General features: G+C 59.9%; 51 protein-coding genes (2 of these 51 cut by a window edge). 16 read left to right on the forward strand and 35 right to left on the reverse strand.

Going from position 1 to position 57671, the window contains the following annotated elements:
• Window positions 1-250: the beginning of a LexA family transcriptional regulator gene (locus tag ACYYKW_RS09225; protein WP_336355205.1), read on the reverse strand. The gene continues 485 nt to the left of window position 1, outside the view; the window shows 250 of its 735 coding nt (coding positions 1-250); it begins with the start codon at window positions 248-250; the stop codon falls past the left edge of the window.
• Window positions 251-537: 287 nt separating this feature from the next.
• Between ACYYKW_RS09225 and ACYYKW_RS09230 the strand changes: the two genes are divergently transcribed.
• From ACYYKW_RS09230 to fdxA, 3 genes are all read left to right on the forward strand, one after another.
• On the forward strand, window positions 538-1698 hold the full coding sequence (locus ACYYKW_RS09230; protein ID WP_093104219.1) for an acyltransferase family protein: 1161 nt from the start codon (window positions 538-540) through the stop codon (window positions 1696-1698).
• Between the two features lie 100 nt (window positions 1699-1798).
• Complete coding sequence (gene mutS / locus ACYYKW_RS09235) at window positions 1799-4366, forward strand: DNA mismatch repair protein MutS (RefSeq protein ID WP_172833347.1); 2568 nt, start codon at window positions 1799-1801, stop codon at window positions 4364-4366.
• A 163-nt stretch (window positions 4367-4529) separates the two neighbouring features.
• Complete coding sequence (fdxA, locus tag ACYYKW_RS09240) at window positions 4530-4853, forward strand: ferredoxin FdxA (RefSeq protein WP_090282025.1); 324 nt, start codon at window positions 4530-4532, stop codon at window positions 4851-4853.
• Window positions 4854-5348: 495 nt separating this feature from the next.
• Here fdxA and rpoS read toward each other — a convergent pair whose 3' ends face one another.
• The 8 genes from rpoS to ACYYKW_RS09280 form a co-directional block, all read right to left on the reverse strand.
• Window positions 5349-6356, reverse strand: coding sequence for an RNA polymerase sigma factor RpoS (rpoS, locus tag ACYYKW_RS09245; RefSeq protein ID WP_090282024.1), 1008 nt, complete (start codon window positions 6354-6356; stop codon window positions 5349-5351).
• 106 nt (window positions 6357-6462) lie between these two features.
• Window positions 6463-7332 (reverse strand): peptidoglycan DD-metalloendopeptidase family protein, encoded by an 870-nt coding sequence (locus ACYYKW_RS09250; RefSeq protein WP_090282023.1) that lies wholly within the window; start codon window positions 7330-7332, stop codon window positions 6463-6465.
• 212 nt (window positions 7333-7544) lie between these two features.
• On the reverse strand, window positions 7545-8180 hold the full coding sequence (locus tag ACYYKW_RS09255) for a protein-L-isoaspartate(D-aspartate) O-methyltransferase (RefSeq protein WP_172833348.1): 636 nt from the start codon (window positions 8178-8180) through the stop codon (window positions 7545-7547).
• Window positions 8181-8221: 41 nt separating this feature from the next.
• Window positions 8222-8971: a 5'/3'-nucleotidase SurE gene (gene surE / locus ACYYKW_RS09260; RefSeq protein ID WP_090282021.1), complete on the reverse strand. Its 750-nt coding sequence runs from the start codon at window positions 8969-8971 to the stop codon at window positions 8222-8224.
• Entirely contained in the window at window positions 8959-10017 is a 1059-nt protein-coding gene (truD, locus tag ACYYKW_RS09265) for a tRNA pseudouridine(13) synthase TruD (RefSeq protein ID WP_090282020.1), read from the reverse strand. Before truD ends, surE begins: the two co-directional genes overlap by 13 nt.
• The gene (gene ispF, locus ACYYKW_RS09270; RefSeq protein WP_020795989.1) at window positions 10014-10487 is read right to left on the reverse strand and encodes a 2-C-methyl-D-erythritol 2,4-cyclodiphosphate synthase; all 474 of its coding nucleotides are present in this window, start codon (window positions 10485-10487) and stop codon (window positions 10014-10016) included. The genes truD and ispF overlap by 4 nt, the downstream gene beginning before the upstream one ends.
• A 54-nt stretch (window positions 10488-10541) precedes the next feature.
• Window positions 10542-11387, reverse strand: coding sequence for an S-formylglutathione hydrolase (fghA, locus tag ACYYKW_RS09275; RefSeq protein ID WP_464989963.1), 846 nt, complete (start codon window positions 11385-11387; stop codon window positions 10542-10544).
• A gap of 96 nt (window positions 11388-11483) precedes the next feature.
• Window positions 11484-12596 (reverse strand): S-(hydroxymethyl)glutathione dehydrogenase/class III alcohol dehydrogenase, encoded by a 1113-nt coding sequence (locus ACYYKW_RS09280; protein ID WP_090282018.1) that lies wholly within the window; start codon window positions 12594-12596, stop codon window positions 11484-11486.
• 116 nt (window positions 12597-12712) lie between these two features.
• On the opposite strand from ACYYKW_RS09280, the gene ACYYKW_RS09285 reads away from it, so the two are divergent.
• Window positions 12713-13609, forward strand: coding sequence for a LysR substrate-binding domain-containing protein (locus ACYYKW_RS09285; RefSeq protein ID WP_093104234.1), 897 nt, complete (start codon window positions 12713-12715; stop codon window positions 13607-13609).
• 111 nt (window positions 13610-13720) lie between these two features.
• On the opposite strand, the gene ispD is transcribed toward ACYYKW_RS09285, so the two are convergent.
• From ispD to rpsB, 23 genes are all read right to left on the reverse strand, one after another.
• On the reverse strand, window positions 13721-14428 hold the full coding sequence (gene ispD / locus ACYYKW_RS09290; RefSeq protein WP_464989964.1) for a 2-C-methyl-D-erythritol 4-phosphate cytidylyltransferase: 708 nt from the start codon (window positions 14426-14428) through the stop codon (window positions 13721-13723).
• The gene (ftsB, locus tag ACYYKW_RS09295) at window positions 14425-14703 is read right to left on the reverse strand and encodes a cell division protein FtsB (RefSeq protein WP_007964293.1); all 279 of its coding nucleotides are present in this window, start codon (window positions 14701-14703) and stop codon (window positions 14425-14427) included. The genes ispD and ftsB overlap by 4 nt, the downstream gene beginning before the upstream one ends.
• 171 nt (window positions 14704-14874) lie before the next feature.
• Complete coding sequence (eno, locus tag ACYYKW_RS09300; protein ID WP_090282015.1) at window positions 14875-16164, reverse strand: phosphopyruvate hydratase; 1290 nt, start codon at window positions 16162-16164, stop codon at window positions 14875-14877.
• 156 nt (window positions 16165-16320) lie between these two features.
• Entirely contained in the window at window positions 16321-17166 is an 846-nt protein-coding gene (gene kdsA / locus ACYYKW_RS09305) for a 3-deoxy-8-phosphooctulonate synthase (protein ID WP_007954807.1), read from the reverse strand.
• Between the two features lie 5 nt (window positions 17167-17171).
• The gene (locus ACYYKW_RS09310) at window positions 17172-18803 is read right to left on the reverse strand and encodes a CTP synthase (protein ID WP_090282014.1); all 1632 of its coding nucleotides are present in this window, start codon (window positions 18801-18803) and stop codon (window positions 17172-17174) included.
• Window positions 18804-19077: 274 nt separating this feature from the next.
• Complete coding sequence (gene tilS, locus ACYYKW_RS09315; RefSeq protein WP_464989965.1) at window positions 19078-20406, reverse strand: tRNA lysidine(34) synthetase TilS; 1329 nt, start codon at window positions 20404-20406, stop codon at window positions 19078-19080.
• A gap of 131 nt (window positions 20407-20537) precedes the next feature.
• Complete coding sequence (locus tag ACYYKW_RS09320) at window positions 20538-21485, reverse strand: acetyl-CoA carboxylase carboxyltransferase subunit alpha (protein ID WP_038357918.1); 948 nt, start codon at window positions 21483-21485, stop codon at window positions 20538-20540.
• Between the two features lie 139 nt (window positions 21486-21624).
• Complete coding sequence (gene dnaE, locus ACYYKW_RS09325) at window positions 21625-25146, reverse strand: DNA polymerase III subunit alpha (RefSeq protein WP_464989966.1); 3522 nt, start codon at window positions 25144-25146, stop codon at window positions 21625-21627.
• Between the two features lie 76 nt (window positions 25147-25222).
• Window positions 25223-25849, reverse strand: a complete 627-nt coding sequence (gene rnhB, locus ACYYKW_RS09330; protein ID WP_090282010.1) for a ribonuclease HII — start codon at window positions 25847-25849, stop codon at window positions 25223-25225.
• A gap of 11 nt (window positions 25850-25860) precedes the next feature.
• On the reverse strand, window positions 25861-26991 hold the full coding sequence (gene lpxB / locus ACYYKW_RS09335; protein WP_093104247.1) for a lipid-A-disaccharide synthase: 1131 nt from the start codon (window positions 26989-26991) through the stop codon (window positions 25861-25863).
• A gap of 2 nt (window positions 26992-26993) precedes the next feature.
• Window positions 26994-27770, reverse strand: coding sequence for an acyl-ACP--UDP-N-acetylglucosamine O-acyltransferase (gene lpxA, locus ACYYKW_RS09340; RefSeq protein ID WP_093104250.1), 777 nt, complete (start codon window positions 27768-27770; stop codon window positions 26994-26996).
• A complete protein-coding gene (gene fabZ / locus ACYYKW_RS09345) occupies window positions 27767-28207 on the reverse strand; it encodes a 3-hydroxyacyl-ACP dehydratase FabZ (RefSeq protein ID WP_090282007.1) in 441 nt (146 codons plus the stop codon). Before fabZ ends, lpxA begins: the two co-directional genes overlap by 4 nt.
• A gap of 106 nt (window positions 28208-28313) precedes the next feature.
• Complete coding sequence (gene lpxD / locus ACYYKW_RS09350) at window positions 28314-29369, reverse strand: UDP-3-O-(3-hydroxymyristoyl)glucosamine N-acyltransferase (protein ID WP_093104253.1); 1056 nt, start codon at window positions 29367-29369, stop codon at window positions 28314-28316.
• A gap of 3 nt (window positions 29370-29372) precedes the next feature.
• A complete protein-coding gene (locus ACYYKW_RS09355; protein ID WP_003222140.1) occupies window positions 29373-29876 on the reverse strand; it encodes an OmpH/Skp family outer membrane protein in 504 nt (167 codons plus the stop codon).
• A gap of 45 nt (window positions 29877-29921) precedes the next feature.
• On the reverse strand, window positions 29922-32297 hold the full coding sequence (gene bamA / locus ACYYKW_RS09360; RefSeq protein WP_090282005.1) for an outer membrane protein assembly factor BamA: 2376 nt from the start codon (window positions 32295-32297) through the stop codon (window positions 29922-29924).
• A 74-nt stretch (window positions 32298-32371) separates the two neighbouring features.
• Window positions 32372-33724, reverse strand: coding sequence for a sigma E protease regulator RseP (gene rseP, locus ACYYKW_RS09365; RefSeq protein WP_464989967.1), 1353 nt, complete (start codon window positions 33722-33724; stop codon window positions 32372-32374).
• Window positions 33725-33778: 54 nt separating this feature from the next.
• Window positions 33779-34969 (reverse strand): 1-deoxy-D-xylulose-5-phosphate reductoisomerase, encoded by a 1191-nt coding sequence (gene ispC, locus ACYYKW_RS09370; protein ID WP_464989968.1) that lies wholly within the window; start codon window positions 34967-34969, stop codon window positions 33779-33781.
• Window positions 34966-35772 (reverse strand): phosphatidate cytidylyltransferase, encoded by an 807-nt coding sequence (locus ACYYKW_RS09375; protein WP_093104258.1) that lies wholly within the window; start codon window positions 35770-35772, stop codon window positions 34966-34968. Before ACYYKW_RS09375 ends, ispC begins: the two co-directional genes overlap by 4 nt.
• Window positions 35772-36527 carry a polyprenyl diphosphate synthase gene (gene uppS / locus ACYYKW_RS09380; protein ID WP_090282001.1) on the reverse strand — a complete coding sequence of 252 codons (756 nt, stop codon included), beginning with the start codon at window positions 36525-36527 and terminating at the stop codon, window positions 35772-35774. Before uppS ends, ACYYKW_RS09375 begins: the two co-directional genes overlap by 1 nt.
• A 14-nt stretch (window positions 36528-36541) precedes the next feature.
• Window positions 36542-37099: a ribosome recycling factor gene (frr, locus tag ACYYKW_RS09385; protein ID WP_090282000.1), complete on the reverse strand. Its 558-nt coding sequence runs from the start codon at window positions 37097-37099 to the stop codon at window positions 36542-36544.
• Window positions 37096-37839, reverse strand: a complete 744-nt coding sequence (gene pyrH / locus ACYYKW_RS09390) for a UMP kinase (RefSeq protein ID WP_003222124.1) — start codon at window positions 37837-37839, stop codon at window positions 37096-37098. The genes frr and pyrH overlap by 4 nt, the downstream gene beginning before the upstream one ends.
• 207 nt (window positions 37840-38046) lie before the next feature.
• Window positions 38047-38910, reverse strand: coding sequence for a translation elongation factor Ts (gene tsf, locus ACYYKW_RS09395; protein WP_016771476.1), 864 nt, complete (start codon window positions 38908-38910; stop codon window positions 38047-38049).
• 190 nt (window positions 38911-39100) lie between these two features.
• Window positions 39101-39838 (reverse strand): 30S ribosomal protein S2, encoded by a 738-nt coding sequence (gene rpsB, locus ACYYKW_RS09400; RefSeq protein ID WP_003222119.1) that lies wholly within the window; start codon window positions 39836-39838, stop codon window positions 39101-39103.
• Window positions 39839-40210: 372 nt separating this feature from the next.
• Between rpsB and map the strand changes: the two genes are divergently transcribed.
• From map to dapC, 3 genes are all read left to right on the forward strand, one after another.
• The gene (gene map / locus ACYYKW_RS09405) at window positions 40211-40993 is read left to right on the forward strand and encodes a type I methionyl aminopeptidase (protein ID WP_090281999.1); all 783 of its coding nucleotides are present in this window, start codon (window positions 40211-40213) and stop codon (window positions 40991-40993) included.
• A 42-nt stretch (window positions 40994-41035) separates the two neighbouring features.
• Window positions 41036-43738 carry a [protein-PII] uridylyltransferase gene (locus ACYYKW_RS09410; RefSeq protein WP_464989969.1) on the forward strand — a complete coding sequence of 901 codons (2703 nt, stop codon included), beginning with the start codon at window positions 41036-41038 and terminating at the stop codon, window positions 43736-43738.
• Window positions 43739-43942: 204 nt separating this feature from the next.
• Complete coding sequence (dapC, locus tag ACYYKW_RS09415) at window positions 43943-45142, forward strand: succinyldiaminopimelate transaminase (protein WP_464989970.1); 1200 nt, start codon at window positions 43943-43945, stop codon at window positions 45140-45142.
• A gap of 44 nt (window positions 45143-45186) precedes the next feature.
• Here dapC and ACYYKW_RS09420 read toward each other — a convergent pair whose 3' ends face one another.
• Complete coding sequence (locus tag ACYYKW_RS09420) at window positions 45187-46818, reverse strand: Na+/H+ antiporter (RefSeq protein WP_093104267.1); 1632 nt, start codon at window positions 46816-46818, stop codon at window positions 45187-45189.
• A 291-nt stretch (window positions 46819-47109) separates the two neighbouring features.
• Between ACYYKW_RS09420 and ACYYKW_RS09425 the strand changes: the two genes are divergently transcribed.
• The 4 genes from ACYYKW_RS09425 (at window position 47110) to ACYYKW_RS09440 (ending at window position 50292) form a co-directional block, all read left to right on the forward strand.
• Complete coding sequence (locus ACYYKW_RS09425) at window positions 47110-47472, forward strand: ArsC family reductase (RefSeq protein ID WP_093104271.1); 363 nt, start codon at window positions 47110-47112, stop codon at window positions 47470-47472.
• 31 nt (window positions 47473-47503) lie between these two features.
• Window positions 47504-48538, forward strand: coding sequence for a 2,3,4,5-tetrahydropyridine-2,6-dicarboxylate N-succinyltransferase (dapD, locus tag ACYYKW_RS09430; protein WP_464989971.1), 1035 nt, complete (start codon window positions 47504-47506; stop codon window positions 48536-48538).
• A gap of 147 nt (window positions 48539-48685) precedes the next feature.
• The gene (locus tag ACYYKW_RS09435; protein ID WP_464989972.1) at window positions 48686-49891 is read left to right on the forward strand and encodes an aminotransferase class V-fold PLP-dependent enzyme; all 1206 of its coding nucleotides are present in this window, start codon (window positions 48686-48688) and stop codon (window positions 49889-49891) included.
• Window positions 49888-50292 carry a SufE family protein gene (locus tag ACYYKW_RS09440; protein WP_464989973.1) on the forward strand — a complete coding sequence of 135 codons (405 nt, stop codon included), beginning with the start codon at window positions 49888-49890 and terminating at the stop codon, window positions 50290-50292. The genes ACYYKW_RS09435 and ACYYKW_RS09440 overlap by 4 nt, the downstream gene beginning before the upstream one ends.
• Window positions 50293-50396: 104 nt before the next feature.
• Here ACYYKW_RS09440 and tcdA read toward each other — a convergent pair whose 3' ends face one another.
• On the reverse strand, window positions 50397-51215 hold the full coding sequence (gene tcdA, locus ACYYKW_RS09445) for a tRNA cyclic N6-threonylcarbamoyladenosine(37) synthase TcdA (protein WP_090281991.1): 819 nt from the start codon (window positions 51213-51215) through the stop codon (window positions 50397-50399).
• A 214-nt stretch (window positions 51216-51429) separates the two neighbouring features.
• Between tcdA and ACYYKW_RS09450 the strand changes: the two genes are divergently transcribed.
• From ACYYKW_RS09450 to ACYYKW_RS09465, 4 genes are all read left to right on the forward strand, one after another.
• Window positions 51430-54021, forward strand: a complete 2592-nt coding sequence (locus ACYYKW_RS09450) for a glycosyltransferase (protein WP_464989974.1) — start codon at window positions 51430-51432, stop codon at window positions 54019-54021.
• 211 nt (window positions 54022-54232) lie between these two features.
• Entirely contained in the window at window positions 54233-55384 is a 1152-nt protein-coding gene (dapE, locus tag ACYYKW_RS09455; protein WP_464989975.1) for a succinyl-diaminopimelate desuccinylase, read from the forward strand.
• Entirely contained in the window at window positions 55384-56193 is an 810-nt protein-coding gene (locus ACYYKW_RS09460; protein ID WP_093104285.1) for a putative RNA methyltransferase, read from the forward strand. The genes dapE and ACYYKW_RS09460 overlap by 1 nt, the downstream gene beginning before the upstream one ends.
• Window positions 56194-56269: 76 nt before the next feature.
• On the forward strand, window positions 56270-56647 hold the full coding sequence (locus ACYYKW_RS09465) for a hypothetical protein (protein WP_093104288.1): 378 nt from the start codon (window positions 56270-56272) through the stop codon (window positions 56645-56647).
• Window positions 56648-56735: 88 nt separating this feature from the next.
• On the opposite strand, the gene ACYYKW_RS09470 is transcribed toward ACYYKW_RS09465, so the two are convergent.
• Window positions 56736-56945 carry a cold shock domain-containing protein gene (locus ACYYKW_RS09470; RefSeq protein WP_090281986.1) on the reverse strand — a complete coding sequence of 70 codons (210 nt, stop codon included), beginning with the start codon at window positions 56943-56945 and terminating at the stop codon, window positions 56736-56738.
• A gap of 238 nt (window positions 56946-57183) precedes the next feature.
• Here ACYYKW_RS09470 and plsB point away from each other — a divergent pair, with 238 nt between their 5' ends.
• Window positions 57184-57671: the start of a glycerol-3-phosphate 1-O-acyltransferase PlsB gene (gene plsB, locus ACYYKW_RS09475; RefSeq protein WP_464989976.1), read on the forward strand. It continues 2014 nt past the right edge of the window; only the first 488 of its 2502 coding nucleotides appear in the window; the start codon lies at window positions 57184-57186; its stop codon lies off the right edge, out of view.

Here is a 57671-nt window from a genome sequence, read left to right on the forward strand (position 1 = left end):
CATGCACGTCATCACGCCCGCCGCCGGACATCGCCGCGACGTCCGCGCGCCCGCGCAGCTGATCAGTGCTCACGCCGAAGTATTCGGCGATTTTCGAAATGTGTTTATCCGAAGGATCGACGATCTTCCCGCTGAGAATCCGCGAGAGAGTGGATTGAGGCACGCCGGTGCGACGGTGGAGCTCCGTGGGGGAGATCCCGTGCTGATCGAGCAGTGCTCTTAAGACGGAGGCTACGTTGCGTTTTTGCATAACGCGCATAGTGCTCGAAGTCTTTTGCGAATACAAATGCTGTTTCGCATAAAAAATGCATAAACGCTGAAATTCCAATAGGACGCGCGCCTGCGTAGGGCCTTCCGGCCGTGTTAATCTTACGCAGCTAGAGAAACATCCTACAGACGTTTCAGAAGCCCCCTATTCCAATCAGCATCATCACTGACTTTGACGCTGGTACGACTTCAGCCAAAACCCACGACTGTCGCCTATGGCCCACCCAGCAGCACTCGACTGTCGAGCGATCGATCCATACTGAGCCGACCATGACCACACCCCATGTAAAGCAGCGCAAGAACAGCGATATCGAAGCGCTGCGCGCGCTGGCAATTGTCCTTGTCATCTTCGCCCATATTGCCCTGATCCTTTCGCCGCAATCGGTCTATTGGCAGGTGCTGGCGGATTACCGCTTCGGTTATGGCGTGGATATTTTCTTCTGCGTTTCCGGGTTCATCATTACCAAGTCCATTGCCAATGAAATTCCGTCCAACCGCAGTCTTCGTGACGTGCTGGAGCTGAGTGTCCCGTTCTGGGTACGGCGATTCTGGCGTCTGATGCCGTCTGCCCTGTTCTGGATCGGCGTGTCGCTGCTGCTTTCCTGGCTGTACGGCGGCAGAGGGGTTTTTCTGCAGCTGGAGATATTCGTCCATTCGGCATTGGCTGCTGCCCTGCAGTATATGAACGTGGTGTATGCGGTCAGCCGTGACACCGGCACCCTTGGCGACGCCGGCATCTACTGGAGCCTGTCACTGGAGAATCAGTTTTATCTGGTGCTGCCGATCATTGCAGTGCTCGCGGGGCGGCGCTGGATGCCCGCAGTGTTCATTGTGATATTCCTGGCGCAGTTCTTTTTGACCCGCCAACTGATTCGCCCGACTCCTGAACTCTGGGCCTTTCGCACCGATGCCATTTCTCTCGGCGTTCTGTTGGCGTTGTGGCACGGCAGCGAAAGTTACAAACGTCTTGAGCCCGGCTTTCTGAAGAACGGCTGGCTCGTTCTGTTATTGCTTGCCGGCATGATTGCCTTTCTTGCTCGGCTCACCGCGCCCAACCCGCCCCTGCCTTTCGCAATGGGGCTGACGGCGGTCGGCTCGGCCTTGCTGGTCTGGATTGCCAGCTATAACAACAACTATCTGACGGCCAATAGCGCCATCGCGGCTTTTTGCAACTACATCGGCTCGCGCTCTTATGCCATCTATCTGACTCATGTGATTGCGCTGTCACTGGTTCGACACTGGTTTTTCTCCCAACCAGGCAACCCAGCGCCAACACCGTTCGATGGCGGTTACACCGTTTTTTATATAACAATGTTCGTGGCAATCACGCTGTTGTTCTCCGAGTTCAATTACCGCTTCATCGAAAACCCGATGAGAAAGCACGGGGAAAAATTGTCGCGCAATCTCAAGGGCCGATTCGCTCTGGCCTGAAAGAGTCTGTCGGCCGTCGCTTCGGCAGGGTCAAAAAAAACGCGGTAGAATTGCGGATTTTTGACCCTTGCCAGATACCGAAAGAGCCAAGCCTTTGAATATGGATCTCTCCAGCCACACCCCGATGATGCAGCAATACTGGCGACTGAAGAATCAGCACCCGGATCAGCTGATGTTCTACCGCATGGGCGATTTCTACGAGATCTTCTATGAGGACGCGAAGAAGGCCGCCAAGCTGCTCGACATCACTCTGACTGCGCGCGGCCAGTCCGCGGGGCAGGCGATTCCGATGTGCGGCATTCCCTACCACGCCGCGGAAGGCTATCTGGCGAAACTGGTGAAGCTTGGCGAGTCGGTGGTGATCTGCGAGCAGGTCGGCGATCCGGCTACGAGCAAAGGCCCGGTCGAGCGTCAGGTGGTGCGGATCATCACACCGGGAACGGTCAGCGACGAAGCGTTGCTCGATGAGCGCCGCGACAACCTCATCGCGGCGGTGCTGGGTGACGAGCGTCTGTTCGGTCTGGCGGTGCTGGATATCACCAGCGGCAATTTCACCGTGCTGGAGATCAAGGGCTGGGAAAACCTGCTGGCGGAACTGGAGCGGGTCAATCCGGTTGAGCTGCTGATTCCGGATGACTGGCCGAAAGACCTGCCGGCGGAAAAACGCCGTGGCGTGCGCCGTCGTGCACCGTGGGATTTCGAGCGCGACTCGGCGTTGAAAAGCCTTTGCCAGCAGTTTTCCACGCAGGACCTGAAAGGCTTCGGTTGCGAGAACCTGACGCTGGCCATCGGCGCCGCCGGCTGCCTTCTGGCGTATGCCAAGGAAACCCAGCGCACCGCCCTGCCCCACTTGCGCAGCCTGCGTCACGAACGGCTGGATGACACGGTGGTACTCGACGGTGCGAGCCGACGTAACCTGGAGCTCGACACCAACCTGGCGGGCGGTCGCGATAATACCCTGCAATCGGTGGTTGATCGTTGCCAGACGGCCATGGGCAGCCGTTTGCTGACCCGCTGGCTGAACCGCCCGTTGCGCGATCTGACCGTGTTGCTGGCGCGTCAGACCTCGATCACGTGCCTGCTTGATCGCTATCGCTTTGAAAAGCTACAACCGCAGCTCAAGGAAATCGGTGACATCGAGCGCATTCTAGCGCGGATCGGCCTGCGCAATGCGCGACCGCGTGACCTTGCGCGTCTGCGCGATGCACTGGGTGCACTGCCGGAACTGCAAGCGGCGATGACCGATCTGGAGGCGCCGCACCTGCAAAATCTGGCGACCATCACCAGCACCTACCCGGAACTGGCGGCATTGCTGGCGAAAGCCATCATCGACAACCCGCCCGCGGTGATCCGCGACGGCGGCGTGCTGAAAACCGGTTACGACAGTGAACTGGACGAGTTGCAATCGCTGAGCGAAAACGCCGGTCAGTTCCTGATCGATCTTGAGGCCCGGGAAAAAGCCCGCACTGGCCTTGCCAATCTGAAAGTCGGTTATAACCGCATTCACGGCTATTTCATCGAACTGCCGAGCAAGCAGGCCGAGTCGGCGCCAGCGGACTATATTCGCCGCCAGACCTTGAAGGGTGCCGAGCGCTTCATCACCCCGGAGCTGAAAGAGTTCGAAGACAAGGCACTGTCCGCCAAGAGCCGTGCCCTGGCCCGTGAAAAGATGCTCTACGAAGCCCTGCTCGAAGACCTGATCAGCCAGTTGCCGCCGCTGCAGGACACCGCTGGCGCGCTGGCCGAACTGGATGTGCTGAGCAACCTCGCCGAACGTGCACTGAACCTCGACCTGAACTGCCCGCGCTTCGTCAGCGAACCGTGCATGCGCATTACTCAGGGCCGCCATCCGGTGGTCGAGCAAGTGCTGACGACACCGTTCGTGGCCAACGACCTGAGCCTGGATGACAACACGCGCATGCTGGTGATCACCGGCCCGAACATGGGCGGTAAATCCACTTACATGCGGCAGACCGCACTGATCGTACTGCTGGCGCATATTGGCAGCTTCGTGCCGGCGGCCAGTTGCGAATTGTCACTGGTGGACCGCATCTTCACCCGGATTGGCTCCAGCGATGACCTCGCCGGCGGCCGTTCGACCTTCATGGTCGAGATGAGTGAAACCGCCAACATTCTGCACAACGCCACCGAACGCAGCTTGGTGCTGATGGACGAAGTCGGTCGCGGCACCAGCACCTTCGATGGGCTGTCGCTGGCCTGGGCTGCGGCTGAACGTCTGGCGCACCTGCGTGCGTATACGCTGTTCGCTACGCACTATTTTGAACTGACCGTACTGCCAGAGGCCGAACCCTTGGTGGCCAACGTGCATCTCAATGCCACCGAGCACAACGAGCGCATCGTGTTCCTGCACCACGTGCTGCCGGGACCGGCCAGCCAGAGTTATGGCCTCGCCGTGGCGCAACTGGCCGGCGTGCCGAGCGAAGTGATCGTGCGCGCCCGTGAGCATCTGAGTCGTCTGGAAGACACCGCGCTGCCCCATGAGGCGCCGAAACCGGCCGCCAAAGGCAAACCCGCAGCGCCGCAGCAAAGCGATATGTTCGCCAGCCTGCCGCATCCGGTGCTGGATGAACTGGCGAAAGTTGACCTGGATGACATGACCCCGCGCCGCGCACTCGAAATGCTCTATGCACTGAAGAACCGGATATAAGCACTGAAGAAGCGGATATAACGCAAATCGCTTCAAGCTGTTAGAATCTCGCGCGGTTCGGGATGCTGCTGGCTCATAGCCTGGCCAGCAGGTATCGCTCCCGAACCTGGCGACCCCAACCGTGAAGGGGCAACGCTGCCGCCGCCTGAGGAGAAAATTAGAAATGACCTTCGTCGTCACCGACAACTGCATCAAGTGCAAGTACACCGACTGCGTAGAAGTGTGTCCGGTGGACTGCTTTTACGAAGGCCCGAACTTCCTGGTGATTCACCCGGACGAGTGCATCGACTGCGCACTGTGCGAACCAGAGTGCCCTGCTGTGGCCATCTTCTCGGAAGATGAAATCCCTGCCGGCATGGAAAACTTCATTCAGCTGAACGTTGAATTGGCTGAAATCTGGCCGAACATCACCGAGAAGAAAGATCCATTGCCGGATGCTGAAGAGTGGGATGGCAAACAGAACAAGATCGAACAGCTCGAACGCTGATCTGCCCCGCGCTCGAAAGAAAAGGCCCCTCGCGGGCCTTTTTGCTTTTCTGCAGGCAAAAAAAGGGGCGGTATGACCCGCCCACATTTTTTCCCTATTCCCTGTATTCCCTTTCATCGTCCTGATGAATCACGTCCTGCGATGTCCATTCCCCTCCTCCTTGAAGGGCGTGTCTGTCCGTCGACACAGTTCAGATACTAATGATTTTCCAGAACGGGACAATCGGCCTCAAGCGCCAGAAATTACTGTCATGAGCTTTTAATAATCAGGAATATGCTTTTTTATCAGTGCATTACGTGACATCGACAAGCGGAATAGCCGTCCGCCACACTGTAAAAATATCGAACACTTACGAAACAGTAAGCATTGGCTTACAGAGCGAGACTACATCTCGCTCATCCAGCCCTTAGACCGCATCACAATCCGCCGTATTTGCTACAGACAACAAAAAGCCCCGAACCGGTCGGGGCTTCTTGCGGGCGGCCGGGCAGTCGTTTATTGAAACAGCGACTCGCTCGACAGGCCATTCTTCTCAAGGATCTCACGCAGGCGTTTCAGGCCTTCCACCTGGATCTGCCGCACCCGCTCCCGGGTCAGACCGATCTCCAGGCCTACGTCTTCCAGCGTACTGCTTTCATGACCGCGCAGGCCGAAGCGACGTACCACCACTTCGCGCTGCTTGTCGGTCAACTCCGACAGCCACTGATCGATGCTCTGCGACAGGTCGTCATCCTGGAGCAGTTCGCACGGATCGGTCGGACGATCGTCGGTGAGGGTGTCCAGCAGGGTTTTATCCGAATCCGGACCCAGCGAGACGTCGACCGAAGAAACCCGCTCGTTCAGGCCGAGCATGCGCTTGACCTCGCCCACCGGTTTTTCCAGCAGGTTGGCAATTTCTTCGGGTGAAGGTTCGTGGTCGAGTTTTTGCGTCAGCTCCCGTGCAGCCCGCAGGTACACGTTGAGTTCCTTGACCACATGAATCGGCAGCCGGATGGTCCGGGTCTGATTCATGATCGCGCGTTCGATGGTCTGACGAATCCACCAGGTCGCGTAGGTCGAAAAGCGGAAGCCGCGCTCGGGATCGAACTTTTCCACCGCACGGATCAGCCCGAGGTTGCCCTCTTCGATCAGATCCAGCAGCGACAGCCCCCGATTGACGTAACGCCGGGCGATTTTAACCACCAGCCGCAGGTTACTTTCGATCATGCGCTTGCGCCCGGCGGGATCGCCACTTTGCGACAAGCGCGCAAAATGAACTTCTTCTTCCGGGGAGAGCAGAGGGGAAAAGCCGATTTCGTTGAGGTACAACTGCGTGGCATCAAGTGCACGCGTGTAATCGATGTACTTATGTTGTTTGAGTGTAGCGGAGTGTTTGGATCTGGAACGAACGGAAGGTGGAGCAGCCCCTTCATCATTCGACATCGAATCCGAATCGATGCCGGTCTCCATAAGGAGAACCTCATCGTCGATGTCAAACTCCGGCACTTCTTTACTGAGAGCCATTGTTATAGTCCTTTGGTGAGTTCGACCCCAAGCTCAAGCGACGCCTTTATCCTTGGCAACGCTGGAGCCTGTCCCCTCTACGCGACGGAACAGGCTGGCTTACACATCAACGTCTGGGCAGGAACTGCAGTGGATCTACAGGTTTACCTTGGCGGCGAATCTCAAAATGCAGTTTCACCCGGTCTGTACCCGTTGACCCCATTTCGGCAATTGTCTGTCCGACCTTGACCTGCTGCCCCTCCCGAACCAACAGCCTGCGGTTATGTCCGTAGGCACTTACGTAGGTTTCGCTGTGTTTGATGATGACTAATTCGCCGTAGCCCCTTAAGCCACTCCCGGCGTAAACCACCGTCCCATCAGACGCAGCTAAAACAGGCTGTCCCAAATCTCCGGCGATATCAATGCCTTTATTCAAACTACCGTTTGAAGAGAATTTTCCAATCAGAACGCCATTAGATGGCCATCCCCAGCCGGTCGGGGCCGGGCCGGCCGGAGGCAGTGGCGCAGGTGCCGGCTTGCTTGCGACGGACGGTGCAACGCCAGTAGATCCGCGGGTTGTAGTGGTGGTGGTGCCATTTGCCTGGCGTCGGATAACTGTGGTTTTGCTCGACGAGGAAGGTGACGAACTACTGCTGCTGACCACCGCGGTCGGCGTTGAACCGCTACGGCCGTCGAAGCGAATCGTCTGACCCGGATGGATCGTATACGGCGTAGGAATATTGTTCCGGGCGGCGAGGGTTTTGTAGTCCCAGCCGTAGCGGAAGGCGATCGAAAACAAGGTGTCGCCGGGACGGACTACATACTGCCCGGTCGTCACGGCAGGACGTTGCGCAACGGCATTGTTGCGGTCGACCACCCGGACATTGCTCGATTTGGTGCTGGAGCAACCGACCAGCAAAGTACTCAAGACAAGGCCAGTCACCAGGCGCTGAAAGCTCGTGTTACCCATACGCTGCGCTATGACTGTGAGACTCACCCGCCGCTCCTTTGTGGTGGCTGAAAAATGTACAAGTACCGCGTCCCGGCCCAGGTTGTCGCAAGTATAACGGGCCGGATCGGCTTTACCCTCAATGACGCGAAATCGCTGCACGCACACGTTTGCCACTGGCCAACTTGCTGCGTTTAATTCTTCGCTGCCGGTGTAAGACACAGGCGAACGAAAGGAATTCAGCACGCTTTTATAAATGCTCAGGCGAGTGGCCCGTTGAGCAATGGCACGAAACGCACAGCACCGAGAACGTGACGGGAAAACCCGTTTTCCTCGCGCACGATCAGCATCAGTTGCTGCACTTCGCCCGACCCCACCGGGATCACCATGCGCCCGCCCGGAGCCAGTTGATCGAGCAAGGCTTGCGGTATGTCGGTGGCCACGGCCGTGACGATAATGCCGTTATACGGTGCCAGTGCCGGCCAGCCTTCCCAGCCATCGCCCCAGCGAAACACCACATTGCGCAGGTTCAGTTCGACCAGTCGCTCCTTGGCGCGATCCTGCAGGACCTTGATGCGCTCGACGGAGAAAACGCGCTCGACCAGTTGCGACAATACTGCGGTCTGGTAACCGGAACCGGTGCCGATCTCCAGCACCTTGTCCAACGGGCCCGCCTCGAGCAGCAGCTCGCTCATGCGCGCCACCATGTAAGGCTGGGAAATCGTCTGGTTGTTGCCGATCGGCAGCGCCGTGTCTTCGTAGGCGCGATGGGCCAGCGCTTCGTCGACGAACAGGTGACGCGGTGTCCGGCGAATGACTTCCAGCACCTTGGCGTTCGACACGCCTTCTTCATAGAGGCGCTGGATCAGTCGCTCGCGAGTGCGCTGGGAGGTCATGCCGATGCCGCTGCGCAGTCGATCTTCGTGTTCGCGGGCCATCAGCTCAGCCCTCCAAGCCAGCCGTCGAGACTTCTGAACGCATCGTTGAAGGTGCGATCGAGCTGCAACGGAGTGATGGACACGTAGCCCTGCATCACCGCATGAAAATCAGTACCCGGACCGCCGTCTTCGGCATCGCCGGCTGCCGCGATCCAGTACCCCGCCTTGCCGCGCGGATCGACCACTTTCATCGGTGCCGCCGCGCGGGCACGGTGGCCGAGCCGGGTCAGTTGAATGCCACGAATATGATCAAGGGGCAGATTGGGGATGTTCACGTTGAGTACCGTGCGCGGCGGCAGGTCGAGGCTGGCGTGCGCCTCGACCAGTTTGCGCGCGAAGTGGGCCGCTGTCGGCAGATTATCCACCTGGCGTGAAACCAGCGAAAAGGCGAACGATGGGCGTTCGAGAAAACGCCCTTCGAGGGCTGCGGCCACGGTTCCGGAATACAGCACGTCATCGCCCAGGTTGGCGCCGAGGTTGATGCCCGACACGACCATGTCCGCCTCGCGCTCCAGCAAGCCGTTGAGGCCCAGGTGCACGCAGTCGGTCGGTGTGCCGTTAAGGCTGATGAAGCCGTTGGCCAGGTATTGCGGGTGCAGCGGACGGTCGAGCGTCAGCGAACTGCTGGCGCCGCTCTTGTCCTGCTCAGGGGCGATAACCACGCACTCGGTGTAATCCGCCAGCGCAGCATAAAGCGCGGCGAGACCGGGTGCAGTTACCCCATCGTCGTTAGAAATCAGAATACGCATGGGCTGTCCGTCTGCCCCACCGGCACCAGATCAACGAGTTCGCGCACCAATACGGTGGCGAAGCATCCGGCCGGGAGGACGAATTCCAGTTGCAGAATGTCAGGCTGGGGATAATGCCACGTCAACCCGCCAATGGGCAGCCGCAGGATGCGCCGTTCGTGGCTCATTCCGGCATTGACCAGCCAATCGCGCAGTTCGGCTTCAGCGCCAGCGATCCCCTGCTCCAGATCATGGACAGCCCCCGACGCCGGCGAGTCACCTTCGCCCCACTGCGGACCGGTCGGGTGCAAGTCGAGAATCGCCAGGCGCGGGTCGCTGCACTCCGCTTCACCGGCAGGAAAAAAACTGCGGCTATCGGTGAACGCGAGCAGATCGCCGACCTGGGCTTTCTGCCAGGTGCCGTCGGCCACGCGTGCTGCGAGCACTTTATTGAAGAGAAAGCTGCGCGCTGTCGACAGCAACCGCGAACGCACATTGCGCTGCTCCGGCAATGCCTTGCGCGCCGCCCAGCCACGGGCATCGACGACATTGCCGCCGTCATGGCCGAAACGCTGGGCGCCGAAATAGTTGGGGATGCCTTGTTTGGCGATCAGTTGCAGACGTTCTTCGATCGCTGCCTTGTCGCCGGAAAACCGGGTCAGTCGCAACGTGAAACCGTTGGCCGAGTGCGCACCCCGTTGCAGCTTGCGCTTGTGACGGGTGGTCTTGAGGATCTTCAGCGTATCGTTTTCCGCCGCCGACAGATCCGGATCGGCCTTGCCCGGCAATTGCACGCTGAACCACTGGCGGGTCAGCGCCTGACGATCCTTGAGGCCGGCATAACTGACGGTGCGCAACGGTACACCCGCCGCCTTGGCGATTCGACGGGCCGCTTCTTCGGTATTCAGACCGCGCTTTTCCACCCAGATCCACAGGTGCTCGCCGTCGCCGCTGAACGGAATGTCGAGCACTTCATCGACCTGGAAATCTTCCGCGATGGCTTTCAGTACTGCCGTGCCGAGGGGCTCGCCATAGGCGCGCGGGCCGAGCAATTGCAAGTCATTCATGCGCGCAGCAACAAGGCAACGGAATGCACGGCGATGCCTTCTTCGCGACCGACAAAGCCAAGCTTTTCGGTGGTGGTAGCCTTGACGTTCACTTGATCGAGCTCAACTTGAAGATCCGCGGCGATCAGCGCGCGCATCGATTCGATATGCGGGGCCATTTTCGGCGCCTGAGCGACGATGGTGTTATCGACGTTGCCGACTTTCCAGCCCTTGGCGTGGATCAACGCAACGACATGACGCAGCAGCGCACGGCTGTCGGCGCCTTTGAATTGCGGGTCGGTGTCAGGGAAGTGTTTGCCTATGTCGCCAAGCGCTGCGGCGCCGAGCAAGGCATCGCTCAGGGCATGCAGCAGGACGTCACCGTCGGAATGAGCGAGCAGCCCGAAGCCGTGTGCAATGCGCACGCCGCCCAGAGTAATGAAATCGCCTTCAGCGAAACGGTGCACATCATAGCCGTGGCCAATACGCATAAAAAAAACGCCCCGATTTTTGTCAGGGCGTGATTCTACCTGCTTTGACGGACATTAGGCGCCTAGAGCGCGCGCGTGATGCTGCAAGTGGTCGTCAATGAAGCTTGAGATGAAGAAATAACTGTGGTCGTAGCCCGGTTGCAGGCGCAACTCGAGCGGATGCCCCGCTTGTTTTGCCGCGTGTTGCAGGGCTTCAGGCTTGAGCTGGGTGGCAAGGAAATCATCGCGATCACCTTGATCGACCAGCAGCGGCAGCTTTTCCTTCGCGTCGGCAAGCAGCGCGCAGGCGTCCCACTCTTTCCACTTCGAACGGTCTTCTCCCAGATAGTGGGAGAAAGCCTTCTGCCCCCACGGGCAATCCATCGGGTTGGTGATCGGCGAAAACGCCGACACTGATTGATAACGCCCCGGATTGCGCAACGCACAGATCAACGCGCCGTGGCCGCCCATCGAGTGACCGCTGATGCTGCGTTTGTCCGATGCCGGAAAATGCGCCTCAACCAGTGCAGGCAATTCCTGCACAACGTAATCATGCATCCGATAGTGCCGCGCCCATGGTTGCTGTGTGGCATTCAGATAAAACCCGGCGCCCAGGCCAAAGTCCCAGGCCTTGTCCGCATCGTCCGGTACATCCGGACCGCGTGGACTGGTATCCGGCGCGACGATGATCAGGCCAAGCTCGGCGGCCATGCGCATGGCGCCGGCCTTCTGCATGAAGTTCTCATCGGTACAGGTCAAGCCTGACAGCCAGTACAGCACCGGCAATTTACCGCCCAGCTCCGCCTGTGGCGGCAGATACACGGCAAACACCATGTCGCAATCGAGCACTTCGGAGCGATGGCGATAGCGCTTGTGCCAGCCACCGAAACTCTTCTGACAGGAAATATTTTCCAGATTCACGGGATTCTCCCCAGCGGCAAGCGGCAAGCTTCCAGCTACAAGAAAAGGCACGTTCGCTCTTACTGGCAGCTTGAAGCTTGAAACCTGGAGCTGCTGTTAGAAATGGATGACAGTACGGATGCTCTTGCCTTCGTGCATCAGGTCGAAAGCCTTGTTGATATCTTCCAGGCCCATGGTGTGGGTGATGAAGGTATCCAGCGGGATCTCGCCGCTCTGGGCCATATCGACGTAGCTTGGCAACTCGGTACGACCACGCACGCCGCCGAATGCCGAACCGCGCCAGACGCGGCCGGTCACCAGTTGGAACGGGCGAGTAGCGATTTCCTGGCCGGCACCGGCGACGCCGATGATCACCGACTCGCCCCAGCCTTTGTGGCAGCACTCAAGGGCTGCGCGCATCAGTTGTACGTTGCCGATGCACTCGAAGGAGAAGTCGACGCCGCCATCGGTCATGTCGACGATCACTTCCTGGATCGGACGATCGAAGTCTTTCGGGTTAACGCAATCGGTGGCGCCCAGCTGTTTGGCGATTTCGAACTTGGCCGGGTTGATGTCGATGGCGATGATGCGCGCAGCCTTGGCTTTTACCGCGCCGATGACCGCCGACAGACCGATGCCGCCCAGACCGAAAATGGCCACGGTATCACCCGGTTTGACCTTGGCCGTGTTGATCACCGCGCCAATGCCGGTGGTGACGCCACAGCCCAGCAGGCAGACCTTTTCCAGCGGCGCGTCCCTGGAAATTTTCGCTACGGAGATTTCCGGAAGCACGGTGTATTCCGAGAATGTCGACGTGCCCATGTAGTGAAAAATCGTTTCGCCTTTGTAGGAAAAACGCGAAGTACCGTCCGGCATCAAGCCTTTGCCCTGAGTCGCGCGAATCGCCTGACACAAGTTGGTCTTGCCGGACTTACAGAACTTGCACTGGCCGCATTCCGGGGTGTACAGCGGAATGACATGATCGCCGACCGCGACCGAAGTCACGCCCTCGCCAATGGCTTCGACGATGGCGCCACCCTCGTGACCGAGAATCGACGGAAAGATCCCTTCCGGGTCAGCGCCGGACAAGGTGTAGGCATCGGTGTGGCAAACGCCGGAAGCAACCACGCGCAGCAACACTTCACCGGCCTTCGGCATGGCGACATCGACTTCTACGATTTCCAGCGGCTTCTTGGCCTCGAAGGCAACGGCGGCGCGCGACTTGATCATGCTGACTCTCCAGTGAATGCATTGAATAAAAAACCAGACAGGCAGTGTAGTTCAGCGCCGCTTAATGAATAATCCGAGCGAAAGCAAAACATTATTGCCATACAGGGATAATCCCAATGCTGGAAAACCGCTGGGAAGGCATTGACGAGTTTGTCGCCGTTGCCGAATGCAGCCAGTTCACCGCTGCCGCCGAACGCCTAGGGGTTTCGTCCTCGCACATCAGTCGTCAAATCGCACGCCTGGAAGAGCGTTTGCAGACCCGCCTGCTTTATCGCAGCACGCGCCGCGTCACCTTGACCGAAGCCGGGCAGACCTTTCTGCAGCATTGCCAGCGTCTGCAGGACGGCCGCGAAGAGGCGTTGCGCGCCGTCGGCGATCTGGCCAGCGAGCCGAAAGGCATGCTGCGCATGACCTGCGCCGTGGCGTATGGCGAGCGCTTCATCGTGCCGCTGGTGACGCGCTTCATGGGTTTGTATCCGCAGTTGCGCGTTGATATCGAGCTGAGCAATCGCCAGCTCGATCTGGTCCATGAAGGTCTGGATCTGGCAATTCGCCTCGGCCGCCTGCAGGATTCGCGATTGGTCGCTACACGGCTGGCGCCCCGGCGCATGTATCTCTGCGCATCACCGTCCTACCTCGAACGGTATGGTCGCCCACACAGCTTGTCGGAATTGAGTCGGCACAATTGCCTGATCGGCAGTTCGGACATCTGGCAGCTTGAGCAGAACGGTCGCGAGTTTTCCCAGCGGGTACAGGGCAACTGGCGCTGCAACAGTGGCCAGGCGGTACTGGATGCGGCATTACAGGGCGTGGGATTGTGTCAGTTGCCGGATTATTACGTGCTGGAGCATTTGCAGAGCGGCGCGCTGATTTCTCTGCTGGAGGCGCATCAGCCGCCGAATACTGCGGTGTGGGCGTTGTATCCGCAGCAGCGGCATTTGTCGCCGAAGGTGCGCAAGCTGGTGGATTTTCTTAAGGTTGGGTTGGCTGAGCGACCGGAGTATCAAGAGTGAGTGATGCGTTGCCTGGAATCCCTATCGCGAGCAGGCTCACTCCTACGGGGGAACGCATTTCAAATGTAGGAGTGAGCCTGCTCGCGATGGCGGCTCAACAGGCGAAGAAGATCAGCCCCGGTTAGCCCAGCGCTGGCGCAACCACTCCAGATCTTCCGGCCGGGTAACCTTGAGGTTATCCGCGCGGCCCTCAATCAGGCGCGGCTTCAATCCAGCCCACTCCATCGCCGAGGCTTCGTCAGTAATCACGGCGTCCGCCACCAGACTGTCGGCCAACGCCCGATGCAATGCACCCAAACGAAACATCTGAGGCGTGTACGCCTGCCAGATCACACTGCGATCGACGGTTTCAACCACGCGTCCGGACTTGTCGACGCGTTTGAGCGTGTCGCGCGCCGGCACCGCCAGCAAACCACCCACCGGATCGACCGCCAATTCGGCGAGCAACTTGTCCAGATCGTCGCGGCTCAGATTGGGCCGTGCCGCATCGTGCACCAGCACCCAGTCTTCATCATCGGCACCCTGCGCATGCAGATGCAGCAAGGCATTGAGCACCGAAGCGGAGCGCTCGGCGCCGCCGTCGACGCGCCGAATGCGCGGATCGCTGACGCACGCCAGGTTCGGCCAGTAAGGATCATCAACAGCAAGACTGACCACCAGCCCCTTGAGGTTCGGGTGATCGAGAAAACAGCCGAGGCTGTGTTCGAGAATTGTGCGCCCGCCCAGTTGCAGGTATTGCTTGGGACGGTCCGCGGCCATTCGGGCACCAACGCCCGCGGCAGGAATCACGGCCCAGAAGGCCGGCAGGGAATCGATCATTGGGCCAACTGGTAAAGGGTTTCACCGTCCTTGACCATGCCCAGTTCGTGACGAGCCCGCTCTTCAACGGTCTCCATGCCTTTTTTCAACTCGCTGACTTCCGCGTCCATCACGCGATTGCGCTCCAGCAAACCTTCGTTCTCGGCATGTTGGTCAGCAATCTGCTGCTTCAGCTCGGCGACCTGCGCCAGACTGCCGTTGCCCACCCACAGGCGGTACTGCAGACCGGCCAGCAGCAAGAGCAAAACGAGAAACAACCAGTAAGGACTGCGCATCGAATATCAGGTATCCAGTGAAAAAAGACCGCCACGCGAAAACTTGAAGCATCTGATAGCACGAAGCCTGGAAAGATCCAGGCTTGTGCTTTCAAGGCATCAGATTAGTGGCAAATCCATCGCTGTCACGACTTTTTCGACACAATCCGGTGTCCTTCCATCAGTTTGTACTCAGCCGCGGAACTCGCTGCGGCCGTTGTACCTGGCCTTGCCATTCAACTGCTCTTCGATACGCAGCAGTTGGTTGTACTTCGATACGCGGTCGGAACGGCACAGCGAACCGGTCTTGATCTGGCCAGCCGAGGTGCCCACTGCCAGATCGGCAATGGTCGAATCTTCGGTTTCGCCCGAACGGTGCGAGATCACGGCGGTGTAACCGGCAGCCTTGGCCATCTGGATGGCTTCCAGGGTTTCGGTCAGGGTGCCGATCTGGTTGAACTTGATCAGGATCGAGTTGGCGATCTTTTTATCGATGCCTTCCTTGAGGATCTTGGTGTTGGTCACGAACAGGTCGTCGCCCACCAGTTGAGTCTTCTCGCCGATCTTGTCGGTGAGGATCTTCCAGCCGGCCCAGTCGGACTCGTCCAGACCGTCTTCGATCGAGATGATCGGATAACGCTCGGTCAGGCCTTTGAGGTAGTCGGCGAAACCTTCAGCAGTGAACACCTGGCCTTCGCCGGACAGGTTGTACTTGCCGTCTTCGTAGAATTCGCTCGCCGCGCAGTCCAGCGCCAGGGTCACGTCGGTGCCCAGCGTGTAACCGGCATTGGCCACCGCTTCGGAGATCACTTTCAACGCGTCTTCGTTGGACGCCAGGTTCGGTGCGAAACCGCCTTCGTCGCCCACCGCAGTGCTCAGGCCACGGGCCTTCAGCACAGCTTTCAAATGATGGAAGATCTCGGTGCCCATGCGTAGACCTTCCGAGAACGACTTGGCGCCGACCGGCTGCACCATGAATTCCTGGATGTCGACGTTGTTATCGGCGTGCTCGCCACCGTTGATGATGTTCATCATTGGCACCGGCATCGAGTAAACACCCGGAGTACCGTTGAGGTTGGCGATGTGTGCGTACAGCGGCAGATCCTGATCCTGCGCAGCCGCCTTGGCCGCAGCCAGGGATACCGCGAGGATGGCGTTGGCGCCCAGGGTTGCCTTGTTTTCGGTACCGTCGAGCTTGATCATCGCGTGGTCAAGGGCTTTCTGGTCGCTTGGGTCGGTGCCCAGCAGCAGATCGCGGATCGGACCGTTGATGTTGGCTACCGCCTTGAGCACGCCCTTGCCCAGGTAACGGCTCTTGTCGCCATCACGCAGCTCGAGTGCTTCACGCGAGCCAGTGGATGCACCGGACGGCGCGCAGGCGCTGCCGATGATGCCGTTGTCGAGAAGCACGTCCGCTTCCACGGTGGGATTGCCACGGGAGTCGAGAACTTCACGACCTTTGATGTCGACGATTTTTGCCATTGTTGTAAACACTCCAAAGTTGACGAAAACGACGCAGCTAGAGGAAATCTTCAATCGTCGGCAAGCGAAGTACAGCGGGCAGACTTGCAGACGACAACGCTCATGCCCGAGGGCATGAGCGACAAATCGTGCGGTACTTTACCGGAGAAATGAGTCTTACGCGGTTTCTACCGTCGGAAAACTCTTCACCAGTTCGTCCAAGGCTTTGAGCTGGGCCAGAAATGGCTCCAGTTTGTCCAGACGCAAGGCGCAAGGGCCGTCGCATTTGGCGTTGTCCGGATCCGGGTGCGCTTCGAGGAACAGACCCGCCAGCGACTGGCTCATGCCGGCCTTGGCCAGATCGGTGACCTGAGCGCGGCGACCGCCGGCGGAGTCGGAACGACCGCCAGGCATTTGCAGCGAATGGGTCACGTCGAAGAATACCGGGTATTCGAACTGCTTCATGATGCCGAAGCCGAGCATGTCGACCACGAGGTTGTTGTAGCCGAAGCTCGAACCACGCTCGCAGAGAATCAGTTGATCGTTACCCGCTTCCACGCACTTGTTCAGGATGTGTTTCATTTCCTGAGGCGCGAGGAACTGGGCTTTCTTGATATTGATCACGGCGTTGGTCTTGGCCATCGCGACAACCAGATCGGTCTGGCGCGACAGGAAGGCCGGCAGCTGAATGATATCGCAGACCTCAGCGACGACCGCGGCCTGATCAGGCTCGTGGACGTCGGTGATGATCGGCACGCCGAAGGCTTGCTTGATGTCCTGGAAGATGCGCATGCCTTCTTCCAGGCCAGGGCCGCGATAAGAGGTCACAGAAGACCGGTTAGCCTTGTCGAAGCTGGCCTTGAACACGTAAGGGATACCGAGTTTTTCGGTGACCTTCACATACTCTTCGCAAACCTGCATGGCCATGTCACGGCTTTCCAGCACGTTCATGCCGCCGAACAGCACCATGGGTTTGTCGTTGGCAATCTCGATGTCGCCGACGCGGATGATCTTCTGTGCCATCGGGGTTACGCCTTCTTCTGATGTTGAGCCAACGCGGCCTTGACGAAACCGCTGAACAGCGGGTGGCCATCGCGTGGAGTCGAGGTGAACTCAGGGTGGAACTGGCAAGCGACGAACCATGGGTGGTCGGCCGCTTCAACCACTTCAACCAGCGCCGCATCAGCGGAGCGACCGGAAATTTTCAGGCCGGCTTCGATCAGTTGTGGCAGCAGGTTGTTGTTCACTTCGTAACGGTGACGGTGACGCTCGACGATCACGTCCTTGCCGTAGCAGTCATGCACTTTGGAGCCCGGCTCGAGCAGGCAGTCCTGAGCGCCGAGACGCATGGTACCGCCCAGATCGGACGCTTCGGTACGTACTTCCACAGCACCGGTCGCGTCTTCCCACTCGGTGATCAGACCGACAACCGGGTGGCCGCTGGCGCGGTCGAACTCGGTGGAGTTGGCGTCTTTCCAGCCCATCACGTTACGGGCGAATTCAATGACCGCCACTTGCATGCCGAGGCAGATGCCGAGGTAAGGCACCTTGTTCTCGCGAGCATACTGAACGGCAGTGATCTTGCCTTCCACGCCGCGCAGACCAAAGCCGCCCGGTACGAGGATCGCGTCGACACCTTCGAGCAGCGCGGTGCCCTGGTTTTCGATGTCTTCGGAATCGATGTAACGCAGGTTGACCTTGGTGCGGTTGCTGATGCCGGCATGGCTCATCGCTTCGATCAGCGACTTGTAGGCATCGAGCAGCTCCATGTACTTGCCGACCATGGCGATGGTCACTTCGTGTTCCGGGTTCAGCTTGGCATCGACCACCGCGTCCCACTCGGACAGATCGGCGCTGTTGCATTGCAGACCGAAACGCTCGACGACGAAATCGTCCAGACCCTGCGAGTGCAGGATGCCCGGGATCTTGTAGATGGTGTCGGCGTCTTCCAGCGCGATCACCGCACGCTCTTCAACGTTGGTGAACTGGGCGATCTTGCGACGCGACGAGATGTCGATCGGGTGATCGGAACGGCACACCAGCACGTCTGGCTGCAGGCCGATCGAACGCAGTTCCTTGACGGAGTGCTGGGTTGGCTTGGTCTTGGTTTCGCCGGCAGTGGCGATGTACGGCACCAGTGTCAGGTGCATCAGCATCGCGCGCTTGGCGCCGACTTCGAAACGCAACTGGCGGATCGCCTCGAGGAACGGTTGCGACTCGATGTCGCCAACGGTGCCGCCGATTTCGACCATCGCCACGTCAGCGTCACCGGCACCCTTGATGATGCGGCGCTTGATTTCGTCGGTGATGTGCGGGATCACCTGGATGGTTGCACCCAGGTAATCACCACGGCGCTCTTTGCGCAGCACGTGCTCGTAGACACGGCCAGTGGTGAAGTTGTTGTTCTGGGTCATGGTCGTGCGGATGAACCGCTCGTAGTGACCCAGGTCCAGGTCGGTCTCGGCGCCGTCGTGGGTGACGAACACTTCACCGTGCTGGAACGGGCTCATGGTGCCTGGATCGACGTTGATGTACGGATCCAGCTTCAGCATGGTGACCTTAAGCCCCCGCGCCTCCAGGATAGCCGCCAATGAAGCCGAGGCAATGCCTTTCCCCAATGAAGAAACAACACCGCCCGTGACGAATATGTAGCGCGTCATGAAAAACCCTAGAAGTCTGCGTTAAAGCGGAACGAGCCGCCGGGGAAAGCGAAGGAAGGCCGAAGCCCCCGATCACCTGCATTAATCACAGTGCACCTTTCAAAAAAACCGCCGCGTTGGGACAGACCGGCAGGTGAAACACCGGTACGTTGCTCGCTACACATTTTTTGGAATCGCCCAGCAAAGACTGCTTGGTAATCGGCAACTCCTGCAATTCAGGCGAATCCACAGAAGTTGTATCAAGAAGGGAGCGTAGTCTACCGGAATGCTCCTTTCAGCTCAAACCTTGATCTTCACCGCTTGGCTGCCATTGCAATTTCCAGCCACCCTGCGCCGGGCCGTCGAGCCCCGGCAGGTTCGCCACCGCGAGCAGTTCATCGCCGCGAAACAGCAGCGGCAATCTGCCACGGACAAAACCCGGCACGGCACGCTCGTTGAGCAAGCGCTTGAGATCACGATGGCCGCGCTCGGCGATCTGCATGACTTCGCCGCCTCGACGGTAAGCAATGCGCAATGGCCCGTCAGGCGCCGGTCCGCTGAACATCACGCTGCCGTTATCGGCCAAGCGTAGCGTCAACGACGGGGTCTGCCAGTCGACGCCGATCGCGGGTGCGCGCAACCATTGGCCATTCAGCCACCACAACCGGCCGGCACTGCGGTGCAGTTCACCATCGGCCAGACGCCAGACGGGCGAAGCGTCGGCAGCGGCCTCGCACAGATTGCTCCAACCCGACCAATGGTCGGCATCCGGCAAGCGGGTCAGCGGTTCGAGCCAATGGCTGAGGGCATTGCGCTGACGCGCCACAGACAGCGCGGCCAGCGGCGCCATCTCCAGCGACGGCAGTCCCAGCCATGCGAAGTCATGCGCGGTGCCAGCCTGCGCCAGATCCATCTGCGCCAGCTCATCGAGCAAACCCTGCGCCTCACGCAGGTGCGCAGCGCTGCGGGCCATGCTTGCCTGCGCCTGAGGCCAGCGCTCGGTCAGCGCCGGCACGACTTGATGGCGCAGATAATTGCGTGAGAAATGCCGATCCTGATTCGACGGATCTTCGATCCAGGCCAGTTCATGGGCGTTGGCGTAAGCCTCCAGCTCGGCCCGCGGAACATCCAGCAACGGACGAACCAGCATGCCCTGCCCCACCGGGCGTTGCGCAGGAATGCCTGACAAACCGCGCACACCGGCGCCGCGCAGCAACCGGAACAACAATGTTTCCGCCTGATCGTCACGATGTTGGCCGGTAAGCAGCACGTCATTGTGCTCGGTCAGCGTATTGAACACCGCATAACGCGCATTCCGCGCCGCGCGCTCCAGGCTTGCGCCCGGCTGCACCTTCACCCGTTCGATGATCAACGGCACGCCCAGCGCATCGCACACCGCCTGACAATGTTGCGGCCATGCATCGGCAGCAGCCTGAAGGCCGTGATGGATATGGATGGCGCTGAGCGCAGGCAGGGATTGGGACTTTGCGAGTTGAGCGAGCAGATGCAGGAGGACGGTGGAATCAAGGCCACCGGAAAAGGCGATGCGCCAATGAGCGGCGTCGCGCCAGGGTTCGAGGCTCGGCAATAGCCGGGACGGCAAATCAGTGGGGGACGGGCCCATATCTTTCTCTTTGCCCCAATCGAATGTAGGAGTGAGCCTGCTCGCGATAGCGGTGCAACAGTCAACACATGGGTCAAATGTTACATCGTTATCGCGAGCAGGCTCACTCCTGCGAGGGGTAGCGCTCGACTTTAGAGACCGTAGCTCATCAGTCGATCGTAACGGCGCTTGAGCAGCGCTTCGTTATCGAACTTCTTCAGCATCGCCAGTTGCGAGCTCAGCTCGGCACGGATCGATGCCGCGGCAGCAGCCGGGTCACGGTGCGCGCCGCCCAGTGGCTCGCCGATCACCTTGTCGACGATGCCCAGGCCTTTCAAACGCTCGGCAGTGATGCCCATGGCTTCAGCGGCATCCGGCGCCTTTTCGGCGGTTTTCCACAGGATCGATGCGCAACCTTCCGGCGAGATCACCGCGTAGGTCGAGTACTGCAGCATGTTCAGTTGATCGCAGACGCCGATCGCCAGTGCGCCACCGGAACCACCTTCACCGATGACGGTGGCGATGATCGGGGTTTTCAGGCGCGACATCACGCGCAGGTTCCAGGCAATGGCTTCGCTCTGGTTGCGCTCTTCGGCGTCGATACCCGGGTAGGCACCCGGCGTGTCGATGAAGGTCAGGATCGGCATCTTGAAGCGTTCGGCCATTTCCATCAGACGGCAGGCCTTGCGATAGCCTTCCGGACGCGGCATGCCGAAGTTGCGGCGAACCTTCTCGCGCACTTCACGGCCCTTCTGGTGGCCGATGATCATCACCGGCTGGTCTTCCAGACGGGCGATACCGCCGACAATCGCGGCGTCGTCGGAGAAGTGACGGTCACCGTGCAGTTCGTCGAACTCGGTGAAGATGTGCTCGATGTAGTCGAGGGTGTAAGGGCGTTTCGGGTGACGCGCCAGGCGTGCGATCTGCCAGCTGGTCAATTTGCCGAAGATGTCTTCGGTGAGCGTTTTGCTCTTGTCCTGCAGGCGGGAGATCTCATCGCCGATATTCAGCGAATTGTCATTACCGACCAAGCGCAACTCTTCGATCTTGGCTTGCAGGTCGGCGATCGGCTGTTCGAAATCTAGAAAATTCGGGTTCATAGGCGTCCGTCTTGGGTCGTGTCCCAAATGAGCTTGGGCCGGCCGGTTGTCTATTCGCGCCCTACCTTAAGGGAGAGGCGCGCTAAGGTCGAGATTAAAAATTCAGGTTGCGGGCGAGCGCAGTGATGGCACTCGCCGGTCAACGGTATTGGAGGAAGACGTTGTCTCGCCCGAACTGGTCACGCAGGGCTTGAATCAACGTATCCGCCGGGTCGATCCGCCAGGTCTCGCCGAACTGCAGCAAGGTCTTCGCATCTGGACTTGTGTATTCCATGGTGATCGGGCACGCGCCGCGATGACGCTTGAGCAGATCCCCCAGCCAGCGTAGCTGATCGCCTTTCAGATCCCGGGTCTGCAATTTCAAGCGCAGGCTCTCGGCGAGGTTGGTGCGCGCATCTTCCATGCTCATCACCCGCTTGACCCGCAGGCGCAGGCCGCCGGAGAAGTCGTCGTTGCTGACCTCGCCTTCGACCACCACCATGGCGTCGGTCTGCAACAGCGATTGCGCGGAATGGAACGCCTCGGCGAACAGCGACGCCTCGATCCGCCCGGAGCGGTCGTCGAGGGTGATGAAGCCCATCTTGTCGCCCTTTTTGTTCTTCATGACCCGCAGGGCAATGATCATCCCGGCCACGGTCTGGGTGTCGCGCGCCGGTTTCAGGTCGATGATGCGCTGACGGGCGAATCGGCGGATCTCGCCTTCATACTCATCGATCGGGTGACCGGTCAGGTACAGGCCCAGGGTGTCTTTTTCACCTTTGAGGCGTTCCTTGAGGGTCAGCTCCTTGGCCTTGCGATGGGACGCGTAAACGTCGGCATCTTCCTCGACGAACAAGCCGCCGAAAAGATCGGCGTGGCCGGAGTCGTGGGTGCGCGCGGTCTGCTCGGCCGCCTTGATCGCCTCTTCCATCGCCGCCAGCAGCACGGCGCGGTTGCGGTCGATATTGGCTTGATAAGCCTTTTGTTCGTCGTGGAAATACGGGCCCAGACGATCCAGCGCACCGCTGCGGATCAGACCGTCGAGGGTACGTTTGTTGATGCGTTTGAGGTCGACCCGTGCGCAGAAGTCGAACAGATCCTTGAACGGACCGGCCTGACGCGCCTCGGTAATGGCTTCAACCGGGCCTTCGCCGACACCTTTGATCGCGCCGAGGCCGTAAACGATGCGGCCGTCGTCGTTCACCGTGAACTTGAACTCCGAGGTGTTCACGTCCGGCGCGTCGAGGCGCAGCTTCATCGTGCGCACTTCCTCGATCAAGGTCACGACCTTGTCGGTGTTGTGCATGTCCGCCGAGAGTACCGCAGCCATGAACGGCGCCGGGTAATGCGCTTTCAGCCAGGCCGTCTGATACGACACCAGACCGTAAGCAGCGGAGTGGGATTTGTTGAAGCCGTAACCGGCGAATTTTTCTACCAGGTCGAAAATGTTACCGGCAAGGTCGGCGTCGATGCCGTTGGTGGCGCAGCCCTCAATGAAACCGCCGCGCTGCTTGGCCATTTCTTCGGGCTTTTTCTTACCCATGGCCCGGCGCAGCATGTCCGCACCGCCGAGGGTGTAACCGGCCATGACCTGTGCGATCTGCATCACCTGTTCTTGATACAGGATGATGCCGTAAGTCGGCGCGAGTACCGGCTTGAGGCCTTCGTACTGGTAGTCCGAGTGCGGATACGCCAGCTCGGCGCGGCCGTGCTTGCGGTTGATGAAGTCATCCACCATGCCGGACTGCAGCGGGCCCGGACGGAACAGTGCCACCAGTGCGATCAAGTCTTCCAGGCAGTCGGGCTTGAGCTTTTTGATCAGCTCTTTCATGCCGCGCGATTCAAGCTGGAACACCGCGGTGGTTTCAGCTTTTTGCAGCAGGCTGTAGGTCGGCTTGTCGTCGAGCGGAATAAACGCGATGTCCAGCGGCGGCTCGTTGACCTTGGCGCGGTCGCGGTTGATGGTTTTCAGCGCCCAATCGATGATCGTCAGGGTTCGCAGGCCGAGGAAGTCGAACTTCACCAGACCGGCCGCCTCCACGTCGTCCTTGTCGAACTGGGTCACCAGGCCGTCACCGGCCTCGTCGCAATAGATCGGCGAGAAGTCGGTCAGCTTGGTCGGCGCAATAACCACACCACCGGCGTGCTTGCCGACGTTACGCACCACGCCTTCAAGCTTGCGCGCCATCTCCCAGATTTCCGCGGCCTCTTCATCGACCTTGATGAAGTCACGGAGGATTTCTTCCTGCTCGTAGGCTTTTTCCAGGGTCATGCCGACTTCGAACGGAATCATCTTCGACAGACGATCCGCCAAGCCGTAGGACTTGCCCTGCACCCGCGCCACGTCGCGCACTACAGCCTTGGCGGCCATGGAACCAAACGTGATGATCTGGCTTACCGCGTTGCGGCCGTACTTCTCGGCCACGTAATCGATCACCCGGTCACGGCCGTCCATGCAGAAGTCGACGTCGAAGTCGGGCATCGAAACCCGTTCCGGGTTAAGGAAACGTTCGAACAGCAGATCGTATTCCAGCGGATCGAGGTCAGTGATCTTCTGTACGTAGGCCACCAGCGAACCGGCACCCGATCCACGGCCGGGACCGACCGGTACGCCGTTGTTCTTGGCCCACTGGATAAAGTCCATCACGATCAGGAAGTAACCGGGGAAGCCCATCTGGATGATGATATCCAGCTCGAAATTCAAGCGGTCGACGTAGACCTGACGCTTGGCTTCGTAGTCCTCGGTGGTGTCCTTGGGCAGCAGCACCGCGAGGCGCTCTTCGAGACCGTCGAAGGAAACCTTGCGAAAATATTCGTCGATGGTCATGCCATCGGGGATCGGGAAGTTGGGCAGGAAGTGCGTGCCCAGCTTGACTTCGATGTTGCAGCGCTTGGCGATCTCGACGGTGTTTTCGATCGCGTCGGGAATATCGCTGAACAGCTCGAGCATTTCCTCGGCGCTTTTCAGGTATTGCTGATCGCTGTAATTCTTCGAGCGCCGCGGATCGTCGAGGGCGCGGCCCTCACCGATGCAGACGCGGGTTTCGTGGGCGGCGAAGTCTTCCTGCTTGATGAAACGCACGTCGTTGGTCGCCACCAGCGGCGCACCGAGCTTGTCGGCCAGGGCCACCGCGCCGTGCAACTGCTCTTCGTCGTTGGGACGGTTGGTGCGCTGGATTTCCAGATAGAAACGGTCCGGGAACACCGCCATCCACTCACGCGTCAGCGTCTCGGCTTCGGCCGGGTTGCCGCCGATCAGCGCCATGCCGACCTCGCCTTCCTTGGCCGCGGACAACATGATCAGGCCTTCACTGGCTTCGGCGACCCACTGGCGCTCGACAATGATCATGCCGTTGCGCTGGCCTTCGATGAAGCCGCGCGAGATCAGCTCGGTGAGGTTGCGATAGCCCTTGGCATTCATTACCAGCAGGCTGATCCGGCTCAGCGGTCCGTCCGGATCCTTGTTCGACAGCCACAGGTCGGCGCCGCAGATCGGCTTGATGCCGGCGCCCATGGTGTTTTTATAGAACTTGACCAGGGAACACATGTTGTTCTGGTCGGTGACCGCGACCGCCGGCATGTTCAGGGCCGTGAGCGCCTTGACCAGCGGCTTGATCCGCACCAGCCCGTCGACCAGGGAGTATTCAGTGTGCAGGCGTAGATGAACGAATGAAGCCGGCATAGTGATCCTGTCCAGTTACATAGAGACAACGAGGCCCGGATTGTACCGGGCCTCGAATAAAACATCAGCCTTGCGCCTAAACCTGCGTGAGCACTTCCCGCGCCTCGTAAGCCAGGCGCACCGGGGCGAACGAGCGTCGGTGAATCGGGGTCGGCCCGAGCCGCGACAGCGCTTCCAGATGAACGGGCGTCGGGTAGCCTTTATGGCCACCGATGCCGTAGCCCGGATAGATCAGTTCGAAAGCGGCCATTTCGCGGTCGCGGCTGACCTTGGCCAGAATCGACGCGGCAGCAATCGCCGGGACCTTGCCGTCGCCCTGGATCACCGCTTCGGAACGCATAGGCAAGTGCGGGCAGCGGTTGCCGTCGATCATCGCCAGTTTCGGCTGGATGTGCAGCCCGGCCACCGCGCGCTGCATGGCCAGCATGGTGGCGTGGAGAATGTTCAGCTCATCGATTTCTTCGACTTCGGCGCGGGCGATGCACCAGCTCAAGGCTTTTTCGCAGATCTCGTCGTAGAGCTTTTCACGCTTGGCTTCGGTGAGTTTCTTCGAGTCGTCCAGACCGAGGATCGGCCGGTTCGGATCGAGGATCACCGCCGCCGTCACCACCGCACCGCACAACGGGCCGCGACCGACTTCGTCAACCCCGGCCACCAGTTGCTCGACTTCGGCGACGAGGGTGAAATCCAGGCCCATCTGCATGCTTGTCTTGCTCATCGTGTTTGACCGATCAGGTTGAGGACGGCATCCGCCGCCTGATTGGAGGCATCCAGGCGCAACGTGCGATGGATCTCGTCGAAACCGCGGGTCTGCTCTTCTCCACCGTCGATCAACGGGGAAAGCGTCAACGCCAGCGCCTCGACTGTCGCATCATCCTGCAACAGCTCGGGCACCAGCAAGCGCTGAGCCAGCAGGTTCGGCAACGACACGTACGGGCTCTTGACCATGCGTTTGAGAATCCAGAACGTCAGCGGCGCCAAACGGTACGCCACCACCATCGGTCGCTTGTACAACAACGCTTCGAGGGTGGCGGTGCCGGAGGCGATCAACACCGCGTTGCACGCCGCCAGCGCCAGATGCGATTGACCGTCCAGCAAGGTCACCGGCAAATCACGGCCAGCGAGCAATTCTTCAAGCTGCGCGCGACGCTCGGGATTGGCGCACGGAATAACGAAACGCAAACCCGGGCGCATGGCGCGCAAACGCTCGGCGGTGTCGAGAAACAGCGCGCCGAGACGCGACACTTCGCCGCCGCGACTGCCCGGCATCAACGCCACCAGCGGGCCGTCGGGTAAACCCAGTTCGGCCCGCGCCGCGGCACGATCGGCTTCAAGCGGAATGGTGTCGGCCAGGGTGTGGCCGACGAACCGCACCGGTACGCCCTTCTCTTCGTAGAATTTGGCTTCGAACGGCAGCAGCGTCAACATCAGGTCGCAGCCTTCGCGGATCTTGAGCACGCGCTTCTGGCGCCACGCCCACACCGACGGGCTGACATAATGCACGGTCTTGATCCCGGCCTGACGCAGCTTGAGTTCGATATTGAGGTTGAAGTCTGGCGCGTCGATGCCGATGAACACGTCCGGCTTTTCGGCGATCAGCGTGGCGATCAGTTCCTTGCGGCGCTTTAACAGTTCGCGCAGCCGGCCGAGAACTTCCACCAGCCCCATGACCGACAAGCGCTCCATGGGGAAGTAGGACGTCAGGCCTTCAGCTTGCATCAACGGCCCGCCGACACCGATGAACTCGACTGTCGGGTGCTGTGCCTTGATCGCACGCATGAGACCTGCACCGAGAATGTCGCCGGAAGCTTCACCGGCCACCAGCGCAATACGCAGACTGGCCATGGTCAGCGGGTGATGCCGCGAGTCGACGACAGGATGGAATCACGGAACACCGCGACTTCCGGGTACTGCGCAGCCGGCTCGGCGAGTTCGGCCAGTGCCTGCTCGACGGTCAGTCCCTGGCGATAAACGGTTTTGTAGGCGCGACGCAAGGTGTGAATCGCGTCCTCACTGAAACCACGACGACGCATGCCTTCGAAGTTCATGCTGCGCGCTTCGGCCGGGTTGCCGAACACGGTGACGAACGCCGGAACATCCTTGCCGATCGCGGTGCCCATGCCGGAAAAACTGTGGGCGCCGATGTGGCAATACTGGTGCACCAGGGTAAATCCGGAAAGGATTGCCCAGTCATCCACGTGCACATGGCCGGCCAGCGCCGTGTTGTTGACCAGAATGCAGTGGTTGCCGATGACGCTGTCGTGACCGATGTGCGCGTAGGCCATGATCAGGTTGTGATCGCCCAGCGTGGTTTCCGAACGGTCCTGCACGGTGCCACGGTGAATGGTCACGCCTTCTCGGATGACGTTGTGGTCACCGATCACCAGGCGGGTTTCTTCGCCCTTGTACTTCAGATCGGGGGTGTCCTCGCCTACCGAGGAAAACTGGTAGATGCGATTGTGCTTGCCAATGCGGGTCGGCCCCTTGAGGACCACATGCGGCCCGATCACGGTACCCTCGCCGATTTCCACACCTGCGCCGATGATCGACCACGGGCCGACCTCGACGCCGTCAGCCAGGATGGCGGACGGATCGATGATTGCGCGAGGGTCAATCAAACTCATACTTTTTGTTCCGCGCAGATGATCTCGGCCGAGCACACCGGTTTGCCATCGACCGACGCCTGGCATTCGAATTTCCAGATCTTGCGCTTGCAACTGATGAAGGTCGCTTCAAGGATCAACTGGTCGCCCGGCTTGACTGGCTGGCGGAAACGCAGCTTGTCGGAACCGACGAAGTAATACAGGGTGCCGTCGGCCGGTTTGACGTTGAGCATCTTGAAACCGAGGATCCCGGCAGCCTGAGCCATCGCTTCGATGATCAGCACGCCCGGCATGATCGGATGCGCAGGGAAGTGACCATTGAAGAACGGTTCATTGATGCTGACATTCTTGTAGGCGCGAATTCGCTTGCCTTCAGTGTCCAGTTCCACCACCCGGTCCACCAGCAGGAACGGGTAACGGTGAGGCAGGTATTCGCGAATCTCGATGATGTCCATCATTTCAGGGGGAAGCCTATGTAAAGATTGGGAGCGCGACTGACGTGCACTCCTCTAGCAAATCAACGAGGCAGTCCAGAGGCTGCACACACTTGATATGGAAATGGTATCAGCCATCAGATGAAGCATTGCCGTCAGGGGTCACTTCCCCTACGCGCTTTTCCAGCTGTTTGAGCCGTCGCGCGATGTCATCGAGCTGACGGATACGGGCCGCGCTTTTGCGCCATTCGGCCGCCGGTTGCATGGCTGTGCCGGAAGAATAGGCACCCGGCTCGGTAATCGAGTGGGTCACCATGGTCATTCCGGTCAGGAAAACGTTGTCGCAAATATCAATGTGGCCAACCAGACCGACACCGCCGGCGAGCATGCAGTGCTTGCCGATTTTGGTGCTGCCGGAGATCCCCACGCACGCGGCCATGGCGGTGTGATCACCGACCTGAACGTTGTGCGCGATCTGAATCTGGTTGTCGAGCTTCACACCATTGCCGATCACGGTATCAGCCAGGGCGCCGCGGTCGATGGCGGTGTTCACGCCAATCTCGACATCGTCGCCGATGGTCACGCCACCGATCTGTGCGATCTTCTGCCAGATGCCCTTCTCATTGGCGAAGCCGAAGCCCTCGCCACCGAGCACCGCGCCGGACTGAATAACCACACGCTTGCCAATGTGCACGTCGTGATACAGCGTCACGCGCGGAGCGAGCCAGCCGCCCTCGCCGATTTCGCTGCGCGCACCGATAACGCAATGCGCGCCAAGGGTCACTTGTGCGCCGATCCGCGCGCCAGCCTCGATCACCACAAACGGCCCGATGCTGGCGGTTGGATCAACCACCGCGTCCGCAGCGATCACCGCTGAAGGGTGGATACCCGCGGGCGCTTTCGGCTTGGGATCGAACAAATGCGAGAGGCGCGCATAGGCCAGATAAGGATCCGGTACCACCAGCGCATTACCGGCATAACCTTCAGCGTCGGCTTCCTTGAGCAGCAATGCTGCCGCCTGCGAGCCCGCCAGGTATTTGCGGTATTGAGGGTTTGCCAGAAAGCTCAACTGAGCTGGGCCAGCCTCTTGCAAAGTGGCTAGCCCAGTAATTTGCTTCTCGGGGTCGCCACGCAGGGTGGCGCCGAGGAACTCGGCCAACTGGCCGAGCTTGATGGTCACAGTCATGGGTTACTTCAGCTGATTCATGCGCTCGATAACCTGGCGCGTGATGTCGTACTGCGGTTTGACATCGATCACTGCGCCACGCTCGAACACCAGGTCAAAACCACCTTTCTTGATGACTTCTTCCACAGCGCTGTCCAGTTTCGGCTTCAGTTGCTTGAGCATTTCGCGGTCGGCAACAGCTTTGGCTTCGTTCAGCTCTTTGGACTGGAACTGGAAGTCACGGGCCTTTTGCTTGAATTCCAGCTCCAGACGCTCACGCTCACCTTGCTGCATCTTGTCGCCACCGGCCATCAGACGATCCTGAATGCCTTTGGCGCTGCTTTCCAGAGTCTTCAGTTTGGTCAGTTGCGGACCGAACTTCTTCTCGGCATCCACGGCGTATTTCTTCGCCGCGTCGGATTCCAGCAGAGCCATTTGATAGTTCAGAACGGCAATTTTCATGTCGGCAAATGCCGGGCCTGCCACCAGTACGGAGGCCAGGAGAACCAATTGAGTCAACTTACGCACGATGCACTCCTACAAAATCCATTGTCGTTATCTTGGGTCAGACGCTTAGAACGTCTGGCCGAGGGAGAATTGGAACACTTGAGTTTCAGCGTCATCCGGTTTCTTGATCGGCATGGCCAACGCGAAGCTCAGAGGACCCAGTGCGGTGACCCAGGTCACACCCACACCCACGGAACTGGCCATGTTGCTCAGACTGATGTCGTTGCACTTGGTGTTGGACGACGAACCGTTAGCGTTCGTAGTGTCCTTGCACTGCGAGTCAAATACGTTACCGACATCCCAGAATACCGAGGTACGCAGGGAGCGCTGATCTTTCACGAACGGCAGCGGGAACAGGACTTCCACGCCACCCTGGATCAGGACGTTACCACCGAACGGCAGTGGATCCTGGTCCGGGTCCGCAATGGTGCCCGGGTTGGTACCACGGCTCGGCGTACTGCGCGGACCGAGGGTGCTGTCCTTGAAGCCGCGCACCGAGTTGAAACCACCCGCATAGTAGTTTTCATAGAACGGCAAGCCATCGGTCGAACCATAACCGTCGCCATAACCCAGTTCGGTATGCAGGCGCAGGGTGTAGTTTTCAGTGATCGGCTGGAACAACTGACCACGGTAGTCGAGCTTGAAGAACGACAGGTCGCTGCCCGGAATGGTGCTTTCCAGGGTCAGGCTCTGGGAACGACCACGGGTCGGCAGTACGCCCTTGTTCAGGGTCGACTCGGACCAGCCGGCCGAAGCCTTGAAGTTCAGGTAGCTGTCGCCTTCCTTCTCGACGAAGTCGAAAATCTCGTCAACGGTGTAACGACCGGTGTTGATCGTGTCCTGCTGGGCGGACAGACCGAACGTCAGACGCGAAGTCTCGCTGATCGGATAGCCAATGTTCACACCGGCACCCAGGCTGTCTACGGCGTAGCTCGAGATATCGGCATCGAGTTCATCGTAGTCGGTGGTGCGATAGAACGCGTTGTAGCCCAGGCTCACGCCATCGGCGGTCCAGTAGGGGTCAACGTAGCCGAAGTTGTAGCGGCTCTGGTATTCGCTGCGGGTCAGACCGATGCTGACGCGGTTACCGGTACCGAGGAAATTGTTCTGGGTGATCGAACCACCGAGGATCAGACCGGCACTCTGGGCGAAACCAACGCTGGCGGTAATCGAACCGGACGCCTGTTCTTCTACGGCGTAGTTCACGTCGACCTGGTCATCTACGCCCGGAACAGCCGGGGTCTCGACGTTGACTTCCTTGAAGAAGCCCAGACGCTCAAGACGGGTCTTGGACTGGTCGATCAGGTAGGTCGAAGCCCAGCCACCTTCCATCTGACGCATTTCGCGACGCAGCACTTCGTCCTCGGACTTGGTGTTGCCACGGAAGTTGATGCGATTGACGTAGGCACGTTTGCCCGGATCGACCGCGAACAGGATATCGACGGTGTGGTCGTCATCATGCGGCTGAGGCACGCCGTTGACGTTGGCGAAGGTGTAACCCTCGTTACCCAGACGGCGGGTGATCAGTTCGGAGGTGGTGGTCATCAGCTTGCGCGAGAACACCTGGCCCTTCTGCACCAGCAACAGGGACTTGATCTGGTCTTCAGGGACTTTCAGATCACCGCTGAGCTTGACGTCGCGAACGGTGTACTTCTCGCCTTCGGTGACGTTGACGGTGATGTAGACGTGCTTCTTGTCCGGGGTGATCGACACCTGGGTCGAAGCGATGTCCATGTTGATATAGCCACGGTCCAGGTAGTAGGAACGCAGACGCTCCAGGTCACCGGACAGTTTTTCACGGGCATATTTGTCATCGTTCTTGAAGAACGACAGCCAGTTGGTGGTTTTCAGTTCGAACAGGTCGGTCAGGTCTTCCTCGGGGAACACCGTGTTGCCGACCACGTTGATGTGCTGAATCGCGGCAACGGTACCTTCGTTGATCTTCACTTTCAGACCAACACGGTTGCGCGGTTGCGAGACCACTTCGGTATCGACGGTAGCCGAGTAACGACCCTGCGCTACGTACTGACGCTGCAGTTCGTTACGCACACCTTCGAGGGTGGCGCGCTGGAAGATCTCGCCTTCGGCCAGACCCGACTGCTTGAGGCCTTTCATCAGGTCTTCGGTCGAGATCGCCTTGTTGCCTTCGATCTCGATACTGGCAACCGACGGACGTTCGACGACCGTAATCACCAGAACGTTGCCTTCGCGGCCCAGCTGGATATCTTGAAAGAAACCGGTTTTGAACAGCGCACGAGTGGATTCCACCAGGCGACGATCATCCGCCTGCTCGCCGACGTTCAACGGCAAGGCACCAAAGACGCTACCCGCGGAGACCCGCTGGAGGCCATTGACGCGAATATCAGAGATAGTGAAGGACTCGGCGTGAACTTCGGCGATCATCAATACGGTGAGAACCGCAGTTAGCAGCAGACGTTTCATGAAGTCCTTTCTTATTCCAACTGGCAATAAACAAACTGCCGCAAAATGCGGCAGATTCGCAATTCAGCGAAGCGTTACAGTCGACCCAGATCGTTGACCAGAGCAAGCAACATCACCCCGACCACCAAACTGATACCGATCTGTATCCCCCAACCTTGCACCCGATCCGACAAGGGACGACCACGCGCCCACTCGATCAGATAAAACAACAAATGCCCCCCATCCAGTACAGGAATAGGCAGCAAATTCAGAACCCCCAGGCTAATACTCAGATAAGCAAGGAAATTCAGGAAATCAGCGACGCCCGACTGGGCAGAAGCGCCCGCCACTTTAGCAATGGTTATCGGTCCACTCAAGTTTTTTACCGAGAGCTCGCCGAACAGCATTTTCTTCAGTGAATCGAGGGTCAGAATGCTCATGGTCCAAGTGCGACGGGCGCCCTCGCCAATTGCCGCCAACGGGCCGTAACTGACCTCGCGAATCATCTCCGGTGGCCAGTCGATTGCCTTGACACCCGCGCCCAGATAACCGCTCGGCGCCTTGCTTTCACCACGCGCCGCCAAGGTCACCGGGACGTCGATTTGAGCACTGTCGCGCTCGATGCGCAGCATGATTTTGGTATCAGGACGCGTACGAACGGTATCGACCACTTGCTGCCAGTCGCTCAACGGCTGGCCATCGAGCGCCAGCAAGCGATCGCCGGTTTTCAGGCCAGCAGCCTGCGCCGGGCCTTTCGGATCGAGTTCGGCGAGTACCGGCGGCAACGCCGGGCGCCACGGGCGAATACCCAGAGAACGGATCGGATCCGGCTCATCGGCGCCCTTGAGCCAATTGTCCAGTTTCAGTTCACGCGGCGAATCCGCGGTAGAACCCTGTTCGCGCACCAGCAATTGCAGAGAACCGCTCTCGCCGAGACGCCGTACCAGTTGCAGATTGACCGCCGCCCATCCGGAGGTCGGCTCGCCATCGATGGCGACGATTTCCTCGCCTGCATTCAAACCCGCCGTGGCGGCAATGCTGCCGGACTCGACCGCACCGATGACCGGACGCACCTGCTCGCTGCCGAGCATGGCCAGCACCCAGAAGAACACCAGCGCCAAAAGGAAGTTGGCCACGGGGCCGGCGGCAACAATAGCGATACGCTGACGAACGGTTTTACGATTGAACGACTGATCGAGCTGATCGACCGGGACCTCGCCTTCACGCTCGTCGAGCATCTTGACGTAGCCGCCCAGCGGAATCGCGGCGATCACGAATTCGGTGCCCTGCTTGTCATGCCAGCGCAGCAACGGCATGCCAAAGCCTACGGAAAAGCGCAGAACCTTGACGCCACAGCGCCGCGCGACCCAGAAGTGGCCGAATTCGTGAAAAGTGACCAGCACACCCAGAGCAATCAGGGTGCCGGCAATCATATAGAGCGCGCTCATCTACTTTCTCCGCAATCCTGTTCAGTGCCGCGTGTAGCCAATGTATTGCAAATTCTATCGATCGTGACGCTTGAGCCATTGCCGCGCCAGATCACGGGCCTTGGCATCGGCAGTAAATACCGCCTCGAGATCAGCCAGGGCCACCACCGGTTCGAGGCTCAGAACCTCTTCGATGATACTCGCGATTTCCAGGTACCGGACCCGCCCGTCGAGAAACGCCTGTACCGCCACTTCGTTGGCCGCATTGAGCATTGCCGGAGCGCTGTCGCCCGCCTCGGCAGCTTGCCGCGCCAGACGCAGACAAGGGAAGCGCCCTTCATCCGGTGCTTCGAAGTCCAGCCGTGCAATGGCGAACAGATCCAGCGGCGCTACCCCGGAATCAATGCGCTCAGGCCACGCCAGCGCACTGGCGATCGGCGTACGCATATCGGGATTGCCCAACTGCGCCAGTACCGAGCCGTCGACGTAATCGACCAGCGAGTGAATCACGCTCTGCGGGTGGATCACCACCTCGACCTGCGCAGGCTTGGCGTCGAATAACCAGCAGGCTTCGATCAGCTCGAGACCTTTGTTCATCATGCTCGCCGAATCGACGGAGATCTTGCGCCCCATCGACCAGTTCGGATGTGCACAGGCCTGATCAGGTGAAACATGCGCCAGTTCGCTCATCGGCGTCTGCCGGAACGGACCACCAGAGGCTGTGAGCAAGATCCGCCGAACACCGACCGCGCCCAACCCACGGGCAAAATCCTGTGGCATGCACTGGAAAATCGCGTTGTGCTCGCTGTCGATCGGCAGCAACACCGAACCACTCTTGCGCACGGCCTGCATGAACAAGGCGCCGGACATCACCAGCGCTTCCTTGTTGGCCAGCAGGATTTTCTTGCCCGCCTCAACGGCCGCCAGAGTCGGACGCAATCCCGCCGCACCGACGATCGCCGCCATCACCGCATCGACTTCCGGCGCGGACGCGATCTGACACAAGCCCTCCTCGCCTACCAGCACTTGAGTCGACAAACCGGCCGCACGCAAATCGTCCTGCAAACTGCGCGCGGCGGCCGCTTGTGGCACCACGGCAAATTGCGGCGCATGACGCACGCACAAGGCAAGCAGCTCGCTCAGACGACTGAAGCCGCTCAGCGCGAAAACCTGATAGCGCTCGGGATGACGAGCAATGACGTCCAGCGTGCTCAGGCCGATCGAGCCTGTCGCACCCAACACGGTAATCTGCTGAGGGCGACTCACGGCGCAGCCATCCACAGCAGCACGGCAAATACCGGAATCGCTGCCGTGAGGCTGTCGATGCGATCGAGCACACCACCATGACCGGGCAACAGGTTACTGCTGTCCTTGATGCCGGACTGGCGCTTGAACATGCTTTCGGTCAGGTCGCCGACCACCGAGATGAAAACGATCACGGCCGCGCCAATCAAGCCCTTGAGCAGTTCGGCCACGGTCCAGTCACGCACCAGCCCGACAATCGCGGTAATCACCAGGCTCAGCGCCAGACCACCGTATACGCCTTCCCAGCTTTTGCCCGGACTGACGTGCGGCGCCAGCTTGCGCTTGCCGAATTTGCGACCCGAGAAATAAGCGCCGATATCGGCCCCCCAGACCAGCACCATCACCGCCATGATCAGCCAGTTACCCAACGGGTACTGCTTGATCTGCACCAGGCCCTGCCAGGCCGGCAGCAGAATCAACAGACCGATCACCAGCTTGGTGGCGGCACTGGACCAATGCGCACTGGAACGCGGATAGGTCAATACCAGGTACGTTGCCACGACCCACCAGAGCACCGAAGCGCCCAGCACCCAAGGCGCGAGGCCGGGCAGCACATGCATGATGAATAGCAACAGCGCAACGACCGCAGCAAAACCGACGCGGTACGATTGCGCAGCGAAGCCGGCCAGGCGCGCCCATTCCCAGGCACCGAGGCACACGACCAGCCCGATGAACAGGGCAAAACCAGTGCCTTTAAGCAGGAAGAACCCGCACAAGGCAATCGGCAGCAGGATCAGTGCAGTGATGATTCGTTGTTTAAGCATTAAACCCGGGCTCCAGCTTCGACCTGCTCACTCGTTTTACCGAAGCGACGCTGGCGCGAAGCGAAATCAGCCAGCGCACCGCGCATGGCATCGTGTTTGAAGTCCGGCCAGAACAGGTCGGAGAAATACAACTCGGCGTAGGCCAGCTGCCACAGCAGGAAATTGCTGATGCGGTGCTCGCCGCCCGTGCGGATGCACAGGTCCGGCAACGGCAGATCGCCGGTTGCCAGACAGGTCTGCAGCAGATCCGGAGTGATGTCCTCGGGGCGCAAATGCCCGGCCTGGACTTCACGGGCCAGGCGCTGCGCTGCCTGTGCGATATCCCACTGACCGCCGTAGTTGGCGGCGATCTGCAGGATGAAGCGGTTGGCGCCCGCCGTCATCGCTTCGGCTTCACGCATGGCGGCCTGAAGCTCCGGATGAAACCGCGAGCGGTCGCCAATGATGCGCAGGCTGATGTTGTTGTCGTTGAGGCGCTTGGCCTCGCGACGCAAGGCCTTGAAGAACAGGTCCATCAAGGCACTGACTTCGTCGGCCGGACGCTGCCAGTTCTCACTGGAGAACGCGAACAGGGTGAGCACCTCGACCTTGGCCTCGGCGCACACCTCGATCACCGCACGCACAGCATCCACACCCGCTTTATGCCCGGCGACACCCGGCATAAAGCGTTTTTTCGCCCAGCGATTGTTGCCATCCATGATGATCGCGACATGGCGCGGCACCGCGGACGGCGCAGACTGCTTGGTCTTGTCCATTTAAAGCTCGACCCTTATACGGCCATCAGGTCTTTTTCTTTCTCGTCCGTGGCCTTGGTGATCTGGGCCTCGGACTCTTTGGTCAGCTTGTCGATATCAGCGATGGCACGACGCTCTTCGTCTTCGCTGATTTCCTTGTCCTTGACCAGCTTCTTCAGATCACCCAACGCGTCACGACGGATGTTACGCACGGCAACACGCGCGTCTTCCGCTGCGCTACGGGCCTGCTTGGTGAAGCCTTTGCGCGTTTCCTCGGTGAGGGCCGGCATCGGGATCAACAGCAATTCGCCAAGGTTGGTCGGGTTGAGGTTCAGACCGGCGCTCTGGATCGCCTTGTCGACGGCCGCGAGCATGTTGCGCTCGAAGGCCACGACCTGCAGGGTCCGCGAGTCCTTGACGGTGACGTTGGCCACGCTGCTCAGCGGGGTGTCAGTACCGTAGTAAGGCACCATGACGCTGCCCAGGATGCTCGGGTGAGCCTTGCCGGTACGAATCTGGCCGAACGCGTGAGCCAGAGACTCCAGCGATTTTTGCATGCGCTCTTTAGCGTTTTTTTGGATTTCGTTGATCATTGTTGACCTTCCTCGATCAGGGTACCTTCAGCGCCGCCATGAACGATGTTCAGCAGGGCGCCCGGTTTGTTCATGTTGAAGACGCGCAACGGCATCTTGTGATCGCGGCACAGGCAGATAGCGGTCAGGTCCATGACACCCAGCTTGCGATCCAGTACTTCATCATAAGTCAGATGATCGAACTTCTCGGCATGCGGGTCTTTGAATGGATCTGCGGTGTAAACGCCATCAACCTTGGTCGCCTTGAGCACGACATCAGCGTCGATTTCGATTGCGCGCAGGCAGGCTGCCGAATCCGTGGTGAAGAACGGGTTGCCGGTACCGGCAGCGAAAATCACCACGTCCTTGGAGTTCAGGTGGCGCATGGCTTTGCGGCGATCGTAGTGATCGGTCACGCCGACCATGGAAATGGCCGACATCACGATGGCCGAGATATTGGCACGTTCCAGCGCATCACGCATGGCCAGAGCGTTCATCACAGTGGCCAGCATGCCCATGTGGTCGCCCGTGACCCGATCCATGCCGGCTTTGCTCAAGGCTTCGCCGCGGAACAGGTTGCCACCGCCGATCACCAGACCGACCTGAACGCCGATGCCGACCAACTGGCCGACTTCCAGCGCCATCCGATCCAGCACTTTTGGATCGATCCCGAACTCTTCCGAGCCCATCAGGGCCTCGCCGCTAAGCTTGAGTAGAATGCGTTTATAGCGAGCCTGATAACCACTGCCCTGCTGAGCCATTGCGAATCTCTCCTGCGGCGTATTTAAAATTCTGTGCGAGCTGTTTACAGCTGCCGTTCACTCTAGCTTGGCGCTGCGTCAGCGCCATCGGAACATGGCTTTGTAAGTCAGTTCCAAGCGGAAACCAATAAAAAACTGGTACCCGATCTGAAAAGAGGCTGCGCGCGTGAGCGGGCAGCCTCTTTCGGCGACAGTTTGAAAACCGTCTTATTGCTTGGCGGCAGCCAGCTGGGCAGCAACTTCTTCAGCGAAGTTGTCGACCGGCTTCTCGATGCCTTCGCCTACTTTGAAGTAAGTGAAGGAAACGATTTCAGCACCGGCTTTCTTGGCCAGTTCGCCAACCTTGACTTCAGGGTTCTTGACGAACGCCTGCTCGACCAGGCTCGCTTCTGCCAGGAACTTGCTGATACGGCCCTTGACCATGTTCTCAACAATGTTTTCTGGCTTGCCTTTGATCTTCTCTTCGTTCAGTTGCAGGAACACAGCTTTCTCACGCTCGATCGCTTCGTCGGAGACTTGCGAAGGCAGCAGGAATTCCGGGTTGCTTGCAGCTACGTGCATTGCGATGTCTTTGGCCAGCTCGACGTCACCGCCTTTCAGGACAACAGCAACACCGATCTTGTTACCGTGCAGGTAAGTGCCGACAACGTCACCTTCTACGCGTACCAGACGACGGATGTTGACGTTCTCGCCGACTTTGGCAACCAGAGCCTCACGAGCCGATTCCTGAGCGGCGATCAGCGGAGCTGCGTCGGTCAGTTTTTCGTCGAAAGCTTTTTCTACGCTGGCAGCAACGAAGTTTTTGAAGTCGTCTTGCAGGGCCAGGAAGTCGGTCTGCGAGTTGACTTCCAGCAGCACGGCTGCCTTGTCATTCGATTTGATGGCGATTGCGCCTTCAGCGGCAACGTTGCCGGCTTTTTTCGCAGCCTTGATCGCGCCCGAAGCACGCATGTCATCAATGGCTTTTTCGATGTCGCCGTCAGCCTTTTCCAGGGCTTTCTTGCAGTCCATCATGCCTTCGCCGGTACGCTCGCGCAGTTCTTTGACCAACGCTGCAGTAATTGCTGCCATTTTCAAATTCCTCTTGGATAGGTTTTCAACCATTCCACCCGATCGAACGGGCGTTCAATTCTTCCCGAACCACCCTTGTTAGCTGCCGCACATTACAAACAGTGCCGTGGGCGCCGACAAATGGTTTTCGAGGTGGCAAAAAGGGGGCCAAGCCCCCTTTTTGCTTACTGAGTCAACGCCAGGGCGTCAATTACTCAGCTGCAGCCTGAGTTTCTTCAGCTGCGAATTCTACAGTACCGCCAGCAACGTTGTTGCGACCGCGGATCACTGCGTCAGCCATCGAACCCATGTACAGCTGGATAGCGCGGATTGCGTCATCGTTGCCTGGGATGATGTAGTCAACGCCTTCCGGGCTGCTGTTGGTATCGACAACGCCGATGACCGGGATGCCCAGCTTGTTGGCTTCGGTGATCGCGATGCGCTCGTGGTCAACGTCGATCACGAACAGTGCGTCTGGCAGACCGCCCATGTCCTTGATGCCGCCCAGCGAACGATCCAGCTTTTCCAGGTCACGGGAGCGCATCAGCGCTTCTTTCTTGGTCAGCTTGGCGAAAGTACCGTCTTCGGCTTGAACTTCAAGGTCACGCAGACGCTTGATGGAAGCACGGATGGTCTTGAAGTTGGTCAGCATGCCGCCCAACCAGCGGTGATCGACGTACGGCGAACCGCAACGTGCTGCTTCTTCAGCAACGATCTTGCCAGCGGAACGCTTGGTGCCGACGAACAGAATCTTGTTTTTGCCCTGGGCCAGACGCTCTACGAAAGTCAGAGCTTCGTTGAACATTGGCAGGGTTTTTTCAAGGTTGATGATGTGAATCTTGTTACGCGCGCCGAAAATGTACTTGCCCATTTTCGGATTCCAGTAACGGGTTTGGTGACCGAAGTGCACACCGGCCTTCAGCATATCGCGCATGTTGACTTGGGACATGATAGTTCCTTGATAAGTCGGGTTTGGCCTCCACGTATCCCAATGACCAACCAATGGCGTCAAGCCAAGGGCACCCAGGTCATCGTGTCGACACGTGTGTGGATTTAAGCCTTTCGGGGCATCCCCGGAAAGCGGCGCATTTTATACCACAGGGTGCGCAGAAACGGAACCCGAAATCTGTATTCGCACCAGGGACATGGGCGCCGCCCCCTTGGAATCGGCCCAAGGCGCACCATTGTATAGAGAGAAGCGATGCACGCCGGCGCTGAATTGCGCCATACGTCTGTTAGAATCGCGTTTTTCGGGTCGCCCATTCCACACCGGCCACCCTGTTTGTATCCGCAAGCGCCGCCGAGCGCAGAGAGAGCCTGTATGACCGTCAACCTCAAAACCCCCGAGGACATCGCTGGCATGCGCGTCGCCGGCAAACTGGCCGCCGATGTGCTGGAAATGATTGCCGAACATGTCAAACCGGGCGTGACCACCGATCAGTTGAACCAGATCTGCCACGACTACATCGTCGACGTGCAGCAAGCGATCCCCGCCCCGCTCAATTACAAGGGCTATCCGAAGTCGATCTGCACCTCGATCAATCATGTAGTGTGCCACGGCATCCCGAACGACAAGCCGCTGAAAAACGGCGACACCCTGAACATCGACGTCACCGTGATCAAGGACGGCTACCACGGCGACACCAGCCGCATGTTCCACGTCGGTGAAGTGCCGGTATGGGCCGAGCGCCTGTCGCAGATCACCCAGGAATGCATGTACAAGGCGATCGAGATCGTCAAGCCCGGCTGCCGCCTCGGCGACATCGGCGAAGTGATCCAGAAGCACGCCGAAAAGAACGGCTTCTCGGTGGTTCGCGAATTCTGCGGTCACGGTATCGGCAAAGTCTTTCACGAAGAACCACAGATCCTCCACTACGGTCGCGCTGGCACCGGCATGGAACTGAAGGCTGGCATGACCTTTACCATCGAGCCGATGATCAACCAGGGCAAGGCCGACACCAAAGTATTGGGCGACGGCTGGACCGCGATCACCAAAGACCGCAAGCTCTCGGCACAGTGGGAACACACGCTGTTGGTGACCGACACCGGCTATGAAATTTTCACGTTGCGCAGCGATGACACCATCCCGCGCATCTCTGCCTGATCAAGTAAACGCGCCCAGCCCCTTATAAAGGAAAGCCAATCGATGCCGCAGGTGGATCCCGAACTCTTCGACCGCGGCCAGTTCCAGGCTGAACTGGCCCTCAAAGCGAGTCCTGTCGCGGCGTTCAAGAAGGCGATCCGCCAGGCCCGCGAGGTCCTCGACACGCGTTTTCGTAACGGTCGCGACATTCGCCGTCTGATCGAAGACCGTGCCTGGTTCGTCGATAACATCCTGCAAAAGGCCTGGGAGCAATTTGACTGGAGCGAAGACGCCGACATCGCGCTGGTCGCGGTCGGCGGCTACGGTCGCGGTGAACTGCATCCGTACTCCGACATCGATTTGCTGATCCTGCTGGACAGCGCCGACCACGAAGTTTTCCGTGATTCCATCGAGCGCTTTCTCACCTTGCTATGGGACATCGGTCTGGAAGTCGGGCAGAGCGTGCGCTCGGTCGATGAATGCGCCGAAGAGGCCCGCGCCGACCTGACCGTGGTCACCAATCTGATGGAGAGCCGCACGATCTGCGGCCCCGAGCGTCTGCGCCAGCGCATGCTCGACGTCACCAGCACCGCCCACATGTGGCCGGCCAAGGAGTTTTTCCTGGCCAAGCGCGCCGAACAAAAGGCCCGCCACCACAAGTACAACGACACCGAATACAACCTCGAACCCAACGTCAAAGGCTCGCCCGGCGGCCTGCGCGATATCCAGACGATTCTCTGGGTAGCCCGGCGTCAGTACGGCACCCTGAACCTGCGCGCCCTCGCCGGCGAGGGTTTTCTGGTCGAAAGCGAAAACGCCCTGCTCGCCTCCTCCCAGGAATTCCTGTGGAAAGTGCGCTACGCCCTGCACATGCTCGCCGGCCGCTCCGAAGACCGTTTGCTGTTCGATCATCAGCGGACCATCGCCGGCCTGCTCGGATTTGAAGGCGACGACGCCAAGCAGGCGGTCGAGAACTTCATGCAGCAGTATTTCCGCACGGTCATGAGCATCGCCCAGCTCAGCGATTTGATCATCCAGCACTTCGAAGAAGTCATCCTCGCCCCGGAAGACGAAGCGCCGCCGCAGCCGATCAACTCGCGCTTCCAGTTGCACGACGGCTATATCGAGGCGCGCAACGACAACGTGTTCCGCCGCACGCCGTTTGCCATGCTCGAGATTTTCGTGCTGATGGCCCAGCAGCCGGAGATCAAAGGCGTGCGCGCTGACACCATTCGTCTGCTGCGCGAAAACCGCCACCTGATCGACGACAACTTCCGCAACGATATTCGCAACACCAGCCTGTTCATCGAGCTGTTCAAGTGCAAGTTCGGCATCCACCGCAACCTGCGCCGGATGAACCGTTACGGCATTCTTGGCCGTTATCTGCCGGAGTTCGGCTTTATCGTCGGGCAGATGCAGCACGACCTGTTCCACATCTATACGGTCGATGCGCACACGCTGAATCTGATCAAGCACCTGCGTAAATTGCAGTACACCCAGGTGTCGGAGAAATTCCCGCTGGCCGCCAAGTTGATGGCCAAGCTGCCCAAGCCTGAACTGATCTACATGGCGGGCCTGTACCACGACATCGGCAAGGGCCGGCATGGCGACCACTCGGAAATCGGCGCGGTCGATGCCGAAGCATTCTGCCAGCGTCACCAATTGCCAATGTGGGACAGCCGCCTGATCGTCTGGCTGGTGCAAAACCACCTGGTGATGTCGACCACCGCCCAGCGCAAGGATCTGTCCGACCCACAGGTGATCCACGACTTTGCCTTGGCGGTCGGCGATGAAACCCGTCTCGACTATCTCTACGTGCTGACGGTGGCGGATATCAACGCGACCAACCCGACCCTATGGAATTCATGGCGCGCCAGCCTGCTGCGCCAGCTCTACACCGAGACCAAACGCGCCCTGCGCCGTGGCCTGGAAAATCCGGTGGATCGCGAAGAACAGATCCGCCAGACGCAAAGCGCCGCGCTGGATATTCTCGTGCGAGGTGGCACCGACCCGGACGATGTCGAGCAATTGTGGGCGCAATTGGGTGATGATTATTTCCTGCGTCATACCGCTGGCGACGTCGCCTGGCACAGCGATGCGATCCTGCAGCAGCCGGTCGACGGCGGGCCGCTGGTGCTGATCAAGGAAACCACCCAGCGTGAGTTCGAAGGTGGTACGCAGATCTTCATTTATGCGCCCGACCAGCATGACTTCTTCGCGGTGACCGTGGCGGCGATGGACCAGTTGAACCTGAACATTCACGACGCCCGCGTCATTACGTCCAGCAGCCAGTTCACCCTCGACACCTACATTGTGCTCGACAACGAAGGTGAGTCGATCGGCGACAACCCTACGCGGGTCAAGCAGATTCGCGAAGGCCTGACCGAAGCCCTGCGTGACCCGGACGACTACCCGACGATCATCCAGCGTCGCGTGCCGCGCCAGCTCAAGCATTTCGCCTTTGCGCCGCAGGTGACGATTCACAACGATGCGCAGCGCCCGGTGACGGTGCTGGAACTGACCGCGCCCGATCGTCCGGGACTGCTGGCGCGGATCGGCGGGATTTTCCTCGAATTCGACCTGTCGCTGCAGAACGCCAAGATTGCGACCCTGGGCGAGCGCGTGGAAGACGTGTTCTTCATCACCGACGCGCACAATCAACCGCTGTCCGATCCCTTGCTGTGCAGCCGCCTGCAGGATGCGATCGTCGAGCAGTTGAGCGTCAACCAGGAACCGGATAACAAGCTGTCCCGAATCAGTATCTGAACCCATCCATTACCCCGGTGGGAAGGAACACTCCGACTTCAGCCTGTTAACCAAAACCCTTGCAGGAGTGAGCCTGCTCGCGATGGCGATGCACCAGCTTGCATAAATATCGAATGTGCGGCCCTCATCGCGAGCAGGCTCACTCCTACAGGTTCGGTGAACGGCTCAGGTCTGGAGTCTTGCCCCACATTGACCGAGGCCCCCATGAACAACGCCCTGAACCAGCTCCAGCCGTACCCGTTCGAAAAGCTGCGCGCCCTGCTCGGCACCGTGACGCCGAACCCGGACAAGCGCCCGATCGCCCTGTCGATCGGCGAGCCGAAACACCGTTCGCCAAGCTTTGTCGCCGAAGCACTGGCGAACAGTCTCGACCAGATGGCGGTGTACCCGACCACTCTCGGCATTCCGGCCCTGCGTGAAGCCATTGCCGGCTGGTGCGAGCGGCGTTTCGGCGTGCCGAACGGCTGGATCGACCCGGCGCGCAACGTGCTGCCGGTCAACGGCACCCGCGAAGCGCTGTTCGCCTTCACCCAGACCGTGGTCAATCGTGGTGACGATGCGCTAGTGGTCAGCCCTAACCCGTTCTATCAGATCTACGAAGGCGCGGCATTTCTTGCCGGGGCCAAGCCGCACTACCTGCCGTGCCTCGACGAGAACGGCTTCAACCCGGACTTCGATGCCGTTTCCCCGGACATCTGGAAGCGCTGCCAGATTTTGTTTCTGTGCTCGCCGGGCAACCCGACCGGCGCGTTGATCCCGGTCGAAACCCTGAAAAAGCTGATCGCCCTGGCCGACCAGTACGATTTCGTGATTGCTGCCGACGAGTGCTACAGCGAACTGTATTTCGACGAACAAACCCCGCCGCCGGGGCTGCTTACTGCTTGCGTTGAACTGGGTCGCCAGGACTTCAAGCGCTGCGTGGTGTTCCACAGCCTGTCCAAGCGTTCCAATCTGCCGGGCCTGCGTTCCGGCTTTGTGGCCGGTGACGCCGATATCCTCAAAGGCTTCCTGCTGTATCGCACCTACCACGGCTGCGCGATGCCGGTGCAAACCCAGCTGGCCAGCGTGGCCGCGTGGAACGACGAAGTTCACGTACGCGCCAACCGCGCGCTGTACCGTGAAAAGTTCGATGCCGTGCTGGCAATCCTCAGCCCGGTGATGGACGTGCAGCGCCCGGATGGCAGCTTCTACCTGTGGCCGAACGTGCAAGGTGACGACGCAGCATTCTGCCGCGACCTGTTTGAGCAGGAACACGTAACCGTGGTGCCGGGTTCGTACCTGTCCCGTGATGTCGAAGGCGTCAATCCGGGCGCCGGTCGGGTACGCATGGCGCTGGTTGCGCCGTTGGCCGAATGTGTCGAAGCGGCGGAGCGTATTCGCGCGTTCGTCACCCGCCACAAATAAACCGTTGCCCGCAGCAGAAGGTCTGATGCGGGCACTGCGGCGGGCTACTTCACCTGCCCCAGATTGGCCTCGCTCATGTCCAGTTCGCCAAGTACTTCTCTGAGGACGTCATCACCGATCTGGTGATGACGGCTCAGGCTGTACAACTCCAGACGCTGCGCCCGCAGCGCCTTCAAACGCAAGCGACGTTCGAGCAGATCCATCTGGAACGCCAACGCCTGAGCTTCCGCAGAATCATTGAACACGTCGAGCTGATGGCGATATTCGGACATGATCCGCGCCTTCAGTTCGGCCGCCAGTGCCGCTTGCGCGGCGTCCTGCGGGACGGCCTCTTCGGTCTCGAGGGCATGAATCGCCGCCTCGGCGGTTTTGCGCCAGGCGTCGCGCACTTCCTGACGACGCTTGTCGTCGGGACTCTTTTCAATACCTCGCAGCAGCAACGGCAAGGCAATGCACGCCGAGATCAGCGACAGCAGGATTACCCCGGCAGCGATGAATATCAGCAGATCACGCTCGGGAAACGCCTGCGCGCCGATCAACATCGGCACCGACATCACCCCCGCCAGCGTCACCGCCCCGCGCACGCCGCCGACCGTCAGCAACCAGCAGGAACGCGCGGTCGGCACTTGCGTCAGCTCGCCCTTGCCACGCAAACGGCGCAGCAGCACCGACAACCGCCAGATGCTCTGCACCCAGACAAAGCGCAGCAACACCAGCGCGAGAAAGATCGCCAGCACATCAAGGCAACGATAAAAAAGCGTTGGCCACAAGGTCGGTTCGTGGCTGACCACGGCCTTGATGATGTCCGGCAATTGCAGGCCAAGCAGCAGGAAAATCAAACCGTTGAAGGCAAACTCCAGCAATGACCAGACACTGCGATTGAGCAGTCGGGTGCTGGTCTGCCGTGGCAGCAGATCGAGCCAACTCTGCATCATCCCTGCCGCTACCGCCGAAAGAATGCCCGACACGCCGAGACGTTCGGCCAGCACATAGGCGGCGAACGGCAGCAGCAACATGAACACCACATGCGTGGCCGGATCGTCCCAGCCGCGAGCGATCATCCATGCGCGCAGGCGCCCGACCAGCCAGCTCAAGGCCACGCCGACGGCCAATCCGCCGAGGGCCACGACAACGAAACTCAGGCCAGCGTTGGTCAGTGAGAACACTCCGGTGATGGCAGCCGCAAGGGCGAACTTGAACGTCACCAGACCCGAGGCATCGTTCATCAGCGCCTCGCCCTGCAATATGTGCATCAGCGGAGTCGGCAAACGATTCTGGGCGATGGCCGAGACCGCCACCGCGTCGGTCGGTGACAACACCGCGGCCAGGGCAAACGCCACCGGCAGCGGAATTGTCGGCAATAACCAGTGAATGAAATACCCGGCGCCGACTACGGTAAACAGCACCAGCCCCACCGCCAGCGTCAGAATCGGCCCGCGCAACTGCCAGAACGCGCGCTTGGGCATGCGCCAGCCATCGGAAAACAGTAACGGTGGCAGGAACAGAAACAGGAACAACTCGGGATCGAGCGCCACATGCAGGCCGAGGGTCGGCCAGGCAAGCAAGGCGCCGGCGGCGATTTGCACCAGCGGCAGTGGCAGCGGAACGATCCGGCCGATCAGACGCGAGACGCCGACCAGCATGAGCAGGATCAGGACAGTGTAAGCAGTTTGCATAAAACGTAGATTCCGGACCATCGACAGCGTTCAATTGCCATATTAACCGCTCAGGATGCGTCTGACCGTTGCACCTATGTCACACGGTTGAGCGCCGATCCCCGGTGGGAGCCAGCCTGCTGGCGATGGCGGCCGCACAATGAGATGGATATCGACTGGCCCGACGCTATCGCCAGCAGGCTGGCTCCCACAGGTTTTGCATTGCCAGATAAAGCCAGGCGCCGCGAAACCGTTTGGTCATGGCATAATCCGACACCTTTTTTTTCCAGCACCTGCAAAGGGGGCGATTCCTTGGCCGTTTCAAGTAAAACGTTGCACCTTTTCGGCATCAAAGCCTGCGACACCATGAAAAAGGCGCGCACCTGGCTCGATGAACACGCTGTCAGCTACGATTTCCACGATTACAAGACCGCCGGTATCGACCGTGAACACCTGACCCAATGGTGTGACGAACACGGCTGGCAGACTGTGCTGAACCGCGCAGGCACGACCTTTCGCAAACTCGACGACGAACGCAAAGCCGATCTCGACCAGTCGAAAGCCATCGAACTGATGCTCGCGCAACCCTCGATGATCAAGCGCCCGGTGCTCGATCTCGGTGACCGAACCCTGATTGGCTTCAAGCCAGATATCTACGCGGCCGCTCTGAAGTAAGCAGCCCGTCACTCTTTGTAGAGGTATTCCCATGTCCCATTCTCTGTTCAGCATCGCTTTCGGTATCGGCACCCAGAACCGTCAAGGCGCGTGGCTGGAAGTGTTCTACGCTCAGCCATTGCTCAATCCTTCGGCCGAACTGGTCGCTGCCGTTGCGCCGATCCTCGGTTACACCGAAGGCAACCAGGCCATCACCTTCACCACCGCCCAGGCTGCGCAACTGGCTGAAGCGGTAAAAGGCATCGACGCCGTGCAAGGCAAGCTGCTGACCCGTCTGGCCGAGAGCCACAAGCCGCTGGTGGCGACCCTGCTGGCTGAAGACGCACAGCTGACCTCGACGCCTGAGGCCTATCTGAAGCTGCACCTGCTGTCGCACCGTCTGGTCAAGCCACACGGCGTTAGCCTGGCCGGCATTTTCCCGTTGCTACCGAACGTAGCCTGGACCAGCCAGGGCGCCATTGACCTGAGCGAACTGGCGGAAATGCAATTGGAAGCCCGCCTGCGCGGCGAGCTGCTGGAAGTCTTCTCGGTGGACAAGTTCCCGAAAATGACCGACTACGTGGTCCCGGTCGGTGTGCGTATCGCTGACGCCGCGCGTCTGCGTCTGGGCGCCTACGTCGGTGAAGGCACCACCGTGATGCACGAAGGCTTCATCAACTTCAACGCCGGCACCGAAGGCCCGGGCATGATCGAAGGCCGCGTGTCCGCTGGCGTCTTCGTCGGCAAGGGTTCGGACCTGGGCGGCGGTTGCTCGACCATGGGCACCCTGTCGGGCGGCGGCAACATCGTGATCAAGGTTGGCGAAGGCTGCCTGATCGGCGCCAACGCCGGTATCGGCATTCCGCTGGGCGACCGCAACACCGTTGAATCGGGTTTGTACGTGACAGCCGGCACCAAGGTCGCGCTGCTGGACGAGCACAACAACCTGGTTAAAGTGGTGAAGGCACGTGAGCTGGCAGGCCAGACCGACCTGCTGTTCCGTCGCAACTCGGAAACCGGTGCCGTGGAGTGCAAAACCCACAAATCGGCGATCGAACTGAACGAAGCGCTGCACGCTCACAACTAAGCACGCAGTCGACTCATTGCAGGAATGAGCCTGCTCGCGATGGCGCTGGATCAGTAGCTGTAAGGTTGACTGACACACCGCCATCGCGAGCAGGCTCACTCCTACAGGGGCAGCGTACACCCCGCCCAATTTCACAGGGCTGAACACATGATGAATCCCTCCCCCTGGCGCGCCGACTTTCCGGCCATCGCCGCTCTGCAACGGCAGGACCAGACCTATCTGGACAACGCCGCCACCACGCAAAAACCGCTAGCCCTGCTCGATGCGCTGACGCATTACTACGCCAACGGCGCAGCCAATGTGCACCGCGCGCAGCACCTGCCGGGCGCGCATGCCACGCAAGCGTTCGAAGACAGTCGGCACAAGGTTGCGCAGTGGCTGAACGCCGCTGACAGCGGGCAGATCATCTTTACCCACGGCGCCACCAGCGCGCTGAACCTTCTGGCGTATGGGCTGGAGCATTTATTCCAGCCGGGCGATGAGATTGTCATCAGCGCCCTTGAGCACCACGCCAATCTGCTGCCGTGGCAGCAATTGGCCCAGCGGCGACAGTTGAAACTGGTGATCCTGCCGCTGGACGCTGACGGTCTGATCGACCTCGCTGCTGCTGTGCACCTGATCGGCCCACGTACGCGTTTGCTGGCGGTGAGTCAGCTGTCCAACGTGCTCGGCGCCTGGCAGCCACTGACTGCTTTGCTCGGCATGGCCAAGGCGCAAAATGCACTGACTGTGGTCGATGGCGCGCAAGGTGTGGTTCACGGTCGGCACGACGTGCAAGCGCTGGGCTGCGACTTCTATGTGTTTTCCAGCCACAAGCTGTATGGCCCCGATGGTCTCGGCGTGCTGTTCGGGCGCAACGCTGCGCTGGAGCGGTTGAAGCCTTGGCAGTTTGGCGGCGAAATGGTGCTGGAAGCCAACTATCACGACTCGCGCTTCCGCCCGGCGCCGCTGGGTTTCGAGGCAGGCACCCCGCCGATTGCCAGCGTGATCGGCCTCGGCGCGACCCTCGATTATCTGGCCGGTCTGGATCAGGAGGCGGTGTCTGCCCATGAGGCGGCGCTGCATGATTATTTGCTGCGCGGTCTCGCCGCGCGCAACGGCATCCGCCTGCTCGGCAAGCCGCAACTGGCGCTGGCCAGTTTCGTCGTCGAGGGGGTGCATAACGCCGATCTGGCGCATCTGCTCACCGAACAGGGCATCGCCGTGCGCGCCGGGCATCACTGCGCGATGCCGCTGATGAAAGGCTTTGAGCTGGCGGGAGCGATTCGCGTATCGCTGGCGCTGTACAACGATTCGGAAGATCTGGAGCGCTTTTTCGAGGCGCTGGATCAGGCGCTGGAGATGTTGCGATGAGCCTGCCGCTGGAAGCGAGCGAAGCGCTGCAGACGTTTCAGAACGCGTCGGGCTGGGAGCAGCGGGCGCGGTTGCTGATGCAGTTTGGTGATCGCCTGTCGCCGATGGATGACGCAGACAAATGCGAGGCCAACCGCGTGCATGGCTGTGAAAGTCAGATGTGGCTGGTCGGCGAGTTGCGCGACGGTCACTGGCAGTTCAAGGCGAGCAGCGATGCGCGGATGATTCGCGGGTTGGTGGCGCTGTTGCTGTTGCGGGTCAACGGGTTGTCGGCCGCTGAGTTGCAGCAGGTTGATTTGCCTGATTGGTTTAATCAGCTCGGCCTGTCGCGCCAGCTATCGCCGTCGCGCAGCAATGGCCTCAATGCCGTGCTCCAGCGGATGAACGACCTGGCTCGATAAAAGCGGCTGCTTCGCAGCCATCGCGAGCAGGCTCACTCCTACATTTTGAAATGCGTTCCCCTGTAGGAGTGAGCCTGCTCGCGATAGGGCCCTCACCGGCAGCATCAAGCGTCAGGCTTGATACGATCCGAAGGCCGCCGCACCCCCGCCACAATCTTGTCCACAGCCTTGGTCGCGGCCACCATGCCGAACGTTGCCGTCACCATCATCACCGCGCCAAACCCACCCGCGCAGTCCAGTTTCACGCCGTCACCGACAAAACTCTTCTGCAAACAGATGCTGCCGTCCGGCTTCGGATAGCGCAGCTGTTCCGTGGAAAACACGCACGGCACGCTGTAATGCCGGGTCACGGTGCGCGAGAAGCCGTAATCGCGGCGCAACGTCGAACGCACCTTCGAGGCCAGTGGATCGTTGAAGGTCCGGTTGAGGTCGCACACCTGGATCAGCGTCGGATCGATCTGCCCGCCCGCGCCGCCCGTGGTGATGATCTGGATCTTGCGCCGCTTGCACCAGGCGATCAGCGCCGCTTTGGCGTTGACTGCGTCGATGCAGTCGATCACGCAGTCGATGTCCGGCGTGATGTATTCGGCCATGGTGTCACGGGTGACGAAATCGGCGACCGCATGCACGGTGCAGTCCGGGTTGATCCCGCGCAGACGCTCGGCCATTACCTCGACCTTGGGCTTGCCGACGGTGCTGTCCAGCGCGTGCAATTGCCGGTTGGCGTTACTGACGCAGACGTCATCGAGGTCAAACAGCGAAATCTCGCCGACACCGCAACGGGCCATGGCTTCCGCCGCCCAGGAACCGACACCGCCGACACCGACGATCGCCACATGGGCGGCGCGCAAGCGTTCCAGGCCTTCGATGCCATACAAACGGGCGATGCCTGCAAACCGCGGATCTTCTGTACTCATGACCATTACCCCAAAAACCGGCGCGCATTATAGGGCTACGCAGCGACAAGTTTTAAGCTGCAAGCGACAAGTGTAAGAACTTAAGTCAGAGACGACTGCCCAATGTCAGGCATTTTCCCGTCAGTTGTACGACTGGTGAAGCGCCGGTGTAGGATGCGCGCCCCTCGGGCGTCTATCCGACCGATCCTTCGTTCCACAGCCTTTGGAACCCGAAATAGCTATGTCATCGCGTAAATTTGGACTCAACCTGGTGGTCGTGCTGGCCATCGCTGCGCTTTTCAGCGGTTTCTGGGCGTTGATCAACCGCCCGGTGTCAGCGCCGAACTGGCCGGAGCAGATCTCTGGTTTCTCTTATTCGCCATTCCAGCAGGGACAATTCCCACAGAAAGATCAGTACCCGACTGACGACGAAATGCGCCGCGATCTGGAAATCATGAGCAAGCTGACGGACAACATCCGCATCTACTCGGTCGACGGCTCGTTGGGCGACATTCCAAAACTGGCTGAAGAGTTCGGCTTGCGCGTAACCCTCGGTATCTGGATCAGCCCCGACCAGGAACGCAACGAACGAGAAATCGCCAAAGCCATCGAACTGGCCAACACTTCGCGCAGCGTGGTGCGCGTGGTGGTCGGCAACGAGGCGCTGTTCCGTGAAGAAATCACTCCCGAAGCGCTGATCGTTCTGCTGGATCGGGTGCGTGCTGCGGTCAAAGTGCCGGTAACGACGTCCGAGCAATGGCACATCTGGGAGAAATACCCACAATTGGCCAAACACGTTGACCTGATCGCCGCCCACGTTCTGCCGTACTGGGAATTCATTCCGGTCGACAAGGCCGGCCAGTTCGTCTTCGACCGCGCGCGCGACCTGAAGAAGCTGTTCCCGAAAAAGCCACTGCTGCTCTCCGAAGTTGGCTGGCCGAGCAACGGTCGCATGCGCGGTGGTGCCGATGCGTCGCCGGCCGATCAGGCCATCTACCTGCGTACGCTGGTCAACAAGCTTAACCGTCAGGGCTTCAACTACTTCGTGATCGAGGCGTTTGATCAGCCGTGGAAGGCCAGCGACGAAGGCTCGGTCGGCGCCTACTGGGGCGTGTTCAACGCAGCGCGTCAGCAGAAATTCAATTTCGAAGGCCCGGTCGTCGCGATCCCGCAGTGGCGGGTGCTGGCCATCGGCTCGGTGGTGCTGGCCCTGTTGTCGCTGACCCTGCTGATGATCGACGGCTCGGCCCTGCGCCAGCGCGGTCGCACGTTCCTGACCTTTATCGCGTTCCTTTGCGGTTCGGTGCTGGTGTACATCGGCTACGACTACAGCCAGCAATACAGCACGTGGTTCAGCCTGACAGTGGGTTTCCTCCTGGCGCTGGGTGCCCTCGGGGTATTCATCGTATTACTGACCGAAGCCCATGAACTGGCCGAAGCAGTGTGGATTCACAAGCGTCGGCGTGAATTCCTGCCGGTGGTCGGCGACTCCAGCTATCGCCCGAAAGTCTCGATCCATGTGCCGTGCTACAACGAGCCGCCGGAGATGGTCAAACAGACCCTCGACGCCCTCGCCGCGCTCGACTATCCCGACTATGAAGTGCTGATCATCGACAACAACACCAAGGACCCGGCGGTCTGGGAGCCGGTGCGCGACTACTGCGCGACCCTCGGCCCGCGCTTCAGGTTTTTCCACGTTGCACCGCTGGCCGGGTTCAAGGGTGGCGCGCTGAACTACCTGATTCCGCACACCGCCAGGGACGCCGAAGTGATCGCGGTAATCGACTCCGATTATTGCGTGCATCCGAACTGGCTCAAGCACATGGTGCCGCACTTCGCTGATCCGAAAATTGCTGTGGTGCAGTCGCCGCAGGATTATCGCGACCAGAACGAAAGCACTTTCAAGAAGCTCTGTTACGCCGAATACAAAGGCTTCTTCCATATCGGCATGGTCACCCGCAACGACCGCGACGCGATCATTCAGCACGGCACCATGACCATGACCCGCCGTTCGGTCCTGGAAGAATTGGGCTGGGCCGACTGGTGCATTTGTGAAGACGCCGAACTGGGTCTGCGCGTGTTCGAAAAAGGCTTGTCGGCGGCGTATTACCACGACAGTTACGGCAAAGGCCTGATGCCGGATACGTTTATCGACTTCAAGAAACAGCGTTTCCGCTGGGCCTATGGCGCGATCCAGATCATCAAGCGCCACACCGCCAGCCTGCTGCGCGGCAAGGACACCGAGCTGACCCGCGGCCAGCGCTACCACTTCCTCGCCGGCTGGCTGCCATGGGTCGCTGACGGCATGAACATCTTCTTTACCGTCGGTGCGCTGCTGTGGTCGGCGGCGATGATCATCGTGCCGCAACGGGTCGATCCGCCGCTGTTAATTTTCGCGATCCCGCCGCTGGCGCTGTTCGTGTTCAAGGTCGGCAAGATCATCTTCCTTTATCGTCGCGCCGTCGGCGTCAACCTCAAGGATGCGTTCTGCGCGGCGCTGGCCGGGCTGGCGTTGTCGCACACCATCGCCAAAGCGGTGCTGTACGGCTTCTTCACCACCAGCATTCCGTTCTTCCGCACGCCGAAAAACGCCGACAACCATGGTTTCTGGGTGGCGATTTCCGAGGCGCGCGAAGAAGTGTTCATCATGCTGCTGTTGTGGGGCGCGGCGCTGGGGATCTTTCTGGTCAACGGCATGCCGAGCAATGACATGCGCTTCTGGGTGGTGATGCTGCTGGTGCAATCGCTGCCGTATCTGGCGGCGCTGATCATGGCGTTCCTGTCGTCGCTGCCCAAACCTGCCGCAGCGCAGGAACCGGCACCGGTCGTCTAAATCGGCACCGATGCACTAAACGGCGGCCAATGGTCGCCGTTTTGCTTTAAGATAACCGCCATTTTGCGGGGCTATCCTGATTCCTGTGGGAGCCAGCCTGCTGGCGATAGCGGTGGAAACATCACCGTTGATTTGACTGACACACCGTCATCGCCAGCAGGCTGGCTCCCACATTTAGTCCGTGCCCACATTCATGATTCCGGAGTTTTCCATGACGGCCCACGCCGACCTTTCGCCGACCCTCCAGCTCGCCATCGACCTGATCCGCCGCCCGTCTGTGACGCCGGTCGACGCCGATTGCCAGAAGCAGATGATGCAGCGCCTGGGCGATGCCGGTTTCACGCTTGAGCCGATGCGCATCGAAGATGTGGATAACTTCTGGGCTACCCACGGCAACGGTGAAGGCCCGGTGCTGTGCTTCGCCGGCCATACCGACGTGGTACCGACCGGCCCGGTCAGCGCGTGGCAGATCGACCCGTTCAACGCGGTGATCGACGAACACGGCATGCTCTGCGGCCGTGGCGCGGCAGACATGAAAGGCAGCCTGGCGTCGATGACCGTTGCCGCCGAGCGCTTCGTCGCCGATTACCCGAACCACAAGGGCAAGGTCGCGTTCCTGATCACCAGCGACGAAGAAGGCCCGGCGCACCACGGCACCAAAGCGGTGGTCGAGCGTCTCGCTGCACGTAATGAACGTCTGGACTGGTGCATCGTCGGCGAACCGTCGAGCACCACGCTGGTCGGCGACGTGGTCAAGAATGGCCGCCGCGGCTCGCTCGGCGCAAAACTCACGGTCAAGGGTATTCAGGGGCACGTCGCCTATCCGCATCTGGCGAAAAACCCGATCCACCTCGCCGCCCCGGCACTGGCGGAACTTGCCGCCGAGCATTGGGATCACGGCAACGATTTCTTCCCGCCGACCAGTTTCCAGATTTCCAACGTCAATTCCGGCACCGGCGCGACTAATGTGATTCCGGGCGATCTGGTGGCGGTGTTCAACTTCCGCTTCTCTACCGAATCGACTGTTGAAGGCCTGCAGAAACGCGTCGCCGATATCCTCGACAGGCACGATCTGGACTGGCACATCGACTGGGCGCTGTCCGGTTTGCCGTTCCTCACTGAACCTGGCGCACTGCTCGATGCGGTGTCGGCGAGCATCAAGACCATCACCGGGCGCGAAACCAAGGCGTCCACCAGCGGCGGTACTTCCGATGGCCGTTTCATCGCGACCATGGGCACGCAAGTGGTTGAACTGGGCCCGGTCAACGCGACCATTCACCAGGTCAACGAGCGCGTACTGGCGGCGGACCTCGATGTGCTGACCGAGATCTACTACCAGACCCTGATCAAGTTGCTCGCCTGATGCTCGCTTGCCCCCTCTGCAGTGAACCGCTCAACGCGGTGGATAACGGCGTTGCCTGCCCCGCCGGGCACCGCTTCGACCGTGCGCGCCAGGGTTACCTGAACCTGTTGCCGGTGCAGCACAAGAACAGCCGTGATCCAGGCGACAATCAGGCGATGGTCGAGGCGCGCCGCGACTTTTTGAACGCCGGGCATTACGCACCGGTGGCCAGGCGTCTGGCCGAACTGGCGGCCGGTTATGCGCCGGATCGCTGGGTCGACATCGGCTGTGGCGAGGGTTACTACACTGCGCAAATCGCCGAGGCCTTGCCGAACGCTGACGGTTACGCGCTGGATATCTCCCGCGAGGCGGTCAAACGCGCCTGCAAGCGTAATCCGGCAATCAGCTGGTTGATCGCCAGCATGGCGCGCGTGCCGTTGGCGTCGGGCAGTTGCCAGTTTCTCGCCAGCGTCTTCAGTCCGCTGGACTGGGATGAGGCCAAGCGTCTGCTGAGCGTGGGCGGAGGCCTGATGAAAGTCGGCCCGACCCGCGGCCATCTGATGGAGCTGCGCGAACGCCTGTATGACGAAGTGCGCGAATACACCGATGACAAGCATTTGGCCCTGGTGCCCGAAGGCATGGCGCTGGCGCACAGTGAAACGCTGGAATTCAAACTGACGCTGGACAAGCCCGAGGATCGCGCCAACCTGTTGGCGATGACACCTCACGGCTGGCGCGCCAGTGCCGAGCGTCGCGCGGCGGTGATCGAACAGGCCGAGCCGTTCGAGACCACCGTGTCGATGCGCTACGATTATTTCGTTGTTCAATAACTTTTGGTTCCGGGCGAGTGCCCGGGGCCGGCTAAATCCGCGAATGGATTTTTTCAGACCCGCAGTGAGGACATCCATGCGCCAACCGGATATCGAGATTTACCTGAAAGACGCCGACGTCGACCACAAGGCCATTTCCGCCTGGCTCGGCGCCGCGCTGGGCCCGTGCAGCGACTGGGTGCAGAAAGGTCAGACTTACAAGTGCAAGGCCGGCACCATCCCGGTGACCTGGCTGCCGAAAGCCGTGGGCAAGTGGAACAGCCTGTACCTGGAAAGTGACCAGACCCCATGGGACGACGACATCGCCTGCGCCCGTGCAGCCTTTGCCGCGCTGAACGTCGAAGTGCGCTGCGCACCGGGGACGTGGGTTGAAGAGGAAGGTGAAGAGACGGCCGATCGCTGGATTCGCATCAGCGCTGATGGTGAAGAAGAAATCACCTGGAAAACGGCTTAGAAGCAGCTGCAAGTTACGAGCTGCAAGCTGCAAGTTCAAGCCGAACTGCTTTGACTTGCAGCTTGTAGCTTACCGCTCGAAGCTGCTTTTAAAGGCCTATGACGTCTTCCGCCTGCAAGCCCTTCTCGCCGCTGATCACGGCGTATTCAACCTGCTGGCCTTCAGTCAGCGACCGGTGCCCTTCGCCGCGAATCGCGCGGTAGTGTACAAACACGTCCGCCCCGTCTTCGCGCTGAATGAAGCCGTAGCCCTTGGCGTCGTTGAACCACTTCACATTGCCGGTTTCGCGTGTTGCCATCTGTTCGTACTCCTTTTTTATTATTGAACGGGCTTTTCGCAGGAAAGCCTCAGCGGAACGTCAGCCTGCGTCCGACGTCCATCAAAGGGCACCGGCAACAGAGCGCCGAGTATATGACAGGTGGAAAAACTCTCAACAGGAGATTACTTCGGTGCTTTTTTGCCGATTTTCACCCAATACGGCAAACTGTCGCCCACTTGAGCAACCGCTCGGTTTTATTCACTCACGCAGAAGCCGTATGACCCGTTCCCCGTTCCGCCGTCTTGTGTTTGGCACCCTGCGCCGACTGTTGTACCTCTGGGTTCGCTCGGAGACGATCAATCAGTCGTCGTTCACCCTCAACCTCGACCGCAGTCGTCCGGTGTTCTACGTCCTGCAAAACCCTTCGCTGACCGATCTGGCCGTGGTCGACACCGAGTGCACCAAGGCCGGCCTGCCGCGTCCGGTGCTGGCCGTGTCGGTGGGTGCGCTGATCGAGCCGGCAGCGTTTTTCTACCTGACCCCGGACCCGGACTGGCTCGGTCGTCAAGACAAACGCGGCGCGCCGCCGACCTTGACCCGACTGGTCAGCGCGCTGTCGCAAAACGCCGCCGAAGATGCGCAGATCATTCCGGTCAGCGTGTTCTGGGGCCAATCGCCGGACAGCGAAAACAGTCCGTGGAAGTTGTTGTTCGCCGACAGCTGGGCGGTCACGGGCCGTCTGCGGCGCTTGCTGAGCATCATTGT

The organism is Pseudomonas sp. 15C (assembly GCF_055484735.1).

What these genes read in the sequence shown, in the direction of transcription:
- truD (WP_090282020.1), bottom strand. Translation starts at nt 10,017, where the DNA reads ATGAATGACTTGCAATTGCTCGGCCCGCGCGCCTATGGCGAGCCCCTC.
- pyrH (WP_003222124.1), bottom strand. Translation starts at nt 37,839, where the DNA reads ATGGCTCAGCAGGGCAGTGGTTATCAGGCTCGCTATAAACGCATTCTA.
- ispF (WP_020795989.1), bottom strand. Translation starts at nt 10,487, where the DNA reads ATGCGTATTGGCCACGGCTATGATGTGCACCGTTTCGCTGAAGGCGAT.
- ACYYKW_RS09440 (WP_464989973.1), top strand. Translation starts at nt 49,888, where the DNA reads ATGAGCCTGCCGCTGGAAGCGAGCGAAGCGCTGCAGACGTTTCAGAAC.
- dnaE (WP_464989966.1), bottom strand. Translation starts at nt 25,146, where the DNA reads ATGCCGGCTTCATTCGTTCATCTACGCCTGCACACTGAATACTCCCTG.
- uppS (WP_090282001.1), bottom strand. Translation starts at nt 36,527, where the DNA reads ATGGACAAGACCAAGCAGTCTGCGCCGTCCGCGGTGCCGCGCCATGTC.
- ACYYKW_RS09280 (WP_090282018.1), bottom strand. Translation starts at nt 12,596, where the DNA reads ATGATCAAGTCGCGCGCCGCCGTTGCCTTCGAGGCCAAGAAGCCGCTG.
- tilS (WP_464989965.1), bottom strand. Translation starts at nt 20,406, where the DNA reads ATGGGCCCGTCCCCCACTGATTTGCCGTCCCGGCTATTGCCGAGCCTC.
- eno (WP_090282015.1), bottom strand. Translation starts at nt 16,164, where the DNA reads ATGGCAAAAATCGTCGACATCAAAGGTCGTGAAGTTCTCGACTCCCGT.
- ACYYKW_RS09285 (WP_093104234.1), top strand. Translation starts at nt 12,713, where the DNA reads ATGCTGGAAAACCGCTGGGAAGGCATTGACGAGTTTGTCGCCGTTGCC.
- ACYYKW_RS09310 (WP_090282014.1), bottom strand. Translation starts at nt 18,803, where the DNA reads ATGACGCGCTACATATTCGTCACGGGCGGTGTTGTTTCTTCATTGGGG.
- ACYYKW_RS09435 (WP_464989972.1), top strand. Translation starts at nt 48,686, where the DNA reads ATGATGAATCCCTCCCCCTGGCGCGCCGACTTTCCGGCCATCGCCGCT.
- ACYYKW_RS09465 (WP_093104288.1), top strand. Translation starts at nt 56,270, where the DNA reads ATGCGCCAACCGGATATCGAGATTTACCTGAAAGACGCCGACGTCGAC.
- map (WP_090281999.1), top strand. Translation starts at nt 40,211, where the DNA reads ATGACCGTCAACCTCAAAACCCCCGAGGACATCGCTGGCATGCGCGTC.
- dapC (WP_464989970.1), top strand. Translation starts at nt 43,943, where the DNA reads ATGAACAACGCCCTGAACCAGCTCCAGCCGTACCCGTTCGAAAAGCTG.
- ACYYKW_RS09375 (WP_093104258.1), bottom strand. Translation starts at nt 35,772, where the DNA reads ATGCTTAAACAACGAATCATCACTGCACTGATCCTGCTGCCGATTGCC.
- tsf (WP_016771476.1), bottom strand. Translation starts at nt 38,910, where the DNA reads ATGGCAGCAATTACTGCAGCGTTGGTCAAAGAACTGCGCGAGCGTACC.
- ACYYKW_RS09460 (WP_093104285.1), top strand. Translation starts at nt 55,384, where the DNA reads ATGCTCGCTTGCCCCCTCTGCAGTGAACCGCTCAACGCGGTGGATAAC.
- dapD (WP_464989971.1), top strand. Translation starts at nt 47,504, where the DNA reads ATGTCCCATTCTCTGTTCAGCATCGCTTTCGGTATCGGCACCCAGAAC.
- lpxB (WP_093104247.1), bottom strand. Translation starts at nt 26,991, where the DNA reads ATGGCCAGTCTGCGTATTGCGCTGGTGGCCGGTGAAGCTTCCGGCGAC.
- lpxA (WP_093104250.1), bottom strand. Translation starts at nt 27,770, where the DNA reads ATGAGTTTGATTGACCCTCGCGCAATCATCGATCCGTCCGCCATCCTG.
- ACYYKW_RS09470 (WP_090281986.1), bottom strand. Translation starts at nt 56,945, where the DNA reads ATGGCAACACGCGAAACCGGCAATGTGAAGTGGTTCAACGACGCCAAG.
- rnhB (WP_090282010.1), bottom strand. Translation starts at nt 25,849, where the DNA reads ATGCAGATGGGCCTGGATTTCACCCTCGTCGCCGAAGTCGAGCAACTG.
- mutS (WP_172833347.1), top strand. Translation starts at nt 1,799, where the DNA reads ATGGATCTCTCCAGCCACACCCCGATGATGCAGCAATACTGGCGACTG.
- fabZ (WP_090282007.1), bottom strand. Translation starts at nt 28,207, where the DNA reads ATGATGGACATCATCGAGATTCGCGAATACCTGCCTCACCGTTACCCG.
- bamA (WP_090282005.1), bottom strand. Translation starts at nt 32,297, where the DNA reads ATGAAACGTCTGCTGCTAACTGCGGTTCTCACCGTATTGATGATCGCC.
- ACYYKW_RS09255 (WP_172833348.1), bottom strand. Translation starts at nt 8,180, where the DNA reads ATGACCTCCCAGCGCACTCGCGAGCGACTGATCCAGCGCCTCTATGAA.
- rpsB (WP_003222119.1), bottom strand. Translation starts at nt 39,838, where the DNA reads ATGTCCCAAGTCAACATGCGCGATATGCTGAAGGCCGGTGTGCACTTC.
- rseP (WP_464989967.1), bottom strand. Translation starts at nt 33,724, where the DNA reads ATGAGCGCGCTCTATATGATTGCCGGCACCCTGATTGCTCTGGGTGTG.
- ispD (WP_464989964.1), bottom strand. Translation starts at nt 14,428, where the DNA reads ATGATCGATTCCCTGCCGGCCTTCTGGGCCGTGATTCCTGCCGCGGGC.
- ACYYKW_RS09320 (WP_038357918.1), bottom strand. Translation starts at nt 21,485, where the DNA reads ATGAACCCGAATTTTCTAGATTTCGAACAGCCGATCGCCGACCTGCAA.
- lpxD (WP_093104253.1), bottom strand. Translation starts at nt 29,369, where the DNA reads ATGACTGTGACCATCAAGCTCGGCCAGTTGGCCGAGTTCCTCGGCGCC.
- ACYYKW_RS09230 (WP_093104219.1), top strand. Translation starts at nt 538, where the DNA reads ATGACCACACCCCATGTAAAGCAGCGCAAGAACAGCGATATCGAAGCG.
- ACYYKW_RS09410 (WP_464989969.1), top strand. Translation starts at nt 41,036, where the DNA reads ATGCCGCAGGTGGATCCCGAACTCTTCGACCGCGGCCAGTTCCAGGCT.
- rpoS (WP_090282024.1), bottom strand. Translation starts at nt 6,356, where the DNA reads ATGGCTCTCAGTAAAGAAGTGCCGGAGTTTGACATCGACGATGAGGTT.
- tcdA (WP_090281991.1), bottom strand. Translation starts at nt 51,215, where the DNA reads ATGGTCATGAGTACAGAAGATCCGCGGTTTGCAGGCATCGCCCGTTTG.
- frr (WP_090282000.1), bottom strand. Translation starts at nt 37,099, where the DNA reads ATGATCAACGAAATCCAAAAAAACGCTAAAGAGCGCATGCAAAAATCG.
- fdxA (WP_090282025.1), top strand. Translation starts at nt 4,530, where the DNA reads ATGACCTTCGTCGTCACCGACAACTGCATCAAGTGCAAGTACACCGAC.
- surE (WP_090282021.1), bottom strand. Translation starts at nt 8,971, where the DNA reads ATGCGTATTCTGATTTCTAACGACGATGGGGTAACTGCACCCGGTCTC.
- ftsB (WP_007964293.1), bottom strand. Translation starts at nt 14,703, where the DNA reads ATGCGCAGTCCTTACTGGTTGTTTCTCGTTTTGCTCTTGCTGCTGGCC.
- ACYYKW_RS09450 (WP_464989974.1), top strand. Translation starts at nt 51,430, where the DNA reads ATGTCATCGCGTAAATTTGGACTCAACCTGGTGGTCGTGCTGGCCATC.
- dapE (WP_464989975.1), top strand. Translation starts at nt 54,233, where the DNA reads ATGACGGCCCACGCCGACCTTTCGCCGACCCTCCAGCTCGCCATCGAC.
- ACYYKW_RS09420 (WP_093104267.1), bottom strand. Translation starts at nt 46,818, where the DNA reads ATGCAAACTGCTTACACTGTCCTGATCCTGCTCATGCTGGTCGGCGTC.
- kdsA (WP_007954807.1), bottom strand. Translation starts at nt 17,166, where the DNA reads ATGGCACAGAAGATCATCCGCGTCGGCGACATCGAGATTGCCAACGAC.